Origin of the sequence: Mitsuaria sp. RG, from assembly GCF_028369275.1 — a bacterium.
GTDB classification, from domain to species: domain Bacteria; phylum Pseudomonadota; class Gammaproteobacteria; order Pseudomonadales; family Pseudomonadaceae; genus Aquipseudomonas; species Aquipseudomonas peradeniyensis.
In genome coordinates this window covers 1-57,242 of record NZ_JAQMYQ010000020.1, presented here as the reverse complement: position 1 = coordinate 57,242, position 57,242 = coordinate 1, and the positions used below count along the sequence as shown (strand labels likewise).

Below are 57,242 nucleotides of genomic sequence, written 5' to 3'. Positions count from 1 at the left end.
GGGCTGGCCGAGGCCGGGCTTGGCGAGCTGATCGAGGTACTGGTGCCTTGTCAGCACCGCTTGTTCGACCTTGGCGGGGAGCTGGCGATGCCCAGCTACCAGGCGTTGAACACTGCCGAGGTGGAGCGCCTGGAGGCGGCCATCGACCGCTGGAACGAAGAGTTGGGGCCGCTGAAGAACTTCATCCTGCCCGGGGGCTCGATGCTGGTGGCCCAGGCCCATGTCTGCCGCAGCGCGGCGCGGGCGGCGGAACGGCGTTGCCAGCAGCTGAATGCGCTGGAGCCGCTGGAGGGGGTGGGGCTGGCCTATATCAACCGGGTGTCGGACCTGCTGTTCGTCGCGGCCCGGATCATTGGGCGGCGCCAGGGAGTGAATGAAGTGCTGTGGCAAGCGGCCGAGAAGCCCGCCTGAACGCATCGCGGGGCAAGCCCGCTCCCACGCCAGATTGTGGACTGGCGTGGGAGCGGGCTTGCCCCGCGATGGCCTGATGTATCAGATCTCAGGCCAGAACGCCCGGATCCCGGCCACACCCTGCGCCCCAACCTCCCAGGCCTGCTCCCGCTCACCCGGCCCGACCCCGCCCAGCAGAAACACCGGATGGCTGATTCCGCCGATCAACCGCTGCGCCTCGTCCCACCCCAGCGGCACCGCCTCCGGGTGAGTCTGGGTCGCCTGCACCGGCGACAAGGTGACGAAATCCACCCCCATCTGCTCGGCCAACGCCAGTTCCTCGGCACTGTGGCAGGACGCCGCCAGCCAACGCTCCTTCGGGAATGGCCGCCCCTTGGCGGCATACTTGCGCAACTGCGCGGCGGTCAGGTGCCAGCCCGCCGACGGGAAGTCGCCCAGCCATTCCAGTGGCCCCTTGAGCATCAACTGGGCTTTGCCCGCACACAGGCCGACCGCATCCACCGCGACGTCGCGGTACTTGGGGTCGTACATGTCCGGCGCACGCAGCTGGATCAGCTTGATGCCGCTGGCCACGGCCTTCTGGATACCCTTGAGCAGCTCAGGCACCTCCAAACCGTCCGGGGTGATCAGGTACTGGTCGGGCAAGCGCGCCGCAGCGACGATCGGCTTGTTGGCCTCGGGGAACTCATACTGGCCAAGGTCACGCGGCGCCACCCAGGCCAGGGGCTGCCCCTCGGCGCCATGGGGTTCGCCGGTAAAGACGTGCACTTCACGCACATCCAGCAGTACTTGCTTGTCCGGATAGTCGTGGCTGACCTTGATCAACGGCCGCGAAGTCGCGACCTCGATACCCAGTTCCTCACGCAACTCACGGGCCAGCGCCGCCTCGACGCCCTCACCCTCCTCCACCTTGCCGCCGGGGAACTCCCACAGGCCGCCCTGGTGCTGGGTATCGGCGCGGCGGGCAATCAGGATCCGCCCGTCGGCGCCACGAATGACCGCTGCGACTACATGAATCCGTTTCACCCTTCACGCTCCGCCAGGCCAGCTTGTTGCCAGGCCTGGAAGGCCGGCCATTGGTAGATGGTCTCGATGTAGGCAGCCGCTTCGGCCGGCACCGCAACACGGTAGGTACGCAGGCGTACGGCCACCGGCGCGAAGAAGGCGTCGGCCAGGGTCGGCCGGCCGAACAGGAACGGGCCGTTGCCCTTGGCGACCACGCGGCATTCGTTCCACAGGGCAACGATGCGGTCGATATCGACCTGCACGTCCAGCGGCACCTCATCCAGCGCCTGGGCACGAGACAGGTCGAACGGCATGGCGCCACGCAGGGCGAAGAAGCCGCTGTGCATCTGCGCGCAGGCCGAACGGGCCTGGGCACGGGCGGCGATGTCCTCGGGCCACAGGCGGGCCTCGGGGTGGCGTTCGTTGAGGTATTCGGCGATGGCCAGGGAGTCGGCGATCACGCCGTGCTCGCTCTGCAGCAGCGGCACCTTGGCGGTGGCCGAGAAGGCCAGCAGGCGCTGGCGGGTGTCAGGCTGGTTGAGCTTGACCAGGGTTTCTTCGTAGGGGACGCCGGCCAGCTCGAGGGCCAGGGCGCCGCGTAGCGACCAGGAGGAATACAGCTTGTCGCCGATGATCAGGTGATAGCTCATGATTGGGCTCCAGCGGAATCGGGATATTGGGGCTGCCTTGCAGCCCTTTCGCGGCACAAGGCCGCTCCTACAGGAGATCGCGTTCCCTTGTAGGAGCGGCCTTGTGCCGCGAAAGGGCCGCAAAGCGGCCCCTATGCATCAGGTCCGGTATTCGGCGTTGATCTTCACGTACTCGTGGGACAGGTCGGTGGTCCAGATGGTTTCGCTGCACTGGCCACGACCCAGCTCGATGCGGATGGTGATCTCCTCCTGGGCCATCACTGCCGAACCCTGCGCCTCGGTGTAGCTCGGGCTGCGACCGCCCTGGCTGGCGATGCACACGTTGTCGAGGTAGACGTCGATCAGGCTAACATCCAGCTCTGGCACACCGGCACGGCCAACCGCGGCGAGGATACGGCCCCAGTTGGGGTCGGAGGCGAACAGCGCGGTCTTGATCAGCGGCGAGTGGGCCACGGCGTAGCCGACGTCCAGGCACTCCTGGTGGTTGCCACCGCCGTTGACCTGCACGGTGACGAACTTGGTGGCGCCTTCGCCGTCACGGACGATGGCCTGGGCCACCTCCATGCACACCTCGAACACCGCTTTCTTCAGCGCTTCGAACAGTGCGCCGCTGGCCTCGGTCACTTCCGGCACATCGGCCTTGCCGGTGGCAATCAGCATGCAGCAGTCGTTGGTCGAGGTGTCGCCGTCGATGGTGATGCGGTTGAACGACTTGTTGGCGCCGTCGAGCATCAGGTCCTTGAGCACCGCCGGGGCGACCTTGGCGTCGGTGGCGATGTAGCCGAGCATGGTGGCCATGTTCGGGCGAATCATGCCCGCGCCCTTGCTGATGCCGGTGACGGTGATGGTCTTGCCGTCGTACTGGAACTGGCGGCTGGCGCCCTTGGGCAGGGTGTCGGTGGTCATGATGCCGGTGGCGGCTTCGGCCCAGTGGTTTTCCGACAGGTTGTCCAGGGCGGCCTGCAGCGCGCCTTCGATCTTCTCGACCGGCAGCGGCTCGCCGATCACGCCGGTGGAGAACGGCAACACGGACTCCGCCGGCACGCCGGCAAGCTCCGCCAGCTTGGCGCAGGTGCGCTCGGCGGCGGCCAGACCCGGCGCGCCGGTCCCGGCGTTGGCGTTGCCGGTGTTGGTCAGCAGATAACGCACGGTGCCCTGCACACGCTGCTTGGAGAGGATCACCGGGGCCGCGCAAAAGGCGTTGAGGGTGAACACGCCGGCGACGCTGGAGCCTTCGGCGCAGCGCATCACCACCACATCCTTGCGCCCTGGGCGCTTGATGCCCGCCGAGGCGATACCGAGTTCGAAACCGGGAACCGGGTGCAGGGTGGGCAGGGGACCAAGACCAACAGCCATTAGAGCGCTCCTAGAAAATTGTGGGGAATTAGGGGGCGCTTTGCGCCCCTTTCGCGGCACAAGGCCGCTCCTACAGGGGTGTTGCGATTCCTGTAGGAGCGGCCTTGTGCCGCGAAGGGCTGCAAGGCAGCCCCGGGATCTCAAGCCAGTGGCGAATTCAGATCATTCAATCTGACCATGGCAATGCTTGAATTTCTTGCCCGAACCACACCAGCACGGCTCGTTGCGGCCCAGCTTCATGTCGTTGCGAACCGGTGCAGAGGCCACCGCGACTTCAGCGCCTTCCTCAGCCAGCTGCTCACCTTCCAGGCCCGGCGCGGCGGCATGCTGGAACTGCATGCGGCTGGCCAGTTCCTCGGCCTCGCGGCGCAGGCGCGCCTCTTCCTCGGCCGGGTCTTCGCGGCGTACCTGGACGTGCGACAGCACGCGGATGGTGTCGCGCTTGATCGACTCCAGCAGTTCCTGGAACAGGGTGAACGACTCGCGCTTGTACTCCTGCTTCGGGTTCTTCTGCGCATAGCCACGCAGGTGGATACCGTGGCGCAGGTGGTCCATGGTCGACAGGTGGTCTTTCCACAGGTCGTCCAGCACGCGCAGCAGGATCTGCTTCTCGAAGGTGCGCAGGGCGTCGATGCCGGCCTGGTCTTCCTTCTCGTTGTAGGCGTCGGTGATTTCCTTGATCAGCCGCTCGCGCAGGGTCTCCTCGTAGAGGTGATCGTCCTCGTCGAGCCACTGCTGGATCGGCAGCTTGATGGCGAAATCGCTAGCCAGCGAAGCTTCCAGGCCGGCCACGTCCCACTGCTCGGGCAGCGATTGCGGCGGGATGTGCTGGCTGATGGTGGCGTCGAGCACTTCCTGGCGGAACTCGGCGATGGTGTCGCCGATGTTCTCGGCGGCCAGCAGGCTGTTGCGCATGTGGTAGATCACCTTGCGCTGCTCGTTGGCCACGTCATCGTATTCGAGCAGTTGCTTGCGGATGTCGAAGTTGCGGCCTTCGACCTTGCGCTGCGCCTTCTCGATGGCGTTGGTCACCATGCGGTGCTCGATGGCCTCGCCGGACTGCATCCCCAGGGCCTTCATGAAGTTCTTCACCCGGTCGGAGGCGAAGATGCGCATCAGGCTGTCTTCCAGCGACAGGTAGAAGCGGCTGGAACCGGCATCGCCCTGACGGCCGGCACGGCCACGCAGCTGGTTGTCGATGCGGCGCGACTCGTGGCGCTCGGAGGCGATCACGTGCAGGCCACCGGCTTCCAGCACCTGCTGGTGACGCTTCTGCCAGTCGGCCTTGATCTGGGCGATCTGCTCGGTGGTCGGGTTGTCCAGGGCGGCCACTTCGGCCTCCCAGTTGCCGCCCAGCAGGATGTCGGTACCACGACCGGCCATGTTGGTGGCGATGGTCAGCGCGCCCGGAGCACCGGCTTGCGCGATGATCTCGGCTTCTTTCTCGTGGTACTTGGCGTTCAGGACCTTGTGGTCGATACCTTCCTTCTTGAGCAGGTTGGACATGTGCTCGGAGGTTTCGATGGTCGCGGTACCGACCAGGACCGGACGGCCATGGGCCATGCTTTCCTTGATGTCGGCGATGATCGCGGCGTACTTCTCGTCGGCGGTCAGGTACACCAGGTCGTTGAAGTCCTTGCGGGCCAACGGCTTGTTCGGTGGGATGACCATCACGTTGAGGTTGTAGATCTGGGCGAACTCGAACGCCTCGGTGTCGGCGGTACCGGTCATGCCGGACAGCTTGCTGTAGAGACGGAAGTAGTTCTGGAAGGTGGTCGAGGCCAGGGTCTGGCTCTCGGCCTGGATGTTCAGGTTTTCCTTGGCCTCGATGGCCTGGTGCAGGCCTTCGGACAGGCGGCGGCCCGGCATGGTACGGCCGGTGTGCTCGTCGATCAGGAGGATCTGGCCTTCCTGGACGATGTACTCGACGTTGCGGTGGAACAGCTTGTGCGCGCGCAGGCCGGCGTAGACGTGGGTCAGCAGGCTCAGGTTGTGCGCCGAATACAGGCTCTCGCCCTCGGCCAGCAGGCCGGACTGGGTCAGCATGTCCTCGATGAACTGGTGGCCGGCCTCGTTCAGTTCGACCTGGCGGCTCTTCTCGTCGATGCTGTAGTGGCCCTCTTGGGTCACCTGGCCTTCGACTTCCTCGATGTGCTGGGTCAGACGCGGGATCAGGCGGTTGATCTCGATGTACAGCTTGGAGCTGTCCTCGGCCTGGCCGGAGATGATCAGCGGGGTGCGCGCCTCGTCGATGAGGATCGAGTCGACTTCGTCGATCACGGCGAAGTTCAGCTCACGCTGGAACTTCTCGTCCTGACTGAACGCCATGTTGTCGCGCAGGTAGTCGAAACCGAATTCGTTGTTGGTGCCGTAGGTGATGTCGGCGGCATAGGCGGCACGCTTTTCTTCCGGCGGCTGGAAGGCCGAGACGATGCCGACGTTGAGGCCGAGGAACTCGTACAGCGGACGCATCCAGTTGGCGTCGCGGCGGGCCAGGTAGTCGTTGACGGTGACCACGTGCACGCCCTTGCCGGACAGCGCGTTGAGGTACACGGCCAGGGTACCGACCAAGGTCTTGCCTTCACCGGTACGCATTTCTGCGATCATGCCTTCGTGCAAGGTCATGCCGCCGATCAGCTGGACATCGAAGTGACGCATGCCCATCACGCGCTTGCCGGCCTCGCGGGCCACGGCGAAGGCTTCGGGCAGCAGCTGGTCGAGAGTCTCGCCTTTGGCCAGACGCTCCTTGAACTCTGCGGTCTTGCCCCGCAGCTGCTCGTCGGAGAGGGCCACCATCTTCTCTTCGAAGGCATTGACGGTGCTCACCGTCTTGAGCATGCGTTTGATTTCACGCTCGTTCTTGCTTCCAAAAAGTTTTTTTAACAAAGGCGCAAACATATCGGCAGGATCTTCCACACGTAGGGATGGAGGGCGGCCCCGTGAGTCGCCCGTGCAGCCCTGAGGCCGCATGCGAACGAGCATTCTACCCGGAAACGATGGTGAGGAAAGTGGTGGATTTCCACGATGCTGGCACAGCGCTTTTAGGGGGCCTGACTAACATAGGGGCTTTTTGCGCAAGTTCAAGGTGCGCGAAGATGAAACGTATCGCGAATGACTTGCATCAAGATCCGACGACCGCTCGCGGGGCAAGCCCGCTCCCACGCCCCGCCACACGCTGGCGTGGGAGCGGGCTTGCCCCGCGATGAATGCCCAACTGGTAGACTGTCGATCCTGTAACCCTCTGCAGACCTCCATGGCCTACAAACCCACCCCTGCCCGCCCCCCCGCCGACCTGTTGCGCAAGGCACGGCCACTGCGCCTGCTGCTCAACCAGGCCGAACGCCTCGAGCACCTGCAGCGCCTGCTGGAAAGCCAGCTGCAACCGGCCGCCCGCGAGCACTGCCACGTGGCCTCCTGGAAGGAAGGGACATTATTGCTGGTGGTAACCGACGGCCATTGGGCCACCCGTCTGCGCTACCAGCAGAAGCGCCTGCAACGCCAGCTGCAAGCCATGGAGGCGTTCGCCAACCTGAGCCGCATCCAGTTCAAGGTGCAACCACCGCTGGTAGCAGCAAAACACGAAGGTCACGGGCCTGAACTGTCGGAATCTGCCGCAGACAGCATCCTAGGTTCGGCCGAGGGCATCAGCGACCCGAAGCTGCGCGCAGCGCTGGAGCGCCTGGCGGCGCATGCGCAGAGCAAAGCCTGATACACGACCACGTGGGAGCGGCGATGCGGCGACCCGACTTGCCCCGCGATAGCGTGCGCGGGCCTATCGCGGGTCAAGCCCGCTCCCACGCTCCACCTTCTGGCTGCACTCCATAAAAAAGGCCACCCGAAGGTGGCCTTAATCACTAGAGAGAGTGTTCGAACTTACACGGCCGCAACAGGGCGCATGTACGAGATCGGTGCCGTGCTGGCATCTTCGAAGGTGACCACTTCCCAAGCGTCCGTTTCAGCGATCAGCTTGCGCAGCAGCTGGTTGTTCAGCGCGTGTCCGGACTTGTAGCCCTTGAACTCGCCGATCAGGCTGTTGCCCAGCAGATATAGGTCGCCGATGGCGTCGAGGATCTTGTGCTTGACGAATTCGTCATCGGAACGAAGGCCGTCTTCGTTAAGCACGCCGGTCTCGTCGACCACGATGGCGTTCTCCACGCTGCCGCCCAACGCAAGGTTGTGCTTGCGCAGGTACTCGATGTCACGCATGAAGCCGAACGTGCGGGCACGGCTGACTTCCTTGACGAACGAGGTGCTAGAGAAATCTACGACCGCGCTCTGGGTCTGGCCCTTGAGGACCGGGTGATCGAAGTCGATCTCGAAGCTCACCTTGAACCCGTCGAAAGGCAGGAAAGTGGCGCGCTTGTCGCCCTCTTCCACCGTCACTTCGCGCAGGATGCGGATGAACTTCTTGGCTGCGTCCTGTTCTTCCAGGCCGGCCGATTGGATCAGGAATACGAAGGGTCCGGCGCTGCCATCCATGATCGGCACTTCCGAGGCGGAGAGCTCGACGTAGGCGTTATCGATGCCCAGGCCCGCCATGGCGGAGAGCAGGTGCTCGACCGTATCGACTTTGACGTCACCGTTGACCAATGTCGTGGACATGGTGGTCTCACCGACGTTGGCCGCGCGCGCCGGGATTTCGACCACAGGGTCGAGGTCGGCGCGACGGAAGACGATGCCGGTGTCGACAGGCGCAGGCTTGAGGGTCAGGTAGACCTTCTCCCCGGAGTGCAGGCCGACACCTGTGGCACGGATGGTATTCTTCAGGGTGCGTTGTCTAATCATGGCATTGGCCGCTTCAGCGCAAATTGCGAACAGGTATCAACAAAGGCTGGGGATGATAACAGACCCGGCCTTTGCTGAACACCAATCACCCTAATACCCCTGATAAATTCCATTAATCGGCCTGACGACGCAGGAACGCCGGGATATCCAGGTAGTCCAGATCATCCTGAGGGTTGAGTTTAGCTGCCGCCGCGGCACCCGCGTGGGCCTGGTTGCGCATCACGGTCGGACGCTCCAGGTCACGGTAGTTGACCGCCGACTGCTCCTGGCGAACCGGGGCCGGGTTGGAGGACTCATACACCTGCTGGGCAGTCTGCAGGGTGTTGTCGACCACCTTGACCGGTTTCTCGATACGCGCGCCCAGGCCAGTGGCCACCACGGTCACGTGCAGCTCGTCGCGCATGTCCGGGTCGATCACGGTGCCGACCTTGACCATCGCGTGGTCGGAGGCGAAGGCCTCGATGATGCTACCCACGTCGGAGTACTCGCCCAGCGACAGGTCGGGACCTGCGGTGATGTTCACCAGGATGCCGCGGGCGCCCTGCAGGTTGACGTCCTCGAGCAGCGGGTTGCGGATCGCCGCTTCGGTGGCTTCGCGAGCACGGTTCGGGCCGCTGGCGCAACCGGTACCCATCATCGCCATGCCCATCTCGCCCATCACGGTGCGCACGTCGGCAAAGTCGACGTTGATCATGCCCGGACGCTTGATGATGTCGGAGATACCGCGAACGGCACCGGCCAGCACGTCGTCGGCCTTGGCGAAGGCGGACAGCAGGCTTGCATCCTTGCCAAGGATGGTCAGCAGCTTCTCGTTGGGGATGGTGATCAGCGAGTCGACGCTTTCAGCCAGCATGCGGATGCCTTCGTCGGCGATCTGCATGCGCTTGCGGCCCTCGAACGGGAACGGACGGGTCACCACCGCAACGGTGAGGATGCCCATTTCCTTGGCCACTTCGGCGATGATCGGCGCCGCACCGGTACCGGTACCGCCGCCCATGCCGGTGGTGATGAACACCATGTTGGTGCCCTGCAGCACCTCGGCGATGCGCTCACGGTCTTCCAGAGCGGCCTGACGGCCGACTTCCGGATTGGCACCGGCACCCAGGCCCTTGGTCACACCCGTGCCCAGTTGCAGGATGGTGCGTGCGCCGATGTTTTTCAGCGCCTGAGCATCGGTGTTGGCGCAGATGAATTCCACGCCTTCGATGCTGCTCTTGACCATGTGGTTGACGGCGTTGCCGCCGCCACCGCCAACGCCGATCACCTTGATGACCGGACTTTGCGGGACGTTGTCTACGAGCTCGAACATTTTCCCTCTCCTTACAGTTCTCTAGTTGTCGCGCCTACCACTACTGCTTTGAAACTTAGAAGTTGCTCTGGACCCAACGCTTGAGTCGTTCAAGCACAGGGCCCTTCGGTTCATCGCCATAGCTGTTGTTGCTGCTGTTGCTGTTGCTGATACCGGTCAGGGACGGGTCCTCGGACTGCTTCTGCAGGCCGTAGGTGAGCAGGCCCACACCGGTGGAATAGATCGGGTTGCGCACCACGTCGCTCAGGCCCCGAACGCTGTGCGGCACGCCCAGGCGTACTGGCATGTGGAAGATCTCCTCGGCCAGTTCCACGGCGCCTTCCATCTTCGCGGTGCCGCCGGTGAGGACGATGCCGGCCGGCACCAGGTCCTCGAAGCCGCTGCGACGCAGTTCGGCCTGGATCAGGGTGAACAGCTCGTCGTAACGCGGCTCCACCACTTCGGCCAGGGCCTGGCGCGACAACTCGCGCGGCGGGCGGTCGCCGACGCTCGGCACCTTGATGGTCTCGCCGGCACCGGCCAGCTTGGCCAGGGCGCAGGCGTAGCGGATCTTGATTTCCTCGGCGTACTGCGTGGGGGTGCGCAGGGCCATGGCGATATCGTTGGTGACCTGATCGCCGGCGATCGGGATCACCGCGGTGTGACGGATCGCGCCTTCGGTGAAGATGGCGATGTCGGTGGTGCCGCCGCCGATGTCCACCAGGCACACGCCCAGCTCTTTCTCGTCGTCGGTCAGCACCGAGTAGGCCGAGGCCAGCTGCTCGAGGATGATGTCGTCGATTTCCAGGCCGCAGCGGCGCACGCACTTCTCGATGTTCTGCGCCGCGTTGACCGCGCAGGTGACCACGTGGACCTTGGCTTCCAGGCGCACGCCCGACATACCCAGGGGCTCGCGCACGCCTTCCTGGTTGTCGATCACGTAGTCCTGCGGCAGGGTGTGCAGCACCCGCTGGTCGGCCGGAATGGCCACGGCCTGGGCGGCATCGAGCACGCGCTCGAGGTCGGCGGTGCTGACTTCGCGGTCGCGGATGGCGACGATGCCGTGGGAGTTCAGGCTCCGGATGTGGTTGCCGGCCACGCCGACGAACGCCGAGTGGATGCGGCAGCCGGCCATCAGCTGGGCCTCTTCGACGGCGCGCTGGATCGACTGCACGGTCGATTCGATGTTCACCACCACGCCCTTCTTCAGGCCGCGGGACGGATGGGTGCCGATCCCGACGATCTCCAGGGTGCCGTCCTCGCCGACCTCACCCACCAGCGCCACCACCTTGGAGGTGCCGATGTCCAGCCCGACGATCATTTTGCCGCTATGCGCGTTTGCCATGGTCCTGCCTCTCTCTAATTCTTCGCAACGGCGGGTTGGGCCGTCGTCGGTGCATTCGGTTCCCGCCAACCAACGGCAAGTCCGTTGGAATAACGCAGATCGATGCGGGCGATATTGGTGATCTGGTCTTTAAGCGATTTGTCGTAAATGGCAATGAAACGGCGCATCTTCTCCACCAGATGGTCGCGCCCCAGCAGCAGCTCGACGCCCGCCCCGGCGCTGCCCGCACCGGTGGTCAGGAACCAGCTGCCTCGCTCGCGCAGCTCCAGGCGAGCGATGGAAAAGCCCATGGGGCGCAGCATCTGGCTCAATACCTGATACTGCTGCATGACTTGTTGCTGAGCGCGCTGCGGCCCGAACAGCTGCGGCAGGTGCTCGTAGTTGGCCAGCTCGCGCGGGGTGAAGGCCTGGCCCTGGTTGTTGAGCAAGGCCTCGTCGCCCCAGCGCGCCACCGGCAACTGTTCTTCCAGGCGGATCACCACCTCGTCCGGCCACACCCGGCGCACTTCGGCGTGGGCGATCCAGGGCATCTGCTCCAGCTCCACGCGCATCGCCGCCAGGTCGACGGTGAAGAAGCTCGCCGCCACGTACGGCGCGATCCGCTGCTGCACCGACTGCTGGCTGATGTAGCTGAGGTCGCCCTGCACGTCGATCTTGGTGATCGGCCGGTCGGCGTAGGGCATCAGGCGGACGGCGCCCTCGTAGGCGCCAAAGCCCGCAGCCACCAGCAGCACCGGCCACAGCAGGCGCTTGAGGCCACCGAAGCTTGGCCGAGGCAGGCGCGCCGATACGGGCTCGTCGGCCACCAGTCGGCTGGCGCCACGCGGCACCGGCTTGCTGCGGCCGGTAACGGGTGGTTGCTGACGTATCATCGCGCCTTGCATGGCTGGTTAACCTCGCTTCGCTACGCTGTCGGCCAGGATCGCCAGCACCAGTTGCTGGAAGTCCAGGCCGGCGGCGCGGGCCGCCATGGGCACCAGGCTATGGTCGGTCATGCCCGGTGCGGTGTTGACCTCGAGCAGCCAGAACCGGCCCTGCTCGTCCTGCATCACGTCCAGCCGGCCCCAACCCTCGATGCCAACGGCATCGCAGGCGCGCGCGGTCAGGTCGATCAGTTCCTGTTCCTTGACGCTGTCCAGGCCGCACGGGATGCGGTACTGGGTGTCATTGGCGATGTACTTGGCGTCGTAGTCGTAGAACACGTGCGGGGTGCCCAGCGCGATCGGCGGCAGCACCTGGCCACGCAATACGGCGACGGTGAACTCCGGGCCGTGGATCCATTGCTCGACCAGTACCTGCGAATCGTATTTGGCGGCGTCTTTCCAGGCGGCGACCAGTTCCTGCTCGCTGTTCACCTTGGCCATGCCGATGCTCGAACCTTCATGGGCAGGTTTGACGATCAACGGGAAGCCCAGTTCCGCACTGGCGGCAACACAATCCTGCTCGCTGCCCAGCACCGCGTGACGCGGGGTCGGGATGCCCAGGCTCTGCCACACCTGCTTGGTGCGCAGCTTGTCCATGGCCAGCGCCGAGGCGAGGATGCCGCTGCCGGTGTAAGGGATGCCCAGGCATTCGAGCAGGCCCTGCATGCTGCCGTCCTCACCGCCACGGCCGTGGAGGATGATGAAGGCGCGGTCGATCTTCTCGTTCTGCAAGCGATCCAGCAGGTCGTCACCGACGTCGATGGCGACCACGTCGACTCCGGCGCTGCTCAGCGCCTCGATCACGGCCCTGCCCGACTTGAGCGAGACCTCGCGCTCGGCGCTCTTGCCACCGTACAACACGGCGACGCGGCCGAAGGCCTTGACGTCGAGGGTGGAATGCAGCGTGTCGTAGGCGCTGGTCATTTCGACTTCTCCTGCTTGGCGCCGGCGAACAGCGGGCTTTTCATCAGTTGCGGGGCCAGGCCGCCGACATCACCGGCACCCTGGCAGATCAGGATGTCGCCGGCGCGCAGCAGCGGCTTGACCAGCGGCGCGAGCTCGGCGCCGCGCTCGATGTAGATCGGGTCGAGCTTGCCGCGCTGGCGGATGCTGTGGCACAGCTGGCGGCTGTCGGCACCGGGGATCGGCTCTTCGCCGGCCGGGTAGACCTCCATCAGCAGCAGCACGTTGGCATCGCCCAGCACCTGCACGAAATCGTCGTACAGGTCGCGGGTGCGGCTGTAGCGGTGCGGCTGGTAGACGATCACCAGGCGACGGCTCGGCCAGCCGCCACGCACGGCCTTGATCACCGCGGCGACTTCGGTCGGGTGGTGGCCGTAGTCGTCGACCAGCATCACGCTGCCGCCGTCGACCGGCAACTCGCCGTACACCTGGAAGCGTCGACCGACGCCCTGGAAGCCCGACAGGCCCTGGACGATGGCTTGGTCGCTGATGCCTTCGTCGGTGGCGATGGCGATGGTGGCCAGGGCGTTGAGCACGTTGTGGTTGCCCGGCATGTTCACCGACACTTCCAGCGGCTCGCAGTCACGGCGCAGCACGGTGAAGTGGGTCTGCATGCCTTGCTGGCGCACGTTGATGGCGCGGATATCGGCCTCTTCGCTGAAGCCGTAGGTGACGGTCGGACGCTTGACCTGCGGCAGGATCTCGCGCACCACCGGGTCGTCCAGGCACATCACCGCCAGCCCGTAGAACGGCAGGTTGTGCAGGAACTCGACGAAGGTCTTCTTCAGCTTGTTGAAGTCGCCCTCGTAGGTGGCCATGTGGTCGGCGTCGATGTTGGTGACCACGGCGACCATCGGCTGCAGGTGCAGGAAGCTGGCGTCGCTCTCGTCGGCCTCGGCAATCAGGTAGCGGCTGGTGCCCAGCTGCGCGTTGGTGCCGGCCGCGGTCAGGCGACCGCCGATGACGAAGGTCGGGTCCAGGCCACCGGCGGCGAACACCGAGGCCAGCAGGCTGGTGGTGGTGGTCTTGCCGTGGGTGCCGGCAACGGCAACGCCGTGACGGTAGCGCATCAGCTCGGCGAGCATCTCGGCGCGTGGCACCACGGGAATGCGGCGTTCCAGGGCGGTGGCGACTTCCGGGTTGGCCGGGTTGATCGCGCTCGACACCACCAGCACATCGGCGTTGGCGGCGTTCTCGGCGCGGTGGCCGACGAAGATCTGCGCGCCGAACGACTGCAGGCGCTCGGTCACCGGCGACTCTTTCAGGTCGGAACCGGACACTTCATAGCCCAGGTTCAGCAGCACTTCGGCAATGCCGCACATGCCCACGCCGCCGATACCGACGAAGTGGATGCGACGGATACGGCCCATTTTCGGGTGGGGCATGGCTTTCTGGCTCTCAACCATGGGCCACCTCCAGGCAGATATCGACCACGGTGCTGGTTGCGCCAGGTTTGGCCAGGCGGCGGGCGGTGCCGGCCATGGCGTTGAGTTTCTCGGGTTGCATCAGCACCTCGTTCAGGCGTTCAGCGAGCTGCGCTGCGCCAGTAGTCGCTTGTGGCATCAGGAAGGCGGCGCCTTCGCGAGCCAGGTATTGGGCGTTGTGGGTCTGGTGGTCGTCGATGGCATGGGGCAAGGGCACCAGCATCGAGGGCAGGCCCGCCGCCGCGAGTTCGCTGACGGTCAGGGCGCCGGCCCGGCACACCACCATATCGGCCCAGCCATAGGCATGGGCCATGTCCTTGATGAACGGTTCGACCTGGGCCTCGACACCCGCCTCGTGATAACGCTCGGCGGTGACAGGGGCGTGATTTTTCCCGGCCTGGTGGAACACCTCGGGGCGCAGGTTCGCCGGCACTTCGGACAGGGCCTTAGGCAACAATTTGTTCAATGGTTCCGCACCCAGGCTGCCGCCCATGACCAGCAGGCGCGCACGGCGCTCGGCCAGGGGCGCGCGTGCCGCCTCCATGAACAGCTCAGCACGCACCGGATTGCCGGTGGTGCGCAGCTTGTCGCTGGCGGCGAAGGTGTCCGGGAAGGCTTCGCAGACACGTGCGGCCAACGGCAGCAGCAGGCGATTGGTGGTGCCGGCGCGGGCATTCTGCTCGTGGATCACCAGCGGCACCCCGCACAAGCGGGCGGCAACACCGCCGGGGCCGGTCACATAGCCACCGAAGCCGACCACGCAGACCGGCTTGAGCTCACGCACGATGCGCCGCGCCTGCAGCACGGCCTTGATCAAAGTGAACGGTGCCTTGAGCAGCGACAGCTTGCCCTTGCCACGCAGGCCGGTGACCTGGATCAGGTGCAGCGGCAGGCCGGCCTGGGGTACCAGTTCGTTCTCGATGCCACGCGGGGTGCCCAGCCAGTGCACGCTGTAGCCACGGGCCTGGAACTCGCGGGCGCAGGCCAGGGCCGGGAACACGTGGCCCCCGGTACCGCCGGCCATGATCAGGATGTTCTTGCCGTCAGCGGCCATGACTGGTCTCCTCGGCAAAATCGCTCTCCTTGAATTCGTGTTCCTCGCTGCCCAGATGCGTGCGACTCTCCCACTCGATGCGCAGCAATAGCCCGACGCAGGCGCAGCAGATCACCAGCGAGCTGCCGCCGTAGCTGAGGAACGGCAGGGTCAGGCCCTTGGTCGGCAGCAGGCCGACGTTCACGCCGATGTTGATCAGGAATTGGCCGATCCACAGGAACGACAGGCCAAAGGCCATGTAGGCGGCGAAGAACTGCTTGGCCTTCTCGGCCCACAGGCCGATGTACAGCGCACGCACGGTAATGAAGACGAACAGCGCGATGGTCAGCAGCGAGCCGATCACGCCCAGCTCTTCGGCCAGCACCGAGAACACGAAGTCGGTGTGCGCCTCGGGCAGGTAGAACTGCTTCTGCACACTGTTGCCCAGGCCCACACCCAGCCACTCGCCGCGGCCGAAGGCGATCAGCGCCTGGGTCAGCTGGTAGCCGGAGCCGAACTGGTCGGACCAGGGGTCGGTGAAGGTGATCAGGCGCGCCATGCGGTACGGCTGGGCCTGGACCAGCACCACCACCGAAATGACCGCCAGCACCACCATCAGCGAGAAGCGGAACAACCCTACCCCGCCAAGGAACAGCATGGCCGCCGCGGCGCCCATCATCACCACCGTGGCGCCGAAGTCCGGCTCCATCAGCAGCAGGCCGGCCATCGGCAGTAGCACGATGAACGGCTTGAAGAAGCCCATCCAGCTCTCGCGCACCTCGGTCTGCCGGCGCACCAGGTAGCCAGCGAGGTAGATGACCACGAAGACCTTGGCGATCTCCGACGGCTGCACGTTGAAGAAGCTGAAGCCGATCCAGCGCATCGAACCATTCACTTCACGGCCAATACCCGGTACCAGTACCAGCACCAGCAGGCCGAAGGCACCGATCAGCATGAGGAAGCCCATGCGCTGCCAGGTGGCGATCGGCACCAGCATGGTCATCAACCCGGCGCCCAGGCCGAGGGTGACGTACACCAGGTGGCGGAACATGTGGTACAGCGGGTTGCCCGACTGCACCGCGGCCACTTCCGAGGAGGCCGAAGTAATCATCACCAGGCCCAGGCCCAGCAGCGCCAGGCAACCGGCCAGCAGCGGGAAGTCGAGGTCGATGCCACGGCCGCTGATCAGCGGCGACGGGTACGGTTTGAGGATGCCGAAGATCATGCCAGCCCCTCCGCCGCCTGGGCGAACAGGCGCCCGCGTTCTTCGAAATTCTTGAACATGTCGAGGCTGGCGCAGGCAGGCGACAGCAGTACCGCGTCACCCGGCTGGGCCAGCTCGGCGCAACGCTGCACGGCTTCGTCGAGGCTCTTGACCCGGACTTGCGCCACGGCATCGCCCAAGGTTTCGGCCAGACGCTCGGCGTCACGGCCCAGCAGCACCACGGCACGGCAGTGTTGAGCCACCGGCTCGCGCAGGGCGGCGAAGTCGGCGCCCTTGCCGTCGCCACCGGCGATCAGTACCAGCTTGCCTTCGATATCGGCGCCCAGGCCTTCGATGGCGGCCAGGGCCGCACCGACGTTGGTGGCCTTGGAATCGTCGTACCAGTTCACTCCGTTGCGCTCACGTACCCACTGGCAGCGATGGGCCAGGCCCTTGAATTCACGCAGCGCCTCGAGCATCGGCTCGAATGGCAGGCCGGCGGCATGGCCGAGAGCCAGCGCGGCCAGGGCATTGCTCTGGTTGTGGGCGCCACGGATCTTCAGCTCACGCACCGGCATGAGGGCCTGGAATTCGAAGGCCAGGTACTTCTCGCCCTCGACCTCGCGCAGGCCAAAGGCCTTGAAGTCCGGCGCGTTGAGACCGAAGCTCCAGCTCGGCCGGCCTTCGACCGGCAATGGACGGCTCAGGGCATCCTGGCGGTTCACCACCACCTGGCGGGCGCCGCGGAAGATCCGGTGCTTGGCCAGGTGATAGGCCGGCAGGCCGCTGTAGCGGTCCATGTGGTCTTCGCTGATGTTCAGCACGGTGGCCACTTCGGCGTTGAGCTGGTCGGTGGTCTCCAGCTGGAAGCTCGACAGCTCCAGCACGTACAGCTCGACATCGTCGGCCAGCAGGTCGAGGGCCGGGGTGCCAAGGTTGCCGCCGACTGCCACACGTTTGCCTGCCTTGGCGACCATCTCGCCGACCAGGGTGGTCACGGTGCTCTTGGCGTTGGAGCCGCTGATGGCGATGATCGGCGCCTTGGCGTGGCGGGCGAACAGCTCGATGTCGCCGGACAGCTTCACGCCGCGCGCGGCAGCCTGCTGCAGGGCAGGCGTGGCCAGGGCCAGGCCGGGGCTCACGTACAGCTCGTTGGCCCGGCACAGGAAATCCACGTCCAGCTCGCCACAGCGCACTTCCACCTGCGGGTACTCACGGCGCAGGGTGTCCAGTTCCGGCGGTTGCTCGCGGGTGTCGGCGACCGCAAAGGCAATGCCCCGGTTCGCCAGGAAGCGAACCAGGGACATGCCGCTCTTGCCGAGGCCGACAACGATGCGGAATTGGTCGGAAGCGATCAGTGACACGCTCGGTTACCTCAGTTTCAGGGTGGCAAGGCCAATCAGCACCAGAATCACGGTGATGATCCAGAAGCGGACGATCACCCGTGGCTCGGGCCAACCCTTGAGTTCAAAGTGGTGATGGATCGGCGCCATGCGGAACACGCGCTTGCCGGTGAGCTTGAACGAAGCCACCTGGATGACCACCGACAGGGTTTCCATCACGAACACGCCGCCCATGATGAACAGGACGATCTCCTGGCGGACGATCACCGCGATGGTCCCCAGGGCCGCGCCCAGCGCCAGTGCGCCGACGTCGCCCATGAACACCTGGGCCGGGTAGGTGTTGAACCACAGGAAGCCCAGGCCGGCGCCGATCAGCGCGCCGCAGAACACGATCAGCTCGCCCGCGCCAGGCACGTACGGGATCAGCAGGTATTCGGCGAACTTCACGTTGCCCGACAGGTAGCAGAAGATGCCCAGGGCACCGCCGACCATCACCGTCGGCATGATCGCCAGGCCATCGAGGCCGTCGGTCAGGTTGACCGCGTTGCTCGAGCCGACGATGACGAAATAGGTCAGCACGATGAACCCGGCGCCCAGCGGAATCGCCAGGTCCTTGAGCATCGGAATGATCAGCGTGGTCTCGACGCTGGTCGGCGCGGTCTTGTACAGGAAGATCGCCGCGGCCAGGCCGAACACCGACTGCCAGAAATATTTCCAGCGGCTTGGCAGGCCGCGGGAGTTCTTCTCGATCACCTTGCGGTAGTCATCGACCCAGCCGATGGCGCCGAACGCCAGGGTGACGATCAAGACAACCCATACGTAGCGATTGGTCAGGTCGGCCCACAGCAGGGTGCTGATGGCGATGGCGGACAGGATCAGCGCGCCGCCCATGGTCGGGGTGCCGGATTTGGACAGGTGCGATTGCGGGCCGTCGTTGCGCACGGCCTGACCGATCTGGCGGATCTGCAGGGTACGGATCATCCACGGGCCCAACCACAGGGCCAGTGACAACGCGGTCAGCACACCCAGGATCCCGCGCAGGGTCAGGTACTGGAAGACCGCGAAGCCCTTGTGGAACTGTTGCAGATACTCAGCCAACAGCAGCAGCATTAATGTTTCTCCCCGCTGGCACCACACAGTGCGGCCACGACGTTTTCCATCGCAGCGCTGCGCGAGCCCTTGATCAAGATAGTGGTGTCGCTGGCATTCTCGGTGCCAACGGCAGCGATAAGCTCAGCTTGAGTGGCGAAATGGCGGGCATTGGCGCCGAACGCCTTGACCGCATGAGCCATGTTGGCACCCACCGCGTACAGCGCGTCGACCTTGCCGCGTGCGTAGTCACCCACCTGGCGGTGACCTTCCTCGGCCCATTGCCCCAGTTCGCCGATATCCCCGAGCACCAGGACGGTGCGTCCGGAAAAGCCGGCGAGTATATCAATGGCGGCGCACATCGAGGTGGGATTTGCGTTGTAGCTGTCGTCGATGACCCGCACGCCGTTCGGCGCGATCTGCGCCACGGTGCGGCCCTTGACCGGTTGCACGGCGTTCAGACCGGCGGCGATGCCGCTCAGGCTCAGACCGACGGCATGGGCGGCGGCCGCAGCGGCCAGGGCGTTGCTGACGTTGTGGGTGCCGAGCAGGTTCAACTGCACCGGGACGCTGCCAGTCGGGCCGTGCAGGGTGAACGACGGGCAGCCACGAGCGTCGCGCCCGATATCACTGGCGTGGAAGTCCGCCTGCGGATTGTCCAGGGCGAAACTGAAGATGCGGTGAGCGCCTGCCCGCTTGCGCCAGATCTCGAACGCCTTGTCGGCCAGGTTGAGGATGGCCGTGCCGCCCTCGCCCAGGCCTTCGAGGATTTCGCCCTTGGCCTCGACGATCTTCTCCGGGCCACCGAACTCACCGACATGGGCGGTACCGGCGTTATTGATGATGACCACTTGCGGCTGGGTCAGGCCAACGGTGTAGCGAATCTCGCCAATGCGCGAGGCGCCCAGCTCGATCACCGCGGCGCTGTGCTCCGGAGCGATCTCCAGCAGGGTCAAAGGTGCGCCGAGGTCGTTGTTCAGGTTGCCACGGGTGGCATGCACCGGCCCGCGGGTGCGCAGGATCGCGGCGAGCATTTCCTTGACCGTGGTCTTGCCGCTGGAGCCGGTGATGGCCACCACCGGCTTGTCGAAGGCGGCACGGTTCAGGGCGCCGAGCTGGCCAAGGGCGATACGGCAATCGGCGACCAGCAGCTGTGGCAGGTCGACATCGCTGACTTCACGCTCGACCAGCGCGGCGACGGCGCCTTTGGCTTTCACGTCGGCCAGATAGTCGTGGCCATCGAAGCGCGGCCCGGTCAGGGCGACGAACAGCTGGCCGGCACCGACGGTGCGGCTGTCGATGCTCACTCCGCTGAAGCTGGCGTCGGCCCCTGCCAGGCGTGCACCCAGGGCACCGGTCAGCTGGCTGAGAATCATCGGCTTAAGCATGTGGCGCCTCCCAGGCTGCAAGTGCCTTGTCGGCTTCGACCAGGTCGGAGAAGTCATGGCGCTTGCCGTTGATCTCCTGGTAGTCCTCGTGACCCTTGCCTGCCAAGACGATCACGTCGTCGGCCCTGGCACTGGCGATCAGTTGGGCAATGGCCGTGCCACGGCCGGCGACGAACGCGACGGCCGCAGGCTTGGCGAAACCGGGGCGAATATCGGCAAAGATCCGCAGGGGGTCTTCGCTACGCGGGTTGTCGTCGGTGACCAGCACACGGTCGGCCAGGCGCTCGGCCACTTCGGCCATCAGCGGACGCTTGCCGGCGTCACGATCGCCACCACAGCCGAATAGGCACAGCAGCTTGCCGTGAGCGTGCGGACGCAAGGCTTCGAGTACTTTCTCCAGAGCATCCGGAGTGTGGGCGTAATCGACCACCACCAACGGCTTGTCACCGCCACCCAGGCGCTGCATGCGACCGACCGGCCCGTGCAGTTGCGGGGTGACCTTGAGAATTTCATCCAGCGGGTAATCCAGCGCCATCAGCGTGGCTACCGCCGCCAGCATGTTGCTCAGATTGAAACGCCCCAGCAGGCGGCTGCGCAGGACATGCTCGCCCTGTGGGGTGACGATCACGGCGCGCACGCCATCATCGTTGAAGGCAGACTCTTTGCAGAACAGCGTCGCCGCCGAATCCTGCAGGCTGTAGCTGATCAGGCGCGATGTGGCTGGAGCGTCTGCCAGGCGACGCCCAAAGTCATCGTCCAGGTTGACCACCCGGGCGCGCAGGCTTGGCCAGGCGAACAGCTTGGCCTTGGCGGCCTCGTAGGCCTCCATGCTGCCGTGGTAGTCCAGGTGGTCGCGGGACAGGTTGGTCATCACCGCGATATCGAAGTCCAGCGCGGCCACCCGACCCTGTTCGAGGGCATGGGAGGAAACCTCCATGGCCACGGCCTTGGCGCCGCCCTTTTTCAGGTCGTTCAAGGTCGATTGCACAGCAATCGGGTCCGGCGTGGTCAGGCGACCACTCTGCAGCTCGCCATAGAAGCCAGTGCCAAGCGTGCCGATCAGGCCACAACGCCGGCCAAGGGCATCAAGCGCCTGGCCCAGCAGCTGGGTCACGCTGGTCTTGCCGTTGGTACCGGTCACGCCGACCAGGTCGAGCTGACGGCTCGGTTCGCCATAGAAGCGCCCGGCGATCTGCGACAACTGGCCGATCAGGCCCTTGACCGGAATCAGCGGCGCATCGGTGAGCGGCAGCACGCTGGCACCCTGCTCTTCATAGGCCACCGCGGCGGCGCCACGGGCCAAGGCATCGGCGATATGCGCGCGACCATCGACCTTGGCCCCCGGCACGGCCAGGAACAGGTCGCCCGGACGCACGGCGCGGCTGTCCAGGGTCAGCTCGCGGATCAACGGATCGCGGCTGGCATGGGCAAACAGTTTGCTCAATGGCATCGTCATCAACCTCGCCCTCCCTTGGCGGGTACTGCGCTGGCTTGCTGCGTCGAGGGCGGCAGGTTGTCCGGCGGTACATTCATCAGGCGCAGGGTGCCCGACATCACTTTGCTGAATACGGGGGCCGAGACCAGGCCGCCGAAGTAGCCGCCCTTGCTCGGCTCGTCGATGACCACGACGATGGCGTAGCGCGGGTCGCTCATCGGGCCGAAGCCAGCGAACAGCGAGCGATAGGCGTTCTCGGTGTAGCCCTTGGAGCCGACGGTGGCCTTGCGCGCGGTACCCGACTTGCCCCCCACGTGGTAGAACGGCACCTGGGCGCGGAATACCCCGCGCGGCGCCTCGATCACCTGCTGCAGCATGGCCTGCACGGTTTCGGCGGTTTCCTTGGGGATCGCCTGCACGGCTTCCGGCGCCTTGTCGACCTTGAGGATCGACAGCGGCACCATCTTGCCGTCGTTGGCCAGCGCGGCGTAGGCATGCACCAGTTGCAGGGCGGTCACCGACACGCCGTAACCGTACGACAGGGTCGCGGTCTCGGCCTTGCGCCACTCGCGGTGGTTGGGCAGGTTGCCGACGCGCTCGCCCGGGAAACCGAGGCCGGTGTACTGGCCCAGACCGACCTGGGACATCACCCGGTAGATGGCCTCGCCACCGATATCGAAGGCGATCTTGCTCATGCCGACGTTGGACGAGTTGATCAGGATGCCGGTCAGGTCGAGGATCGGGCCCTCGCTCCTGGACACGTCCTTGATGGTGTAGCGACCAATTTGCAGGCTGCCCGGATACACCTCGACCTTGTCGGTGGGTTTCCAGCGGCCGCTCTGCAGCGCCGCGCTCATGGAGATCGGCTTGACCGTCGAGCCCGGCTCGAAGACGTCGATGATCGCCCGGTTGCGCATGGCCGCCGGGAACATGCTGCGGCGGTTGTTGGGGTTGTAGGTCGGCTGGTTGACCATGGCCAGGACCTCGCCGGTCTTGACGTCCATGATCACCAGGCTGCCGGCCTTGGCTTCCTGTTCGGCGATGGCGTTGCGCAGTTCGCGGGTGGCCAGGTATTGCAGGCGCAGGTCTATCGACAACGCCAAGGTCTTGCCGGCCTTGGCGTTCTTGGTTACCTGGATGTCCTTGATCAGCCGGCCGCGCCGGTCCTTGATCACCTGCCGCTTGCCGGGCACTCCGGCGAGCCATTCGTCATAGGCCAGCTCGACGCCTTCACGACCATGGTCGTCCAGGTCGGTGAAGCCGACCATGTGCGCGGTGACATCGCCGGCCGGATAGAAGCGGCGGAACTCTTCCAGGCCGTAGACGCCCGGCACCTTCAGGTCGAGCACGTGCTGGCCCTGCTCCGGGGTCAGGCCGCGGACCAGGTAGATGAATTCCTTGCTGGCCTGCTGGGTGAGGCGCTCGGTCAGCTGCTGCGGGTTCTGCCCGAGCGCGGCGGCCAGCTGCGGCCAGCGTTCCTTGGCTGCCTGCATCTCCTTGGGGTTAGCCCACAGGGTGGTGACCGGGGTACTGACGGCCAGCGGCTCGCCATTGCGATCGGTGATCAGGCCACGGTGCGCGGGAATGGGGATATGACGCAGGCTGCGGGCATCGCCCTGGCCCTTGAGGAAGTCACGGTCGACCACCTGCAGGTCGATGATGCGCCAGCAGATGGCACCGACCATCAGCGCCAGCAAGCCGATCACCACCCTGAACCGCCAGGGGTAGAGTGCGCCCTCGAGCTTCATCATGGCGCCACCATCCGCACTTCGTCAGCGGCGGGCACGCGCATCTTGAGCTGCTCGGAGGCCAGGCTCTCGATACGGCTGGACGCGGTCCAGGTGCTTTGCTCGAGGATCAGCCGACCCCACTCGGCCTGGGCCTTGTCGCGCTCGCTCAGCTCACCGTACAGGGTGTTGAGCAGCTGGCGGTTCCAGTGGGCGCTGTAGGAGACGGCAATGGCCGAAATCAGGACGGCGACGAACAGCAGAAGCATCAGGAAGCTTCCGCCTGGCAAAGGTTTGGCAAACAGCCGGCTCACCGCAACTTCTCCGCCACCCGCATCACGGCGCTGCGCGATCGCGGGTTGGCCTTGAGCTCGGCTTCGGAGGCGAACTGCGCCTTGCCGATGAGCTTGATCTTCGGCTCGAAGGTCTTGTGCTGTACCGGCAGGTTGCGCGGCAGGTTGTCCTGCTCGCCCTTGGCCAGCTTGCGCATGAACAGCTTGACGATGCGATCCTCGAGGGAATGGAAGCTGATCACCGCCAGGCGGCCACCGACCTCCAGCGCGTCGATCGCGGCTTCGAGGCCGGTCTCCAGGTCGCCCAGTTCGTTGTTGACGTGGATGCGCAGCCCCTGGAAGGCACGGGTGGCCGGGTTCTTGCCCTTCTCCCAGGCCGGGTTGGCGACCTTGAGCACCTCGGCCAGATCGCCGGTGCGGGTGAACGGCTGCTGCTCGCGGCGCAGCACCACGGCACGGGCCATGCGCTTGGCGAAGCGCTCCTCGCCGTATTCCTTGAACACGCGGGCGATTTCTTCCTCTGGCGCGGTGGCGATGAACTCGGCGGCGCTGACGCCCTGGTCCGGGTTCATGCGCATGTCCAGCGGGCCGTCGTTGAGGAAGCTGAAGCCGCGCTCGGGGTCATCGAGCTGCGGCGAAGACACGCCCAGGTCGAGCAGGATGCCGCCGACCTTGCCGTCCAGTCCGCGCTCGGCCACCTCGGCGCCCAGCTCGGCAAAGCTGCGCTGCACAATGACAAAGCGGCCGTCTTCGGCCGCCAGCGCTTGCCCGGTGGCAATCGCCTGTGGATCCTTGTCGAACCCCAGCAGCCGCCCTTGCGGCCCGAGCTTGCTGAGGATCAGGCGGCTGTGGCCGCCGCGCCCGAAGGTGCCGTCCAGATAGCAACCGTCGGCGCGCAGGGCCAAGGCCTCGACGGCTTCGTCGAGGAGGACGGTGATGTGGTTGAAGCCGCTATCTATGGTCACAGGATCAGGTCACGCAAATCATCGGGCATGGCGCCCGGTTGTTGAATAGCTGCAAGGTCGGCTGCCGAAACCGCGTTCCAGGCATCCTCATCCCACAGCTGGAATTTGTTCAGCTGCCCCACCAGCATCGCCTTCTTGTCCAGCTTGGCGTACTCACGCAGGCGCGGCGGCACCAGGAAACGCCCGCTGCCATCGAGCTCCAGGTCAACCGCGTTACCGATCAGCAAACGCTGCAGGCGACGGTTTTCCTCACGCAACGACGGCAAGGCGCGCAACTTGGCTTCTATCTGTTCCCACTCATCGAGGGGATAAACACACAAGCAGGGGTCAACGGCGTCGATGGTCACGATCAGTTGACCATTGCAACGCGAATCGAGCTCGTCACGGTACCGGCTCGGCATGGCGAGACGGCCCTTGGCATCGAGGCTGACGGCGTTGGCTCCGCGGAACACGGCTGCGATTCCCCACAATGTTAGCTTTTTTGTGTCAGAAAACCCACTTCATCCCACTTTCTGCCACTTGCGCACACTATAGGAATCCGCCCGCCACACCGTCAAGGCACGTTCATAAGGAAATCCCTTACAGGACGGCGATTTAGCTCAACAAAGGAAGGTGGAAGGATTGCCGGAGAAGAAAACTGACGGGAAAAATCAAACACACTCAAGCGGATAGAGTGCGAAGTTAAAGTGATTTATTAAGAGTAAGAATTTTTCGGTATTACCAGGACGCTTCTGCTATCGATTCAAGCAGGGAGGGAAGAGGTGGAGAGTCGATCTGTAAGCCGGGTTTTGTCGAGGACAGTCATTCCTCTACGACGGCCATCACTGGACGCCTCTAGCAACCTACCCGGTTCCGACGCGGGCCACGCCGTATGGAACCCTATTTGGTCTTGCTCCGAGTGGGGTTTACCTAGCCACGGACTGTTGCCAGCCGTGCGGTGCGCTCTTACCGCACCTTTTCACCCTTACCGGCACCGAAGTGCTTAGGCGGTTGTTTTCTGTGGCACTTTCCGTAGGCTCGCGCCTCCCAGGCGTTACCTGGCACTCTGCCCTATGGAGCCCGGACTTTCCTCCCCCGCCTCTTGCGGAACAAAAGACGGCAGCGACTGTCCGATCGACTCTCCGCCGCCAAGGTTACCGGTAGGCGCGCCCAAGAACAAGCGATGTGACAAATAATACCATTACGCCATTAATGGGATTTCTGTTTCTCCAGCGCCAACTGGTAGAGCAGGTTCTTGCGTACTCCGGTAATCTCGGCCGCCAATGCCGCGGCCTTCTTCAACGGCAGCTCGGCCAGCAGCAGGTCGAGCACGCGCTGGGCCTCGGCGCTGATCGCCTGCTCGCCCTCCGGCGCGCTCCAGCCAGCCACCAGTACCACGCACTCGCCACGCTGCTGGTTGCTGTCGTCCTGCACGAACGCGCGCAGCTCGGCCAGGGGCAGCCCCTTCAGGGTCTCGAAGGTCTTGGTGATCTCGCGGGCCAACAACGCCGGACGCTCGCCACCGAACACCGCCTCCATGTCTTGCAGGCATTCGAGGATGCGATGCGGCGCCTCATAGAAGATCAGCGTGCGCGGCTCTTCCCTGACCTGCTCCAGGCGCGCCTTGCGCCCGGCGGCCTTGGCCGGCAGGAACCCCTCGAAGATGAAGCGGTCCGACGGCAGCCCCGCCGCCGACAGCGCGGCGATCAGCGCGCAGGCGCCGGGCACCGGCACCACCTGCACCCCGGCGGCACGCGCCTGGCGCACCAGGTGATAGCCCGGGTCGGAAATCAGCGGGGTGCCGGCATCGGACACCAGCGCCACATCGTCGCCGGCCAGCAGGCGGGTGATGAAACGCCCGCCTTCGTCGCGTTCGTTGTGCTCATGACAGGCCGCCAGCGGCGTGTCGATGCCGAAGTGCTGCAGCAGGCGCACCGAGTGACGGGTGTCCTCGGCGGCGATCAGGCTCACGTCGGCCAGCACCTTCAGCGCCCGGGCGCTCATGTCGTCGAGGTTGCCGATGGGCGTGGCGACGACGTAAAGCTTGCCCAACGTGGATTTCGAAACCCCTGCAACATCAGTCACTGCGCACACCTGCTTTCCGGATCAAAGGTCGTCATTGTAGCCCGAGCGCCGGTAACAGGGCGCAAAGAACTTCACCCCCGGCACACCCCGCGGCCACCTATAGTGAAGGATCAGTGTCGACGAGATCGCGCCCCGCCCCCCGCTTGGGTACAATTGCCGGCCAACTTGATCGAGTAACAGGACCTTTACATGATCGCTTGTCTGCGGCTGCTCACAGCCCTCTGCCTCGCTGCCCTGCTGGCAGCCTGCGCCAGCTCGCCCTCATCCAGCCTGGGCGAACTGCCGCGCACCCCGGACGCCAGCATCGAGCAACTGCTCGAGAAGGCGGCCTCCAGCAAGTCCGCCGAGGACGCGGCCCTGCTGCGCCTGAGCGCCGCGGACCTGGCATACAAGCAGAAGGACTTCCCGCGCGCGGCCCGGATCCTCGAGCAGGTCCAGCTGGAACCGCTCAAGCCCGCCCAGCAGGTGTTCGCCTCGACCCTGGCCGCGGAACTGGCCATGAGCCGCAACCAGCCCAAGGCCGCCCTGACCGCCCTCGGCCACCCGAGCCTGCAGCGCGTCGGCGAACTGCCGGCCGAGCAGCAGGTTCGCACCTACAGCGTCCACGCCGCCGCCCTCGAAGCCGATGGCCAGGCCCTGGCCGCCGCCCAGCAGCGCGTGCTGCTGGCGCCGTTGCTCAGCGAGCAGGCCGCCGCCGCCAACAACAACGCGACCTGGGCCCTGGTCGCCTCGCTGCCCGCAGAGCAACTGCAGCAGCCCGCCGCCAACGAGACCCTGGCCGGCTGGACCAGCCTGGCCCTCGCCGTGAAGCGCGCCGGCACCCTGGAACAGCAACAGGCCGCCATCGACAGCTGGCGCCAGCAACACCCCGAGCACCCGGCGGCCAGGCAACTGCCGACCGCCCTGGTCAAGCTCAAGGAGCTGGCCAGCCAGCCGCTGACCAAGATCGCCCTGCTGCTGCCCCAGGAAGGCCCGCTGGCCGGCGTCGCCCGCGCCCTGCGCGACGGCTTCATGGCCGCCCACTTCCAGGCCCAGCAAGGTGGCCAGCCGGCCCCGGCGGTGCAGGTGTTCGACAGCTCGCGCATCACCTCGCTCGATGACTTCTACCGCCAGGCCCAGGCCGCCGGTGTGCAACTGGTGGTCGGCCCGCTGGAAAAACCGCTGGTCAAGAAGCTCGCCGCCTACCCGCAACTGCCCATCACCACCCTGGCCCTGAACTACGCTGACGCAGGCCAGAAAGCCCCGCCGCAACTGTTCCAGTTCGGTCTGGCCGCCGAGGACGAAGCCCGCGAAGTCGCCCGCCGCGCCCGCGCCGACGGCATGGTTCGCGCCGTGGCCCTGGTGCCGAGCGGTGAATGGGGCGACCGCGTGCTCGCCGCCTTCCGTCAGGACTGGGAAGGCAATGGCGGCACCCTGATCAGTGCCCAACGCATTGCCCAGCCAGTCGCCCTCGCCCAGCAGATCGCCGACCTGTTCCAGCTGCGCCAGAGCGAAGGCCGCGCCAAGAGCCTGCAGAGCACCGTCGGCGGTAACATCGCCGCCCAGCCTTCGCGCCGCCAGGACATCGATTTCATCTTCCTCGCCTCGACGCCGCAGCAGGCCCAGCAGATCAAGCCGACGCTGAACTTCCAGTACGCCGGCGACGTGCCGGTCTACGCCACCTCCAACCTGTACAGCGCCAGCGGCGACGTCAACCAGTACAACGACATGAACGGCATCCGCTTCTGCGAAACGCCGTGGCTGCTGGACACCAGCAACAGCCTGCGCCAGCAGGTCGTGCAGCAGTGGCCGCAGGCCGCCGGCAGCCTCGGCCGCCTGTACGCCATGGGCGTCGACGCCTACAGCCTGGCGCCGCGCCTGGGCCAGCTCAAGGCACTGCCGGACAACCGCGTCGAAGGCCTGTCGGGCAGCCTGAGCATGAATGCCAACCAGCGCGTCGAACGCCAGCTGCCGTGGGCCGAGTTCGCCGGCGGTCAGGTCAAGCGCCTGCCGGACACGCCGCGCTGATGCCTGGCGCATCGCCCAGCCATGCCGGCCAGGCCGCCGAGGACCATGCCCTTGACTACCTTCAAGGGCAAGGCCTGCGGCTGCTGGCGCGCAACTGGCGATGCAAGCGGGGCGAGCTCGATCTGGTCATGCTCGATGCCGATACAGTAGTATTCGTCGAAGTCCGCTACCGGTTGCATGCGGAGTTCGGCGGAGCGCTCGCCAGTATCGATGGGCGCAAGCAGCAGCGACTGGCGCTGGCCGCCAACCTCTTCCTGCAGCAAACGCCCCACTGGGCCACCCACCCCTGCCGTTTCGACGTAGTCGCCCTGCAGGGCCAGGGGCATGCGGGGCAACCGCTTCATTGGCTGAAAAACGCCTTCGAATGCTGAACCCAATTCGATTTTCTAGCTCTATGTTTCGCGGGCTGGTCACTGTTGCGCGTAGCAAAGGCCACCGCCCCTCTTAAGGTCACCCAGATGGACATGCAATCCCGAATCCGCCGACTGTTCCAGAACAGCATCGACACCAAGCAACAGGCAATGGACATCCTGGCACCCTACATCGAGCAGGCCAGCCTGGTCATGGTCAACACCCTGCTCAACGACGGCAAGATGCTCGCCTGCGGCAACGGCGGCTCGGCCGGTGATGCCCAGCATTTCTCTTCGGAGCTGCTCAACCGCTTCGAGCGCGAGCGCCCGAGCCTGCCGGCCATCGCCCTGACCACCGACAGCTCCACGCTCACCTCGATCGCCAACGACTACAGCTACAACGAAATCTTCTCCAAGCAGATCCGCGCCCTGGGCCAGCCCGGCGACGTTCTGCTGGCGATCTCCACCAGCGGCAACTCGGCCAACGTGATCCAGGCGATCCAGGCCGCCCATGACCGCGAAATGATCGTCGTTGCCCTGACCGGGCGCGACGGCGGCGGCATGGCCTCGCTGCTGCTGCCCGAGGACGTGGAAATCCGCGTACCCTCGACCGTGACCGCACGCATCCAGGAAGTCCACCTGCTGGCGATCCACTGTCTGTGCGACCTGATCGACAGCCAACTGTTCGGGAGTGAAGAATGATCTCCAAGCGTCTCGGCCTGATGGCCCTAACCCTGTGCCTGGGTGTCTCCGGCTGCAGTTCCGTGCTGACCTCGACCCGCAACTCGCCGATCGAGGACGACCGCGGCACCCGCACCATCGGCAGCAAGATCGACGATTCGCTGATCGAGACCAAGGTCTCGGTCAACATCGCCAAGGCCAACCCTGAGCTGGACAAGGGCTCGCACATCGTCGTCAGCAGCTACAACGGCGTGGTGCTGCTCGCCGGCCAGACCCCGCGCGCCGACCTCAAGTCCCTCGCCGAGCAGACCGCCGGCCAGGTGCAGCGGGTCAAGAAGGTGCATAACGAGCTGCAAGTGATTCAGCCCTCTTCGATCCTGGCGCGCAACAACGACGCCTGGCTGACCACCAAGATCAAGACCCAGATGCTGACCGACGAAAGCGTTCCCAGCTCGCGCATCAAGGTGATCACCGAGAACGGTATTGTCTACCTGCTCGGCCTGGTCCGGCAGCAGGAGGCCAACGCCGCCACCAACGTGGTGCAGGGCGTGTCGGGCGTGCAGAAGATCGTCAAGTTGTTCGAATACATCGACTGACAACCCTTCGGCGAGCGTCATGACGCTCGCCTTTTCCCTCTGATCCAGGAAGTACCCCATGAAAAAGCTGCTGCTGCCCGCCCTGCTGATCGGCGCCTTCGCCACCCTGGCCGGCTGCTCCACCCCGAGCGTGATCACCCTCAACGATGGTCGCGAACTGCAGACTACCGACACTCCGCACTTCGACCGCAACTCCGGCTTCTACGAGTTCAAGCAACTGGACGGCAAGCCGACCCGCATCAACAAGGACCAGGTGCAGAGCATCAAGGACCTGTAATTGCGAAATGGCGGTTCAGCCAGGCCAAGCAAAACGCCCGATGCACAGCATCGGGCGTTTTGTTTTTCAGGGCCTCAGAACGCCCAGTCCAGGGTCAGGCCGACCCCGTGGCTCTTGTCGCGGCTACCCAGCAGTCCGTTGTAATCGAGGTTGACCCGGGCCTGACGCCCCAGGCTGATCCCCGCCCGTGCGCCGACCACCGCCGCATCACGGTCCAGTGACAGCGCCTGGACCTTGTAGGTATCGCCCTGACCGGCAAAGGCCAGGTGCTGGTCGGCCCCGGTGGAGCTCAGGTTGTGCTGCCAGCCCAGGGTGGCGGAAAGCTCAACCGCTTGACCACTGTTCAATTGCAGTTGCTTGCCGGCGCGCATGCCCAGGGTCGAGAGCCAGGCATCGCGGTTATCCTGCCCACCCTTGAGCGCGGCAGCGCCACCATGCTCCTTGAAGCTGTCGCTGGCGATATGTACATAGGCCAGGTTGGCGAACGGCTCCAGGGCCATGCCCGGCACCGCGACCTTCCAGGCGGCCTCGCCGAACACCTGGGTGCTCTGCGCATCGCGCTTGCTCTTCTGGCGATCACTGACCTCGTTGTACTGCAGCTCGCGCTTGGTCTCGATGCGGTGCCAGCTGTGGCTGCCGCCCAGGCTCAGGCGCACCTGCTCCAGTTCCTTGCCGGCATAGGCACCCAGGTGGTAGCTGTCGACGCTGGCCGAGGAATGACGACCATCGCCCATGCTCAGCGAGCTGTCGCTGTAGCCGGTGAAGACGCCGACGCGGGTGTCCTCGCTCATCTGTCCATCAACCCCCAGCAGCATGCCGCCAATCGAACTGCTGTAGCGCGCATGCCCGGAATCACCGTCGGCCTTGCCCCAGGCTCCCAGGGCTTTGACCCACAGGCCGTTGCCCTGACCGTCCAAGGCCGGAGCGGCGGCGACACCCTGCTGGCGAGTACGCTCGCCCACGGCGTCGCGCAATTGGCGACTGTCGTTGAGCAGCAGGTTGCCCACCGCCGGGTGGATTTCACCGGACAGCTGATCGAACGCCTGCCGGGCGCTGCCGGCATCAGCCGACAACAGCAGGCTCTCATAGACCAGGTTGCCCGCGCCGAGCCGATCGGCGGCCGCGGCCACCGAACGCTGGTTGGCGGTCAAGCCGACACTGGCGAAGCTGGCGCTACGTTGCACCGCCAGCTGCACCCCGGTGCCGGTATAGGCCAAGCCACCACCGAGGAACAGCAGGTTGGACTGCACAGCGGCAAAACCGCCCTGCACGCCGCCTGCGGCCTGCAGGATGTCGAACTGACGCCCCACCAGGCTGGTTGCCTGCCGGGACTGCAGCGAAACCCCGGGGTTCTGCAGATCCAGGGCCAGGTTCGCACCGTTTACCGAAACCGTGCCATCGCTGACCAGGCGGTCGCTGCCAGTAGCATCAACCTCCACGGCATAGGTCGAGCCCGGCTGGAAGGTCACGTCGGAGCCCACGCGTAGGGTGCCGATGGAATTGCCTGGCGCCACCACGCCGCCACTGTTGACCACCAGCGCACCGATCCGGCCGTTGCCGCCCAGCACGCCGCCGTCATTGACCGTCACCGTCGATTGCAGCGAGCCATTGACCGCCAGCCGCCCCTGGTTTACCAGGGTTGGGCCGCCGTAGGTGTTGTTACCGCTGAGTACCAGGGTGCCGATGCCCTGCTTGGTCAGGCCGCCATGGCCAGCGATATCGTTACTCCAAAGGTCCCACCCGCAATCAGGGCTGTTACAGAGCCGCTTGGTCGGCCTGCCGTCATCCACCACAGCGCCGACACCCGGCAGATCGACCACGAACTGGCTCGGGCCGTAGCCGCCGGCGATACGGAACTCCTCGGGAATGTCCTGTTCGGTGACCAACATCCCCGGGCCACGGATACCCTTGTCCAGGTTGATCATGCCCCAACCGTACAAGGCATCGATGCCGGGCGCGCCCATGTCGGTGGCGGTGGTGCGCAGCACACTGGCGATCTGTGCGCCGCTCATGTAGGGGAAGCGCTCCATCAGCACCGCCGCCGCGCCAGCGGCATGGGGCGCGGCCATGGACGTGCCGTTCTTGTTGGCGTAGCCCTGGGTCAGGTCTGCCAGGCTGGTGCCGCCGATCACCGCGCTGTAGATCCGGGTACCGGGAGCCGATACGCAGAAGCTTGCGGTATAGCCGCAACGGGAAGAGAACGTACTGACCAGGTAGGGGTTGGCGCTACTGGTGTCTGGGTTCTGTTGCAACGCCGCCACGGTCAGCCAGTTGGGCGCGATCTCCGGGACGAAGTAGCCCAGCCCGGCAATCGCATCCGGGTTGTTCAGGTTGTAGTCGTTGCCGGCGGCGAAGATCGTCAGCACTCCGCTGCGGGCGGCGGCGATGGCCCCGTCGTAGGCGCCGCCGGGCAAGGTGCCCAGCAGCGGCTGGATCTGCGCGAACTGTGCCCGGGCATCGTCCACGGTGAAATGCGGGAAGTCCGGATTGCGCCCGCCCTTGGCGAAGCGATCGGTGATGCCGATGCCCCAGCTGTTGTTGATGATCCGCGCGCCGCTGGCCACCAGGCTGTCCCAACCGGCCTTGTATACCGCGCCATCGTTGCCCAGGACGATGCCGTCCTCGGGACCGGGGTCGCCGTTGTCCGCGCTGATGATCTGCGCATCATAGGCCACGCCGTGCATCGACTCGCCGTCACGGTTGCCGGCGGCGATCCCGCCGACGTGGGTGCCGTGGGAGCCGAGCTTGCCGTCCGAGCCCACCGACGGGCTGCCGTCATAGCGGAACGCATCGCCGGCCTTCACCGGAATATAGGGGTCGGTGTACTGGCGGATGCCGCTGGTGACCAGGGTCACGATCTTGTCCTTGCCGGCGAACTCGGGGTGCGGGGCGTATACCGGCTGGTCGAAGATCCCCAGTTTCACCCCCTTGCCGCTATAGCCGGCGGCATAGGCGCTGTCGGCGTGGATTGCCCCCAGCCCCCAATCGGCCTTGAACTCGCTGCTGCGCCAGCTGCTGGCGTCATCCAGCCGGCCACTCTCCACATAGGGCGCGGCCTGGGCCGTGCCCATCAACGCCACCCAACCCACCAATGCCCGCCCCAGTGGGGCCAGGGCCCAGCCCTGCGCGAGTGCGCTGTCATCCTTTCTGACTTGCTTCACTACAACCTTCCTTAGTTTTGTTTTGGTTTAGTACCGCGTTGGTCACACTCCGTGTTGCAACGCCTGGCCCAACTCGCGCCAGGGCGTTTCAGAACCGCCATTGCAGGTTGAGTCCCGCGCCATGCTGTTGTTCGCGACTGGCCAGGCGCCCCTGGTAGTCCAGGCTCAGGTCCAGGTCGCGGGTCAACCCCACCCGCGCCTGCAGCCCCACCAGCGCGGCATCGCGCAAGGCCGGCGCAGTCTCCACCCGGAACGGCAGGTCGCTGCTGGCGAAAGCCAGGTGTTCGCGATCCTGGGTGCCGCTCAGGCGATGCTGCCAGCCCAGGCTTGCCGCCAACTGCAGGTCTTGTTGCGGGCCCAGTTGCCATTGCTGGCGCCCACGCAGGCCCAAGGTGCTGAGCCAGGCATCGCGCTGCTCGTCACCGGCATGCAGCGCCGCGGCATCGCCTTTCTCGTGGAAGCCGTCGCGATCCAGATGCTGGTAGGTCAGGTTGGCGAAAGGTTCCAACTGCACCGCTGGCAACGCCAGGCGATAGGCCGCCTCGGCGAACACCTGCTGGCTGCGGGCATCGACCCGTGCGCGCTGACGACCGGACACCTCGCCATAGGCCAGGTCGCGCCGGACCTCGGCACGATGCCAGCTGTGGCTGGCGCCCAGGCTCAGGCGCAGCTGGTCCAGGTCGTGGCGGACATAGGCGCCCAGGTGATAGCTGTCGACCGTGGCCCGGGAATGGCTGCCGCCCATGCCCAGGGAGCTGTCGCTATAACCTGCGGCCAGGCCGGCCCGGGTCTGCTCGTCAAGGTCATGGTCCACGCCCAACAGCACGCCGCCCAGGGAACTGGTATAGGACTCGCTGCCCTGCACGCCCTCGATGCGCCCCCAACTGCCCAGGCCCTTGAGCCAGAGCTGGGTCGAGCCCGACTCGCTGGCACTCGCTCCAGACGCGCCAGCGCTCAAGGCTCGGTCTTGCACGCGCTCACCCAGGGCATCGCGCAAGACCGAGCCCTGGCTGAGCAGCATCGAGTCCAGCGCCGGGTAGATCTCCCCGGCCAGCTGGCGCAGGCCGTCCCGGGCCTGGTCCGCCGAGGTCGAAAGCAGCAGGCTTTCATACACGGGATTGCCTGGACCCAACCGTTCCACGGCGCCGCCGCTGGCGCGCTGGTTGGGCGTGGCGCCGACGCTGGCGAACGTCGTGGCGCTGCGCGTCACGTCCAGTTGCACGCCGTTGGCTGAATAATCGAGGAAGGTCCCCAGGAACAGGTAGTCGGGCTCGACCTGGGCAAAGCGCCCGTTGACGCCACCCGCCGCCTGCAGGATATCGAACTGGCGCCCCACCAGGCTGGATACCGGGCCGCCGGCCAACAGGTTCGCCCGCGCCTGGGGCTCCAGGCTGAGATTGGCGCCGCCGACACTGGCCTGGCCAGCAACGACGAGCCGGTCGCTGGCCGTGGGCGACAGTTCCACCCGGTAGGTCGAGCCCGGCTGCAAGTCCAGGTTGCCAGCGACATTCAAGGTGCCAATGGAGTTACCCGGGGCCACCACGCCCCCGGCGCTGGCGGTCAGGGCGCCGACCCGCCCATTGCCGCCCAGGGTACCGCCTGCGTTGACCGTCACCGCCGATTGCAGGCTGCCGTTGACCGCCAGCAGGCCGCCATCGACCCGGGTCGGGCCACGGTAGCTGCTGTCCCCCGTGAGTTCGAGCCAGCCAGCCCCGGACTTGACCAGGCTGCCCTGGTAGACACGCTGCGCGGCAGCCGCGTCGCGAGCCATGCCCAGGGCATAGTCGCTGCGATCCTGCTGGCTGGCGCCCGCTGCCAGGCCATGCTCCCAGCCGCGATCCTTGAGGGTCTGCTGCCAGGCCTGGCGCTCCGCGGCGTCCTCGGTTTGACGCTGCACCAAGGCCTGGTCAGAGATGCCGTTGCTCCAGGTATCGCCCTGCCCGCGCCCCAGGTTGACGTCGAATTCACCCAGCAACTGCCCGGGCCCGTGCAACGCCCGGCCCAGGTCCGGGACGCCCCAACCTACCCGGTCACTAGGTCCTTGGGTTGGCGAACCGTCGAGCTGGCGCGAGGTAGTCAGCAGTACTTGCAGGGCCTGCTGGTTGTTCAGGTAGGGATAGCGCTCCATGACCAGGGCCAAGGCCCCGGTGGCATGGGGCGCGGCCATCGAGGTGCCGTTGTAGGTGGCGTAGCCGCCACCGGGCACGGTACTGCTGATCGCCGCACCCGGGGTCGCCAGGCACCAGTACTTGGCGATACCGCACTGGTTGTATTTCTGCTGGTTGTTCTTGTCCAGACCCGACACCGCCAGCCAGTGACCTTCCAGCTCCGGCTGGAAGTACGGCAGCGCCGAGCGCACGCTGGCGTTGGCATAGCCGCTGTTGCCGGCGCTGAATACGTTGATCACGCCGCGGCGCGCCACGTCGCCGGCGGCGTCGAGCCAGGTGTCCTGCTGAAAATGCTGGGCGTAGGCCGCGCGCAAGCCGTCCAGGGTTTGGTAGCTGACATCCTTGGGCTGGCTGCCCCAGCTGTTGTTGATGGCCCGCACACCGGCGTCCACCTGGGCATCGTAGACCGCCTTGAAATACTTGGGGTCAGGGCCGGGACCGAACAAAAACTTGTCGTCGTGGTTGGTGTTGCCCACGTAGACCTGGGCATTGAAGGCCACGCCATGCATGCCAGCGCCATCACGGGCCGCACCCATGGTGCCGGTGACATGGGTGCCATGGCTGTCGTTGGCGCCATTGAGCACCCCGGACACGCTGAACGGAGTGCCGTCCAGATACTGGCCGGTGGCGGTAACCGAGTGAAAACGTCCGGGACTGGCTTCGGGATGGGCGGCATCGAACCCCGAGTCCAAGGCGCCGATGCTGACCCCGGCGCCGGTGATGCCGGCGGCATAGGCTTGGCTCGCCTGCATGCGCTCCAGGCCCCAGTCCTGCTGGTACTCGGCCGACCGCCAGCTGGCGGGGTCGCCCGGGCGACCGGTTTCCTGGTAGGCCGCCGCAGCAGACAGCGGCAGTCCGGTGGCGAACGCCAGGCACAGGGTGCCCGTCAGCGCCTTGAGCTGATCACATCTCACATCCATGTCGATGACTTCTCTTGTTTTTGTTGTCGGGTCGCCCGTCCTGGGTCGACCGGTGTGTCGCTGCATTACCTGGCCGCAAGGCCCCATCGAGCCAGAGGCGGTTTCCCGCCCCTGGCCAGGTTACTTCGGCCTCAGGCCTGGAGGCAGCCTTCGGCTGCAAGTCGTGAGCTTCTGAAATTGATTACGATATGTCAATCGGCGTTAATAAATAGCCAACAGCTGTCACAAAACACAGGCATGCGCTCCATGAGGCTCGCGCAGCGGCCGGGATCTTCTTGCTGCGTAGTTACTTGACCACCTTCAGGCTTGGACGGCCACTCGGGCGCGGCGGCTCGGGCGGACCTTGGTCATCCGGCTCCACGGCGTCGTCTTCAAGGTCATCCTCATCCTCGAGCGGTGGCTCCAGCTCGAAGACCATACCCTGACCGTTCTCCCGGGCGTAGATCCCGAGGATGGCGCCGACCGGCACAAAGAGCGAGTGCGCCACGCCGCCGAAGCGGCCTTCGAAGCTCACCGCCTCGTTGTCCATGTGCAGGCTGCGCACGGCACTGGGAGAAATGTTCAGGACGATCTGGCCATCGCTGGCAAAACCCTGGGGCACCTGGACCGCCGGATACTCGGCATTGACCAGCATATGCGGCGTGCAATCGTTGTCGACGATCCACTCGTACAGCGCACGAACCAGATAGGGGCGACTGGAGTTCATCAACGGTTCCTCTTAAACCTTGCGCATTTCACGTTCGGCAGCGGACAGGCTCGCCTGGAAAGGCTCGCGGGCGAACTGTCGCTCCATGTAATCCAGCAGCGGCTTGGCCTGCCGCGGCAATTCGATACCCATCACCTGCAAGCGCCAGAGTATGGGCAGTAGACAGCAATCGACCAGGCTTTGCTCCTCGCTCATGAAGCAGGCCATCTCGCCGAACAGCGGGGCCACGCCGGTCAGGCTCTCGCGCAGTTCCTTGCGCGCCTGGGTGCGTGCCGCCTCGCTGCTGCGCGCATCGAGCACGGTGTCGGCCAGGGCGCACCAGTCACGCTGGATGCGGTGCATCAGCAGGCGGCTGTTGCCCCGGGCCACCGGGTAGACCGGCATCAGCGGCGGGTGCGGGTAACGCTCCTCGAGGTACTCCATCACCACGGTCGACTCGTACAGCGCCAGGTCGCGATCGACCAGGGTCGGCAAGCTGCCGTAAGGGTTCACTTCAATCAGCTTGGGCGGCAGGCGATTGGCGTCGACATCGATGATCTGCACCGTGACGCCTTTCTCCGCGAGCACCAGGCGGACCCGATGAGAGTAATGATCAGCGGGGTCGGAATAGCAGGCTAACCTGTTGGTTGCGCCCATGTAGCGCCTCCTCGCACGGGATGCTTGTAAAACTTCAAATGAAAACGCGCCCGGGGCGCCCCAGCAATATCGCTGGAGCCCCCCGGGCGCGTTCAACTACCAGAAACTACTGCGTGATCAGTGCACGTCCTTCCAGTATTCGCGCTTGAGCAAGTAGGCGAACACGAAGAAGAAAGCCAGGTACAGCAACACGTAGGTACCGATGCGCTGGCTTTCCAGTTTGACCGGGTTGGCCGAATAGGCCAGGAAGGTCACCAGGTTCTTGACCTTCTCGTCGAACTGCTCGGCCGTCAGGGTACCGGATTTCTCCTCCACGGTCAGCTGGTCGCATGCTTCATGGGTCAGCGGACTGCCAGTCAGCGGGTCGAACTGCTTCTTGCCATCGACTTCGGTCTGCACCTGCTTGCAACCGATCACCTGGTTGCCCTGCAGGCCCACCAGCACGTTGGGCATGCCGACGTTGGGGAAGACCTTGTTGTTCACCCCGTATGGTCGCGACTTGTCCTCGTAGAAGCTGCGCAGGTAGGTGTACAGCCAGTCGTTGCCACGCACCCGGGCGACCAGGGTCAGGTCGGGCGGCGCGGCGCCGAACCAGGTCTTGGCATCGTTGGGCTGCATGCCGATCTTCATGTGGTCGCCGATCTTGGCGCCGGTGAACACCAGGTTCTCGAGCATCAGCTCATGGGGAATCCCCAGGTCGTCGGCCACGCGCTCATAGCGTTGGAACTTGGCGCTGTGGCAGCCCATGCAATAGTTGGCGAAGGTGCGCGCGCCATCCTGCATCGCGGCCTTGTCGGTCAGGTCGATATCGACCTTGTCCAGCTCCAGGCCATGTTCGGCGGCGAACGACAGGCTAGGCATCAGTGCCAGCAAGCATACTGCAATCAACTTTTTCATCAGCCAGTCACCCTTTCCGGAACCGGTTTGGTCTTCTCGAGCCTTGTGTAGAACGGCATCAGCAGGAAGTAGGCGAAGTACAGCACCGTGCACACCTGCGACAGCAAGGTACGTCCCGGGGTTGGCGCCAGTACGCCCAGCACGCCAAGGATGACGAAGGACACGCAGAACACCAGCAACCAGATCTTGCTCAGCCAGCCCTTGTAGCGCATGGAGCGCACGGGGCTGCGGTCCAGCCAGGGCAACACGAACAGCACGGCGATCGCCGCACCCATGGCGATGACCCCGAACAACTTGTCGGGCACCGCACGGAGGATCGCGTAGAACGGCGTGAAGTACCACACAGGCGCGATGTGCTCAGGGGTCTTGAAGGCGTTGGCCTGTTCGAAGTTCGGTTTTTCCAGGAAGTAGCCACCCATTTCCGGGAAGAAGAACACCACCGCGCAGAACACGAAGAGGAACACCACCACACCGGCGATATCCTTGACGGTGTAGTACGGGTGGAACGGGATGCCATCCAGCGGAATGCCGTTCTCGTCCTTGTTCTTCTTGATATCCACACCATCGGGGTTGTTCGAACCCACTTCGTGCAGTGCCAGGATGTGCAGCACCACCAGGCCGAGGATCACGATCGGCAGGGCCACCACATGCAGGGCGAAGAAGCGGTTCAAGGTGATGCCGGAGATCAGGTAGTCACCACGGATCCACTGGGTCAGGTCGTCACCGATGACCGGGATCGCGCCGAACAGCGAGATGATCACCTGGGCACCCCAGTAGGACATCTGGCCCCACGGCAGCAGGTAGCCCATGAAGGCCTCGGCCATCAGCGCCAGGTAGATCAGCATGCCGAACAGCCAGACCAGCTCGCGCGGCTTCTGGTAGGAGCCGTAGAGCAGCCCGCGGAACATGTGCAGGTAGACCACGATGAAGAACGCCGACGCACCGGTGGAGTGCAGGTAGCGCAGGATCCAGCCGTACTCGACGTCGCGCATGATGTACTCGACCGAGGCGAAGGCCTCTTCCGCCGAGGGGGTGAAACTCATGGTCAGCCACACGCCGGTGACGATCTGGTTGACCAGCACCAGCAGTGCCAGGGAGCCGAAGAAGTACAGGAAGTTGAAGTTCTTGGGCGCGTAATACTTGCTCAGGTGGTCTTCCCACATCTTCGTCGCGGGGAAGCGCGCATCGATCCACTCCATGAACTTGCTCATCATGCGTTCTCCTGATCGACGCCGATGACGATGATTTCGTCCGACTCGTACGAGTGCGGTGGCACTGGCAGGTTAAGAGGCGCCGGCTGGGACTTGTAGACGCGCCCGGCGAGGTCGTAGTGCGAGCCGTGGCACGGGCAGAAATAGCCACCGACCCATTTCGGGCCCAGGTCGGCGGGAGCGACTTCAGGACGGAACGTCGGCGAGCAGCCCAGGTGCGTGCACAGGCCGACCAGGATGAGGATCTCGGGCTTGATCGAGCGAACTTGCGGATCGACGTAGGTCGGCTGCACCGACGCCTTGGATTCGGGGTCGGACAGCTCGCCGGTGATCTTTTTCAGATTTCCGAGGATCTCTTCCGTTCGCCGCACGATGAATACAGGTTGACCGCGCCACTCGGCCACCATCTGCTGGCCGGGCTCGACCTTGGCGATATTGACCTTCACCGGTGCCCCTGCGGCTTTCGCCTTGGCACTGGGAAACCATGACCCCACGAACGGTACCGCTGCCCCCACTGCCCCCGCTGCCCCGACCACGGATGTCGCGGCTACGAGGAAGCGGCGCCGGCCTGCGTTGACGCCGTCATTGCTCATTCAGTCCTCTCCCATCAGCTTGCTTGGCCTGTTCTAACAGGCATCTACTTAGGTACGTCTGTGGCACTAAAAATTGGCCGCAATGGTAAGGAACAAATCCACACGCTGACAAGGTGATTACCCGCTGGTCGGGCCACTACCCTCGCTTTGCTTGATCTGCGTCTATGCGACAAACGGCCACGGACTAGCAAACAGGTTAGTTGAAGACATAAAAAAAGCCCGGTTCCAAAAAGGAACCGGGCTTTTTTCGACTGCCGAAGCGGTATTAACGCTTGGAGTACTGAGGACGCTTACGCGCTTTACGCAGACCCACTTTCTTACGCTCGACTTCACGAGCGTCGCGGGTGACGAAGCCAGCACGACGCAGGGCGCCACGCAGGGTTTCGTCGTATTCCATCAGGGCGCGGGTGATGCCGTGGCGGATTGCACCGGCTTGACCGCTGACACCACCACCGGAAACGGTGACGTAGATGTCGAACTTCTCAACGGTCTCGGTCAGTTCCAGCGGCTGGCGAACAACCATGCGAGCGGTTTCGCGGCCGAAGAACACGTCCAGAGAACGGTTGTTGATGGAAATGTTGCCAGTGCCCGGACGCAGGAATACACGTGCGGTTGCGGTCTTGCGACGGCCAGTGCCGTAGTTTTGAGTCGCCGACATAATGAACTATCCCGTTAGATCTTCAGTTCTTGAGGCTGCTGAGCAGTGTGTGGGTGAGCTGCACCCGCGTACACTTTCAGCTTGCGGTACATGTCGCGACCCAGCGGGTTCTTCGGCAGCATGCCTTTGACCGCGGTTTCGATAACACGCTCAGGGGCCTTGGCGATCAACTTCTCGAAGTTGATTTCCTTGATACCGCCCGGGAAGCCGGAGTGGGAGTAGTACATCTTGTCGGAAGACTTGGCACCAGTCACACGGATTTGCTCGGCGTTGATGACGACGATGTAGTCGCCGGTGTCAACGTGAGGGGTGTATTCTGGCTTGTGCTTGCCACGCAGGCGGCTAGCGATTTCGGTAGCCAGACGACCCAGGGTCTGACCAGCGGCGTCGACTACGAACCACTCGCGCTTTACTGTTTCCGGTTTAGCAGTAAAAGTTTTCATTCTCTAAAGCCTCAGAGGCCGCCCAGCGAAAAATAGACGGCGAATCTTACTGGATAGTGCACAGCTTGCCAAGGGCAAGCGCGCAGCCGAACGCTGACGCTTTTGGGGGCTCGGGTCGGGCACGCCAATGTTCGACAAGGGTTCCCTTTGTGGTGGTGCATCACTTCCGCCACACGGAGAGGGGCCGAATTATCCAGATTGCAGGAAAAATTTCAACCTGCTTTTATGGACCTCTTTGCCACGGAGCGCCTTCCCGATGGATTACCGCAAGCTCGCTCGTACCGACCTCAACGTCAGCGCCCTGTGCCTGGGCACCATGACCTGGGGCGAGCAGAACACCCAGGATGACGCCTTCGCCCAGATCAAGCTGGCCAAGGCCCACGGCATCAACTTCATCGACACCGCCGAGATGTACCCGGTGCCGCCGCGCCCGGAAACCTATGCCGCCACCGAACGCATCATCGGCAACTGGTTCGCCGCCAACGGCGACCGCGACGACTGGATCCTCGCCAGCAAGGTCGCCGGCCCCGGCAACGGCATCAGCCATATCCGCGACGGCCAGCTCAAGCACAACCGCCAGCACATCGTCGCCGCCCTGGACGAGAGCCTGAAGCGCCTGCAGACCGACCGCATCGACCTGTACCAGTTGCACTGGCCCGAGCGCAGCACCAACTTCTTCGGCAAGCTCGGCTACCAGCACCTGCCCCAGGACATCTTCACTCCGCTGGAGGAAACCCTGGAGGTGCTCGACGACCAGGTGCGCGCCGGCAAGATCCGTCATATCGGCCTGTCCAACGAAACCCCATGGGGCACCCTGAAGTTCCTGCACCTGGCCGAGACCCGCGGCTGGCCGCGGGCGGTGTCGATCCAGAACCCCTACAACCTGCTCAACCGCAGCTTCGAGGTGGGCCTGGCGGAGGTGGCGATCCGCGAGCAGTGCGGTCTGCTGGCCTATTCGCCGCTGGCCTTCGGCATGCTCTCGGGCAAGTACCAGGACGGCGCCCGCCCGGCAAACGCCCGCCTGACCCTGTACAGCCGCTTCGCCCGCTACTCCAACCCGCAGACCGTGGCCGCCTGCGACCGCTACGTGCAGCTGGCTCGCGAGCATGGGCTGGACCCGGCGCAGATGGCGCTGGCGTTCGTGACGCGCCAGCCGTTCGTAACCAGCAACATCATCGGCGCCACCAGCATCGAACAGTTGCAGAGCAATATCGACAGCCAGGCGCTGAACCTGGGCGATGAGCTGCTGGCGGCGATCGAGGCGGTGCATCAGGAGCAGCCGAACCCGGCGCCTTGAGCGTAGCCCCCCATCGCGAGGCAGGCGTGGGAGCGGGCTTGCCCCGCGAGGGAGATCGTACTTTGGCGGGGTAGACACAATCGCCAAAAAATAAGACGATCCAGCCGGTGATTGACCACTCTACCCTATAAGAACAATGACAATGATGTTTACCCAACCCTCCGCGTCCTTGCGGCGCGTCAGCATCCTGGCCGTGGATAAAGTGTTCGCTTCGACACTGATGCAGGCCAAGGATTTCTTCCACCTGGCCAGCCTGCGCTACAGCAAGCAGCTGGGCCTGGGCCTGCAGCCGATGTTCGAGATCGGCCTGGTGAGCCCGGACGGCTTGCCCGTGGACAGCTTCAGCAACGTGCAGCTGCCGGTCGACAGCGGCCTGAACGACGCCGACGTGATCATCCTGCCGGCGTTCTGGGACGACTTCGACAACCTGCTGCAACGCTATCCCCAGGTCCTGCCCTGGTTGCGCGAGCAGCATGCCCGTGGCGCGGTGCTGTGCGCCGAGGCCAGCGGCGTGTTCTGGCTGGCCGAATCCGGGCTGCTCGATGGCAAGGAGGCGACCACCTACTGGCGCTTCTTCGCCAACTTCGCCGAGCGCTTCCCGAAGATCCGCCTGAACCAGGACAAGCACCTGACCGACGCCGACAACCTGTACTGCGCCGGCGGCACCACCTCAGCCTGCGACCTGTACATCTACCTGATCGAGCGTTTCTGCGGCGCCAACGTGGCCCGCGCCGTGGCCCGCGACATCCTCTACGAGGTGCAGCGCAGCTACACCCCGGGGCGCATGGGCTTCGGCGGCCAGAAGCTGCACCAGGACCTGATCATCCTGCAGATCCAGCACTGGCTCGAGGAACACTTCGCCGACAAGTTCCGCTTCGAGGACGTGGCCCGCAACCACGGCATGAGCATCCGCAACTTCATGCGCCGCTTCCAGAGCGCCACCGGCGACAAGCCCCTGCACTACCTTCAGCGGCTACGGATCGAGACGGCCAAGGGCCTGCTGTCGAGCACGCGCAAGAGCATCAAGACCATCAGCTACGAGGTGGGGTACGACGACGCGAGCTTCTTCGCCCGGTTGTTCCGCCAGCACACGGAGCTGTCGCCGAACCAGTATCGGCAGCAGTTCATGCAGGAGGCCTGAGCCTTCTATCGTGGGACTGCATCTCCAGCAACCGGCTCAGGGTCCGCTGGAACTCGAAGCTCAGGCGCCCGCCGGTGTACAGGTCCTTGAGCTCCACCTCGGCCGAGATGATCAGCTTCACGTTACGGTCGTAGAACTCGTCGACCATGTTGATGAAGCGCCGGGCGATGTCGTCGGTGGTCACGCCCATCTGCTCGACGTTGCTCAGCAGCACGGCGTGGAAGATCTTGCCCAGCTCGATGTAGTCGTTCTGGCTGCGCGGCCCATCGCACAGGGCACGGAAGTCGAACCAGGCGACGTCGTCGCAGGTGCGCAGGGCATGAATCTCGCGGTTCTCGATCATCAGCACGTCGTTCTCGACGGCCTGGGTGCACTCTGGGGTCAACGCTTTGAAGCTGGCGCGCAGGCTTTCATGCGCCGCGTCGTCGAGCGGGAAGTGGAACAGCTCGGCCTGTTCCAGGTGGCGCAACCGGTAGTCCACCCCGCTGTCGACGTTCACCACATCGGTGTACTGCTTGATCATGGCGATGGCCGGCAGGAAGCGCGCGCGCTGCAGGCCGTCCTTGTACAGGCCGTCCGGCACGATGTTGGAGGTGGCCACCAGCGACACGCCGTTCTTGAACAGCTCTTCCATCAGGGTGCCGAGGATCATCGCATCGGTGATGTCGGAGACGAAGAACTCGTCGAAGCAGATCACCTTGGCCTCTTCGCTGAAGCGCTTGGCGATGATGGTCAACGGGTTCTTCTCGCCCTTGAGGGTCTTCATTTCCTCATGGACGCGCTTCATGAAACGGTGGAAGTGCGTGCGCATCTTCTGCTTGAAGGGCAGCGCTTCATAGAAGGTGTCGACCAGGTAGGTCTTGCCTCGCCCTACCCCACCCCAGAAGTACAGGCCCTTGACCGGCGTCTGCTCCTTCTTGCCGAACAGCTTGCCGAACATGCCCGGCTTGTTGTTCTGCGCGCGCACCAGGTCATCGTACAGGCGCTGCAGGTGACGCACCGCAGTTTCCTGCGCCGCGTCATGGAAGAAGTCGGGACGTTTCAGATCTGCTTGATATCGTTCTAGGGGCGTCATGATTTCGTTAGCGAGGCAACAAAAAACGGGCCGTCACTGTAGCGACCGGCCCGCCTGATGGCAATGATACATGCGACCACTTGCCTCATTACCTGCACCTGTAGGAGCGGCCTTGCGCCGCGAAAGGGCTGCGCAGCGGCCCCGGGATCTCCGTTTCATGCAGAACTGCCGGGGCCGCTTCGCGCCCCTTTCGCGGCACAAGGCCGCTCCTACAGGGGAAGCGCTCAGTCCTGCTGTGGCGCCAGGGCCTCGCGCAGGCTTGCGATGGCTGCATCACGGGCCTCAGCGGCCTCGAACTGCGGCCCGTCGGCAACCTGCTCACCTTCCAGCCACAGGCTGAAGCTCAGGCCCTCGACCCGTACATCGGCCTCGCCACCTTGCTGCAGTTGCTTGCTCACCGCCCCTGCGCTCTTGCCATCGGCGAAGCTGCGCGACAGCAGCAGTTGCTCGCCATCGGCGGCCAGCAGGCGGAAACGGAAGCTGCCGTCTTCATCGCGGAAGCTGACAAAGCGGGCGGCCTTGGCGGCCTTCTTCTTCACTTCGGTGCTGGCCTGGACCGCCGTGCGGAACGAACGCAGGCCAACCGCCTCGCGCAGCTGCTCGAGGAACGGCGTGGCGATCTTGCGGGCCTTGGCGGCACCGGTAAGGAGAATGTCCTCCAGATCCGACGGGCGCGAGATCAGCTGGTGATAGTGCTCGCGCTTTTCCGCCAGCTGGCCGTCGAGCAGCTGGAACAGACGCTGCTTGGCCTCGCCCCAGCCCAGGCCCTGTACCAGCTCTTCGCGGAACTCGGCGCACTGCGCTGGCGTGGAGAAGGCCTGGAACAGGGTGAACAGGTGCGAATTGTCCGGGTCCTTGGCCTCGCCCGGCGCCTTGGAGTCGGTGACGATGCGCGAGATGGCGTCCTTCATGTCCTTGGCGCTGGTGAACAGCGGGATGGTGTTGTCGTAGCTCTTGGACATCTTGCGACCGTCCAGGCCCGGCAGGGTGGCGACGCTCTCCTCGATCACCGCCTCCGGCAGGGCGAAGAAGTCCTTGCCCTGGCCGAACAGGTGGTTGAAGCGCTGGCCGATGTCGCGGGCCATTTCCACGTGCTGGATCTGGTCGCGGCCGACCGGTACCTTGTTGGCGTTGAACATCAGGATGTCGGCGGCCATCAGCACCGGGTAGCTGAACAGGCCCATGGTCACGCCGGCATCCGGGTCTTCGCCGGCCTCGACGTTCTTGTCCACCGAGGCCTTGTAGGCGTGGGCGCGGTTGAGCAGACCCTTGGCGGCGACGCAGGTCAGCAGCCAGGTCAGCTCGGGGATCTCGGGGATGTCCGACTGACGGTAGAAGGTCACCTTGTCCGGATCCAGGCCACCGGCCAGCCAGGTGGCGGCGATTTCCAGGCGCGAGCGCTGGATGCGCTGCGGGTCGTCGCACTTGATCAGGGCGTGGTAGTCGGCCAGGAAGTAGAACGAGTCGACGCCGGGCTGCTGGCTGGCGAGGATGGCCGGACGGATGGCGCCGGCGTAGTTGCCCAGGTGCGGGGTGCCGGTGGTGGTGATACCGGTGAGGATGCGCGTGGTCATGGGTGTTCGCTTATTCAGGCTTGGCTCAGTTCGAAAGGCGCGGCAGCAGCAGATCCTTCAGATCGGTCAGCTTGCCATGGAAGAAGTGTCCGCATTCTGCCACTTTCAGCAGCTCATGGGGACGCGACAGGTCATTCGACCAGTCGTAGACCAGCTGCGGATCGACCACTTCGTCGGTGTCCGGCTGCACCACCGTGAGGGTGACACGCTCAGGCAACGGGAACTGTTCGCTCAGGCGCATCACCGCCGGGGCGATCATGAACAGCTGCTGCAGGGCCGCGCCCCCGGCTTCCAGGCGCCCGGCCAGGCTGGCGGCGACGAAACCACCGAAGGAGAAGCCCATCAGCACCAGCGGCAGTTCGGGATGCTGCGCGCGCAGCCAGGCCGCGGCAGCCTCGGCATCGGCCACTTCACCGGCGCCCATGTCGTGGCTGCCGGCGCTCTGGCCAACGCCACGGTAGTTGAAGCGCAGGGTGACGTAACCGGCGTCGCGGGCGGTGCGTTGCAGGGTCGAGACCACCTTGTTGAGCATGGTGCCGCCCTGGACCGGGTTGGGGTGGCAGATCAGCACCGCGCCGCGGGCGTCGGCCACGTCCAGGTACAAGGCTTCCAGCTGGCCACACGGGCCATCGATGAACAAGGGTGTTTCGCGGATAAGCAAGGCACTACTCCGTGACCTCGAGGAGGGTCGACTCGTCTAGCTGAGGAATTCTGTTCTGATTTGCGATCGCTCGCGGTATACAGCGCAGGTCTGAGCCGTTAACGTAAAGCAAAGCCGTTTATAGAGGAAGGACTCGTGGAACACTCGCTCCTTGTTTGGTTGCTGCCGACCCTGGCCCTGGTTGTCGGCGTCGGCGTCGGTTTCGCGCTGGCCCGCCTGCTGCCCAACGCGGCACCGAGCAACACCCAACGCCAGCTGGATGACATCCAGCAGCGCTTCGACAATTACCAGAATGAAGTGGTGACCCACTTCAACAGCACCGCTTCGCTGGTCAAGAAGCTGACCCAGAGCTACCAGGACGTCCAGGATCACCTGGCCGACGGCGCCAACCGCCTGGCCCTGGATGAACTGACCCGCCAGCGCCTGCTGGCCGCGCTGCACTCGGAAGCCGCGCAAGGCCCGCGTGATCGCCTGACGCCGCCGAAGGACACCGCCGAGGTGCCGCGCGACTACGCACCGAAGACCCCGAACTCGCCGGGCATGCTCGACGAGAGCTACGGGCTCAAGCGTTGAGTCGATGACAAGCAGAAGGCCTCGAAAGAGGCCTTTTTTGTGGGCAGGATCTACCCGCCATATCACTCACTCAATACCTGTAGAAGATCTCCCAAATGCGCCTGCGTGCAGGGAAACGTCGCAAATTGCACCAGCGGGGGGAGCGGGCTTGCTGTGGTGTATGGCACCGGCTTCGCCGGTGATCGCGGGGCAAGCCCGCTCCCACGCAGTTCCATTTAACTCACAGCGTAATGTTTTCCGTGGGAGCGGGCTTGACCCGCGATAGGGCTGGCACAGGCTACCTCACCGATACCAGGCCGCCCCCTCCTCGCCAATCCCATACCGCGCCCTCGCCTCCCCCAGCACATCCGCCGGCAATACGCCCTGGCACACCAGCCCGTACAACGCCGCCAAGACCACGGCATGCCGGTCCACCTCAAAGAACCGCCGCAGTTGCTGACGCGTATCACTGCGCCCGAATCCATCGGTGCCCAGGGTGATGTAGGGCGCCTGCACATACTCGGCAATCAGCTGCGGCCAGGCACGCACATAGTCGCTAGCCGCAATCACCGGGGCATCACCGGGCAGGCTTTGACGCACATGGCAATCTCCCTGATCCCCGGCCATCGCCAGGCGTTGCGCATCCCTGGCCCCACGCGCCAGCTCGCTGAAGCTGGTGACGCTGAACACCTCGCTGTCGACCTGCCAGTCGCTGGCCAACAACTCGCCGGCGGCGATCACCTCGCGCAGGATGGTGCCCGAACCCAACAGCCGTACCTGGCCACGGGGCGCTGCCGACGCATGCCGGGCAAACCGGTACATGCCTCGCAACACATCCTCGTGCACGTCCTCGGGCAATGACGGCTGCGGGTAGTTTTCATTCATCACCGCCACGTAGTGGAACTCGTCTTGTTGCTCTACCAGCATGCGCCGTGCGGCATGATCAAGGATCACCGCCAGCTCGCCGGCAAAGCACGGGTCCCAGGCCCGGCAGTTGGGCACCATGGAAGCCATGACCAGGCTCGAGCCGTCCTGGTGCTGCAGCCCCTCGCCACCCAGCGTGGTGCGCCCCGCGGTGGCACCGAGCAACAGACCGCGGGCGCGCTGGTCGGCGGCGGCCCAGATCAGGTCGCCGACCCGCTGGAAGCCGAACATCGAGTAATAGATGTACACCGGCAGCATCGCCTCGCCATGCACCGCGTAAGCAGTCGCCGCCGCGATCCACGAGGAGATCGCCCCGGCCTCGGTGATGCCCTCCTCCAGCAACTGGCCGTCGCGCGCTTCCTTGTAGACCAGCAGTGAGCCGGCGTCCTCCGGCTCGTAGCGTTGCCCCTGGGGCGAGTAGATGCCGATCTGGCGGAACAGGCTGGCCATGCCGAAGGTCCGCGCCTCATCGGCGACAATCGGCACTACCCTAGGCCCCAGCCCCGGCACCTTGAGCCAGTTGCCGAGCAGGCGCACGGCGGCCATGGTGGTGGACATCTCCTTGCCCTCGGCGCGCAGGGCAAAGCCGGCGAAGCTGTCCAGGTCCGGCACGGGCAGGCCGGCGCAGTCGCTGCGCCGCACCGGCAGCGGCCCGCCCAGGGCCTCGCGGCGCTGGCGCAGGTAGATCATCTCCGGGCTGTCGGCGGCCGGACGATAGAACCGCAGCTGCTCCACTGCCTCATCCGACAGCGGCAGGTGGAAACGGTCGCGGAAGGCCAGCAGTGCCTGCACATCGAGCTTCTTGGCCTGGTGCGCGGTCATCCGCGACTCGCCGGCGCTGCTCATGCCGTAGCCTTTCTTGGTCTTGGCCAGGATCACCGTCGGCCGGCCCTTGCAGGCCTTGGCCGCGGCATAGGCGGCATGCAGCTTGCGAAAATCGTGGCCACCGCGCTTGAGGGCGTTGATCTCGTCGGCGCTCATATGCGCCACCAGGCGCTGCAGCGCCGGGTTCTGCTTGAAGAAGTGCTCGAGGTTGTAGCTGCCGTCCTTGGCGCCGAGGGTCTGGAACTGCCCGTCGGGTGTCGCTGCCAGCTGGCGCAGCAGCGCATGCTCATGATCCCGGGCGAACAGCGCGTCCCACTCCGAGCCCCACAGCACCTTGATCACGTTCCAGCCGGCGCCGCTGAACAGCGCTTCGAGTTCCTGGATGATCTGGCCGTTGCCGCGCACCGGGCCGTCCAGGCGCTGCAGGTTGCAGTTGACGATGAAGGTCAGGTTGTCCAGGCCTTCGCGGGCCGCCAGGGTCAGGCCGGCGATCGATTCCGGCTCGTCCATCTCGCCATCGCCGAACACGCCCCACACATGCCGCGCCGAGGTGTCGAGCAGGCCGCGGTGCTGCAGGTAGCGCATGAACCGCGCCTGGTAGATGGCATTGAGTGGGCCGATGCCCATGGAGCCGGTGGGGAACTGCCAGAAGTCAGGCATCAGCCAGGGATGCGGATAGGAGCACAGGCCATTGCCCGCGACTTCCTGCCGGTAGTTGGCCAGTTGCGCCTCGCTCAGACGCCCTTCAAGGAAGGCGCGGGCATAGATGCCCGGCGCCGAGTGCGGCTGGAAAAACACCAGGTCGCCACTGCGCTGCGCGCCGCCGCCCTCGCCACGGAAGAAATGCTGGAAACCGACCTCGAAGATTTCCGCCGCCGAGGCATAGCTGGCGATATGCCCGCCAAGCTCGCCGTAGGCATGGTTGGCCCGCACCACCATGGCCAGGGCGTTCCAGCGCAGGATGCCGGTGATTCGCTCGTCCAGCTCCAGATCGCCCGGATAGTTGCCCTGCTGCTCCACCGGCAAGGTGTTGCGATAGGCCGAGAAGGCCTGGGCCTCACGTTCAAGGCCCAGTTCCAGGGCATGGGCCTGCAGGCGCTGCAGCAGATAGCGCGCCCGTGCCGGGCCACAGTGTGCCAGGGTCGAGGACAGGGCCTCGCACCACTCGGCGGTTTCCCCGGGGTCACTGTCCAGGGCGGCTTCGAGGGCCGTCAACGGCTCGTTCGGGTTCATCATCGCTACCATCGCGCAGGCCTCGTCCGTGGCGGTTCAGGCGCAGGCCTTCAGGGCCTGGGCAATGTCGGCGAGCAGGTCGTCGATGTCTTCCAGCCCCACCGACAGACGCACCAGGCCTTCCGAGATGCCGTGCTCGGCACGCTCCTGCTGGGTATAGCTCGAATGGGTCATGCTCGCCGGGTGCTGGGCCAGCGACTCGGCATCGCCCAGGCTGACCGCGCGGCTGAACAGCTGCAGGGCGTTCATGAAACGACGACCGGCCTCGATCCCGCCCTTGAGTTCGAAGGCGATCATGCCGCCCGGCAGGCGCATCTGCCGCTGGGCCAGCGCGTACTGCGGGAAGGACGGCAGGCCCGGGTAATGCAGCAGCTCGACCTGTGATTGTTCGGCGAGGAACTCGGCCACCTGCTGGGCATTGGCGCAGTGGCGGTCCATGCGCAGGGCCAGGGTCTTGATGCCGCGCATCAGCAGCGCCGCGTCATGGGGCGACAGCACCGCGCCGGTCATGTCCTTGAGCCCTTCCAGGCGGATGCGATCGACCAGCGCCTTGCGCCCGACCACCAGCCCGGCGGTGATGTCGCCATGCCCGGACAGGTACTTGGTGGCCGAATGCACCACCAGGTCCACGCCCAGTTCCAGCGGGCGCTGCAGGTAGGGCGTGCAGTAGGTGTTGTCGACCACGATGCTCAGGTCGTGGCCACGGGCGGCATCGACCACCGCGGCGATATCCACCAGTTGCATGTTGGGGTTGGCCGGGGTTTCGAAATAGATCATCCGCGTCTTCGGAGTGATCGCGGCCTGCAGTGCCGGGATGTCGTTGAGGTCGACATGGCGGATCTTCACGCCGAACTCGCCGATGCCGTGGTGCAGGTAGGCGAAGGTGCAGCCGTACAGGGTGCTGCCGACGATCAGCTCGTCACCCGGGCGTAGCAGGGTCCATAGCGTGGCGGTGATGGCGCCCATGCCGGAGGCCAGCGCCAGCCCGGCCTCGCCTACTTCCAGGGACGCCATGCGCTGCTCGAGCAGGGCCAGGGTCGGATTGGAAATACGGCTATAGAAATGCCCCGGTTCCTCACCCGCGAAGCAGGCGGCGCCGTACTCGACGGTGGGGAAGGCATAGGTGGCGGTCTGGTACACCGGCGGCACCAGGGCGCCGCCGTGGGACAGCGGGTCGTAGCCATGGTGGATGGCCCGCGTGGAGAATCCGGTGTTCTTGTTGGAGTCGCGCATGGCAACAGCCTCTTGTGGTTTGTTATAAGCTTATGCCACCAAGCTGCCGCGCTTTTTCCAAATTTGCCCACGCAATCGGGCATGTTTTGAAAGAAAAACAACAAAAACAGAACCAGGAGGGCAAGATATGCCTTCAGCTCTCGACCGTACCGACCGCGCCCTGCTCGCCGCCCTGCAGGACAACGCCCGCCTGACCGTTTCCGAACTCGCCGACCAGGTCGCCCTGACCACCTCGCCCTGCTGGCGGCGGGTCAAGTTGCTGGAGGACAACGGCTACATCACCGGCTACCAGGCCATTCTTTCGCCCAAGTCACTGGGCTTCGGAGTGACCGCGTTCGTCAGCATCATGATGGACTCCCACACCAAGGAGATGGCTCTGGCGTTCGAGCAAAGGCTGATGGAGATTCCCGAGATCGTCGCCTGCCACAACATCTCCGGGCGCTATGACTTTTTGCTGGAGATCCTCGCCCGGGACCTGGAGTCGTTTGGCGAGTTCACCCGGGAGGTGCTGCAACGCTTGCCGGGGGTGAAGGAGATCTATTCGAGTTTTTCGTACAAGGCGGTGAAGGAGCGACGGGTGATCCCGGTTTCCGAGAAACACATTTAGAGAGTCGGGGGCGCGCTGCGCCCCGTTCGCGGCACAAGGCCGCTCCTACAGGGTTGTGCGGTCCCCTGTAGGAGCGGCCTTGTGCCGCGAAAGGGCTGCACAGCAGCCCCGGCTCTCCCGAACCAAACAAAAAACCCCGCCGAAGCGGGGTTTCTCAGATCACGCGGTTACTCAGATCGCGCCACGCAGACGCAGCACATCCAGCACCAGCTTCACACCTTCATCGACACTGACCGACTGGGTGTCGATCACCAGGTCCGCATCCAGCGGCACATCGAACGGGAAACTCTCGCCCGGAATGTTGTCGCCACCGGCCGCGTACAGCCCCTGTGGATCACGCTCACGGCACACCAGCGGCGACGCCTGGACGTAGACGGTGACCAGGCGCTCCTTGCCGATCAGCGCCTTGGCCTGCTCGCGGCCTTCGGCATCCGGGGCAACGAACGCAGCCAGGGTCAGCAGGCCGGCTTCGTTGAACTGGCGCGCCACATGGGCGGCGCGGCGCCAGTTCTCGGTGCGCCCGGCGCGATCCTGCGGCAGGCCCTTGTTCAGGTCGTGGCGCAGGTTCTGGCCATCGAGCACATAGACCGCACGGCCCATGTCGAACAGCTTGCGCTCCACCGCGTAGGCCAGGGTGCTCTTGCCGGCGCCGGACAGGCCGCTGAACAGCACGGTGGCCGGCTGCTGGCCGAAGCGCAGGGCGCGCTCTTCGGTCGACACATGGGCCAGCTTGCCGTGCTGACCGGTGCTGCCGTGCGGCAGTACCGGCGGGGCGATGATCATGCCGGCGCCGACGGTGCCGTTGGTCAGGCGGTCGATGACGATGAACGCGCCGGTGGTGCGGTTGCTCTCGTAGCCGTCCAGGGCAATGGCGCTGTCCAGCGCGACCTTGACCCGGCCGATCTCGTTGAGATGCAGCGCGCTGGCGGGGCCCTGCTCCAAGGTGTTCACATCGACCTTGTGGGTGATGCTCGCAATCGAGCCCGGCACGTAGCTGGTGGCGCGCTTGATGTCGTACTTCTTGCCCGGGAGCATTGGCTCCTCGGCCATCCACACCAGCATGGCATCGAACTGGTCGGTGACCGACGGTACGTTGTCGGCATGTACCAGCAGGTCGCCACGGGAGATGTCGATCTCGTCTTCCATCGTCAGGGTCACGGCCTGGCCGGGGCCGGCGTTCTCCAGTTCACCTTCGTAGGTGACGATGGACTTGACCCGGCTGCTCTTGCCCGACGGCAGCACGACGATCTCGTCGCCCTTGTGCACCACGCCACCGGCGATGGTGCCGGCGAAGCCACGGAAGTTCAGGTTCGGACGGTTGACGTACTGCACCGGGAAACGCAGGTCGGTGACGTTGCGGTCGGCGGCGATCTCGACGGTCTCGAGGATCTCCATCAGCGCCGGGCCCGTGTACCACGGCGAACGCTCGCTGCGGTTGACCACGTTGTCGCCCTTGAGCGCCGACATCGGCACGAAGTGCAGGCTGCTCGGCTTGAGGTTGATGCCCTCGGCGAACTTCAGGTAGTCGGCCTTGATCGACTCGAAGACCTGCTCGTCGAAGCCCTTGAGGTCCATCTTGTTGACCGCGACGACGATGTGCTTGATGCCCAGCAACGAGGCGATATAGCTGTGCCGGCGGGTCTGGGTCTGTACGCCGTAGCGGGCATCGACCAGGATGATCGCCAGATCGCACGTGGACGCGCCGGTGGCCATGTTGCGGGTGTACTGCTCGTGGCCCGGGGTGTCGGCGATGATGAACTTGCGCTTGGCGGTGGAGAAGTAGCGGTAGGCGACATCGATGGTGATGCCCTGCTCGCGCTCGGCCTGCAGGCCGTCCACCAGCAGCGCCAGGTCGACTTCCTCGCCAGTGGTGCCGGATTTTTTCGAGTCGCGGGTGATGGCCTCGAGGTGGTCCTCGTAGATCATCTTCGAGTCGTGCAGCAGGCGCCCGATCAGGGTGCTCTTGCCGTCGTCCACGTTGCCACAGGTCAGGAAGCGCAGCAGCTCTTTACGCTCGTGCTGGGCCAGGTAGGCGAGGATGTCCTCGCTGATCAAATCGGATTGGTGCGACATGAGGAAACCCTGAAATTAGAAGTAGCCTTGGCGTTTTTTGTCTTCCATGGAACCGGCGCCATCGTGGTCGATGACGCGGCCCTGGCGCTCGGACGTTCGGGTCAGGAGCATTTCCTGGATGATGTCCGTCAGGGTCTCGGCTTCAGACTCGACCGCGCCCGTCAGCGGGTAGCAGCCCAGGGTACGGAAACGCACTTTCTTCTTGACGATGCGCGCCTTCTCCTCGTCGCTCAGGTGCTCGAGGATGCGCTCGTCGTCGATCATGATCAGGGTGCCGTTCTTCTCGATCACTTCGCGCTCGGCGGCGAAGTACAGCGGCACGATCGGGATGCCTTCGAGGTAGATGTACTGCCAGATGTCCAGCTCGGTCCAGTTCGACAGCGGGAACACGCGGATCGACTCGCCCTTGTTGACCTTGCCGTTGTAGATGTTCCACAGCTCCGGGCGCTGGTTCTTCGGGTCCCAGCGGTGCTTGCTGTCACGGAACGAGTAGACGCGCTCCTTGGCCCGCGACTTCTCTTCGTCACGGCGCGCACCGCCGAAGGCGGCGTCGAAGCCATGCTTGTCCAGCGCCTGCTTCAGGCCCTGGGTCTTCATGATGTCGGTGTGCTTGGAGCTGCCATGGGTGAACGGGTTGATGCCCTGCGCCACACCCTCGGGGTTGACGTGGGTGATCAGCTCCAGGCCCATCTCTTCGACCATCTTGTCGCGGAAGCGGTACATCTCCTGGAACTTCCACTGGGTGTCGACGTGCATCACCGGGAACGGCAGCTTGCCCGGGAAGAACGCCTTGCGCGCCAGGTGCAGCATGACCGCGGAATCCTTGCCGATCGAGTACAGCATCACCGGGTTGTCGAACTCGGCGGCCACCTCGCGGATGATGTGGATGCTCTCCGCCTCCAGCTGTTTCAAGTGCGTCAGATTGTCGACCATGGCTACTCACGAAAAACGATCTTATGGACGGCCTGCGGGCCGTGTTCGAGCGAGCCACTTTATCACAGCACCTGATTCTATTTAGGAGGCTGCCTAGATCGAAACAATCTAACGATATGACTGGGGGTTTGGGCCCTGTAGGAGCGGCCTTGTGCCGCGAAAGGGCTGCAATGCAGCCCCGGCGATTTATGCATCAACGCTGAAATCCTGGGGCTGCTGCGCAGCCCTTTCGCGGCACAAGGCCGCTCCTACAGGAACGACATCTGCATCATCAGATCGGATTCGGGCAATCGATGAACAGGTGCTCGACCGCGAACCGCCGCGCCAGGTAATCGCCCAGCGCCTGCACGCCATAGCGCTCGGTGGCGTGGTGCCCGGCGGCGATGAAGCTCACGCCGTTCTCGCGGGCACTGTGGAAGGTCTGCTCCGACGCCTCGCCACTGATGAACAGGTCGACCCCGGCGGCGATGGCGGTGTCGATGTAGCCCTGCCCACCGCCGGTGCACCAGCCGACCCGGCGGATCATCTGCTCACCCTCGACGACCAGCGGCTCACGCCCCAGCGCCTCGCGCACCCGGCGGGCAAAGTCCCGCGCCGACACCGGTTCCGCCAGCGAACCGACCAGGCCGACCACCTTGGGGTTGTTCGGGTCCAGCGGGCCCTCCACCGTGATATCCAGCTGGCGCGCCAGCTGCACGTTGTTGCCCACTTCCGGGTGTACGTCCAGCGGCAGGTGGAAGGCCAACAGGCTGATGTCGTGCTTGAGCAGGGTCTTCAGGCGCCGCTGCTTGATCCCGGTGATGCACGGGTTCTCGCCCTTCCAGAAGTAGCCATGGTGCACCAGCACCAGGTCGGCTTCGGCCTCGACCGCCGCGTCCAGCAGCGCCTGGCTGGCGGTCACGCCGCTGACGATACGGCTGACCTGGGGGCGGCCTTCGACCTGCAGGCCGTTGGGGCAGTAGTCCTGGATCTTCGCGCTGCCCAGGTAGCGCTCGGCTTCCTCGACCAGGGTATTGAGGGCGACGGCCATGAAAAATCTCCTCGAATTCGGCGTTGCACCAGGGCGCAAGGCCCTATAATGGCCGCCATTATGGGCCGTCGCCGGTTTCGGGGGAACCG

The 57,242-nt window shown here is 64.9% G+C and carries 49 protein-coding genes and 1 other RNA gene (1 of these 50 running past the window's edge); 11 read left to right on the top strand and 39 right to left on the bottom strand.

Annotation, left to right across the window (positions count from 1 at the left end; all coding sequences use genetic code 11):
• Positions 1–411, top strand: partial view of a cob(I)yrinic acid a,c-diamide adenosyltransferase gene (locus POF53_RS13305; protein ID WP_254464491.1) — the 3' portion only. It extends 153 nt beyond the left edge of the window; only the last 411 of its 564 coding nucleotides appear in the window; the start codon falls outside the window, past its left edge; it ends in the stop codon at positions 409–411.
• A gap of 81 nt (positions 412–492) precedes the next feature.
• Here the strand turns inward: POF53_RS13305 and POF53_RS13300 are convergent, their stop codons facing one another.
• The 4 genes from POF53_RS13300 to secA all read right to left on the bottom strand — a co-directional run bounded on the left by POF53_RS13300 (position 493) and on the right by secA (position 6,320).
• Complete coding sequence (locus tag POF53_RS13300; protein WP_254464492.1) at positions 493–1,437, bottom strand: Nudix family hydrolase; 945 nt, start codon at positions 1,435–1,437, stop codon at positions 493–495.
• Positions 1,434–2,066 (bottom strand): glutathione S-transferase family protein, encoded by a 633-nt coding sequence (locus tag POF53_RS13295; protein WP_232854665.1) that lies wholly within the window; start codon positions 2,064–2,066, stop codon positions 1,434–1,436. The genes POF53_RS13300 and POF53_RS13295 overlap by 4 nt, the downstream gene beginning before the upstream one ends.
• Positions 2,067–2,204: 138 nt before the next feature.
• Entirely contained in the window at positions 2,205–3,422 is a 1,218-nt protein-coding gene (argJ, locus tag POF53_RS13290) for a bifunctional glutamate N-acetyltransferase/amino-acid acetyltransferase ArgJ (protein ID WP_254464493.1), read from the bottom strand.
• Positions 3,423–3,584: 162 nt separating this feature from the next.
• Entirely contained in the window at positions 3,585–6,320 is a 2,736-nt protein-coding gene (gene secA, locus POF53_RS13285) for a preprotein translocase subunit SecA (RefSeq protein WP_203647903.1), read from the bottom strand.
• 355 nt (positions 6,321–6,675) lie between these two features.
• On the opposite strand from secA, the gene POF53_RS13280 reads away from it, so the two are divergent.
• Positions 6,676–7,131, top strand: a complete 456-nt coding sequence (locus tag POF53_RS13280; protein WP_232854667.1) for a DUF721 domain-containing protein — start codon at positions 6,676–6,678, stop codon at positions 7,129–7,131.
• Positions 7,132–7,295: 164 nt separating this feature from the next.
• On the opposite strand, the gene lpxC is transcribed toward POF53_RS13280, so the two are convergent.
• The 18 genes from lpxC to rsmI form a co-directional block, all read right to left on the bottom strand.
• Positions 7,296–8,207 (bottom strand): UDP-3-O-acyl-N-acetylglucosamine deacetylase, encoded by a 912-nt coding sequence (gene lpxC / locus POF53_RS13275; protein WP_028689733.1) that lies wholly within the window; start codon positions 8,205–8,207, stop codon positions 7,296–7,298.
• Between the two features lie 112 nt (positions 8,208–8,319).
• On the bottom strand, positions 8,320–9,516 hold the full coding sequence (ftsZ, locus tag POF53_RS13270) for a cell division protein FtsZ (RefSeq protein WP_054894013.1): 1,197 nt from the start codon (positions 9,514–9,516) through the stop codon (positions 8,320–8,322).
• Between the two features lie 55 nt (positions 9,517–9,571).
• Positions 9,572–10,840, bottom strand: coding sequence for a cell division protein FtsA (gene ftsA / locus POF53_RS13265; protein WP_028689735.1), 1,269 nt, complete (start codon positions 10,838–10,840; stop codon positions 9,572–9,574).
• 14 nt (positions 10,841–10,854) lie between these two features.
• Entirely contained in the window at positions 10,855–11,724 is an 870-nt protein-coding gene (locus tag POF53_RS13260) for a cell division protein FtsQ/DivIB (protein ID WP_498968045.1), read from the bottom strand.
• 6 nt (positions 11,725–11,730) lie between these two features.
• Entirely contained in the window at positions 11,731–12,687 is a 957-nt protein-coding gene (locus tag POF53_RS13255; RefSeq protein WP_203647905.1) for a D-alanine--D-alanine ligase, read from the bottom strand.
• Positions 12,684–14,132, bottom strand: a complete 1,449-nt coding sequence (gene murC / locus POF53_RS13250) for a UDP-N-acetylmuramate--L-alanine ligase (RefSeq protein WP_203647906.1) — start codon at positions 14,130–14,132, stop codon at positions 12,684–12,686. The genes POF53_RS13255 and murC overlap by 4 nt, the downstream gene beginning before the upstream one ends.
• Entirely contained in the window at positions 14,125–15,204 is a 1,080-nt protein-coding gene (gene murG, locus POF53_RS13245) for an undecaprenyldiphospho-muramoylpentapeptide beta-N-acetylglucosaminyltransferase (protein WP_203647907.1), read from the bottom strand. The genes murC and murG overlap by 8 nt, the downstream gene beginning before the upstream one ends.
• Complete coding sequence (ftsW, locus tag POF53_RS13240; RefSeq protein WP_189657241.1) at positions 15,194–16,408, bottom strand: putative lipid II flippase FtsW; 1,215 nt, start codon at positions 16,406–16,408, stop codon at positions 15,194–15,196. Before ftsW ends, murG begins: the two co-directional genes overlap by 11 nt.
• Positions 16,405–17,751, bottom strand: coding sequence for a UDP-N-acetylmuramoyl-L-alanine--D-glutamate ligase (murD, locus tag POF53_RS13235; RefSeq protein WP_498968041.1), 1,347 nt, complete (start codon positions 17,749–17,751; stop codon positions 16,405–16,407). Before murD ends, ftsW begins: the two co-directional genes overlap by 4 nt.
• A gap of 6 nt (positions 17,752–17,757) precedes the next feature.
• Positions 17,758–18,840 (bottom strand): phospho-N-acetylmuramoyl-pentapeptide-transferase, encoded by a 1,083-nt coding sequence (gene mraY / locus POF53_RS13230; RefSeq protein ID WP_028689742.1) that lies wholly within the window; start codon positions 18,838–18,840, stop codon positions 17,758–17,760.
• Positions 18,840–20,207 (bottom strand): UDP-N-acetylmuramoyl-tripeptide--D-alanyl-D-alanine ligase, encoded by a 1,368-nt coding sequence (locus POF53_RS13225; RefSeq protein WP_234562084.1) that lies wholly within the window; start codon positions 20,205–20,207, stop codon positions 18,840–18,842. Before POF53_RS13225 ends, mraY begins: the two co-directional genes overlap by 1 nt.
• Complete coding sequence (locus tag POF53_RS13220) at positions 20,200–21,657, bottom strand: UDP-N-acetylmuramoyl-L-alanyl-D-glutamate--2,6-diaminopimelate ligase (RefSeq protein ID WP_498968039.1); 1,458 nt, start codon at positions 21,655–21,657, stop codon at positions 20,200–20,202. Before POF53_RS13220 ends, POF53_RS13225 begins: the two co-directional genes overlap by 8 nt.
• Before the next feature lie 5 nt (positions 21,658–21,662).
• The gene (locus tag POF53_RS13215; protein ID WP_050703845.1) at positions 21,663–23,393 is read right to left on the bottom strand and encodes a peptidoglycan D,D-transpeptidase FtsI family protein; all 1,731 of its coding nucleotides are present in this window, start codon (positions 23,391–23,393) and stop codon (positions 21,663–21,665) included.
• Positions 23,390–23,683, bottom strand: a complete 294-nt coding sequence (gene ftsL / locus POF53_RS13210) for a cell division protein FtsL (protein ID WP_028689746.1) — start codon at positions 23,681–23,683, stop codon at positions 23,390–23,392. The genes POF53_RS13215 and ftsL overlap by 4 nt, the downstream gene beginning before the upstream one ends.
• Positions 23,680–24,621, bottom strand: a complete 942-nt coding sequence (gene rsmH / locus POF53_RS13205) for a 16S rRNA (cytosine(1402)-N(4))-methyltransferase RsmH (RefSeq protein ID WP_498968078.1) — start codon at positions 24,619–24,621, stop codon at positions 23,680–23,682. Before rsmH ends, ftsL begins: the two co-directional genes overlap by 4 nt.
• 2 nt (positions 24,622–24,623) lie before the next feature.
• Positions 24,624–25,079, bottom strand: coding sequence for a division/cell wall cluster transcriptional repressor MraZ (gene mraZ, locus POF53_RS13200; protein WP_011535546.1), 456 nt, complete (start codon positions 25,077–25,079; stop codon positions 24,624–24,626).
• A 309-nt stretch (positions 25,080–25,388) separates the two neighbouring features.
• Positions 25,389–25,748: RNase P RNA component class A (gene rnpB, locus POF53_RS13195), an RNA gene on the bottom strand.
• A 67-nt stretch (positions 25,749–25,815) separates the two neighbouring features.
• Complete coding sequence (gene rsmI / locus POF53_RS13190; protein ID WP_274235419.1) at positions 25,816–26,691, bottom strand: 16S rRNA (cytidine(1402)-2'-O)-methyltransferase; 876 nt, start codon at positions 26,689–26,691, stop codon at positions 25,816–25,818.
• A 189-nt stretch (positions 26,692–26,880) separates the two neighbouring features.
• Between rsmI and POF53_RS13185 the strand changes: the two genes are divergently transcribed.
• The 5 genes from POF53_RS13185 to POF53_RS13165 all read left to right on the top strand — a co-directional run bounded on the left by POF53_RS13185 (position 26,881) and on the right by POF53_RS13165 (position 30,602).
• A complete protein-coding gene (locus tag POF53_RS13185; protein ID WP_498968034.1) occupies positions 26,881–28,698 on the top strand; it encodes a penicillin-binding protein activator in 1,818 nt (605 codons plus the stop codon).
• Entirely contained in the window at positions 28,698–29,069 is a 372-nt protein-coding gene (locus tag POF53_RS13180; RefSeq protein WP_203647913.1) for a YraN family protein, read from the top strand. The genes POF53_RS13185 and POF53_RS13180 overlap by 1 nt, the downstream gene beginning before the upstream one ends.
• Before the next feature lie 87 nt (positions 29,070–29,156).
• Entirely contained in the window at positions 29,157–29,750 is a 594-nt protein-coding gene (locus POF53_RS13175) for a phosphoheptose isomerase (RefSeq protein WP_198744430.1), read from the top strand.
• Positions 29,747–30,325 carry a BON domain-containing protein gene (locus POF53_RS13170; protein ID WP_050703839.1) on the top strand — a complete coding sequence of 193 codons (579 nt, stop codon included), beginning with the start codon at positions 29,747–29,749 and terminating at the stop codon, positions 30,323–30,325. Before POF53_RS13175 ends, POF53_RS13170 begins: the two co-directional genes overlap by 4 nt.
• Positions 30,326–30,383: 58 nt before the next feature.
• A complete protein-coding gene (locus POF53_RS13165; RefSeq protein ID WP_028689754.1) occupies positions 30,384–30,602 on the top strand; it encodes a YgdI/YgdR family lipoprotein in 219 nt (72 codons plus the stop codon).
• Positions 30,603–30,676: 74 nt separating this feature from the next.
• Here POF53_RS13165 and POF53_RS13160 read toward each other — a convergent pair whose 3' ends face one another.
• From POF53_RS13160 to rplM, 9 genes are all read right to left on the bottom strand, one after another.
• On the bottom strand, positions 30,677–33,763 hold the full coding sequence (locus tag POF53_RS13160) for an autotransporter domain-containing protein (protein ID WP_498968031.1): 3,087 nt from the start codon (positions 33,761–33,763) through the stop codon (positions 30,677–30,679).
• Positions 33,764–33,851: 88 nt separating this feature from the next.
• On the bottom strand, positions 33,852–36,851 hold the full coding sequence (gene eprS / locus POF53_RS13155) for an autotransporter serine peptidase EprS (protein ID WP_254464498.1): 3,000 nt from the start codon (positions 36,849–36,851) through the stop codon (positions 33,852–33,854).
• 286 nt (positions 36,852–37,137) lie between these two features.
• Positions 37,138–37,557, bottom strand: coding sequence for a ClpXP protease specificity-enhancing factor (locus tag POF53_RS13150; protein ID WP_203647915.1), 420 nt, complete (start codon positions 37,555–37,557; stop codon positions 37,138–37,140).
• A 12-nt stretch (positions 37,558–37,569) separates the two neighbouring features.
• On the bottom strand, positions 37,570–38,193 hold the full coding sequence (locus POF53_RS13145; RefSeq protein WP_232854674.1) for a glutathione S-transferase N-terminal domain-containing protein: 624 nt from the start codon (positions 38,191–38,193) through the stop codon (positions 37,570–37,572).
• A 117-nt stretch (positions 38,194–38,310) separates the two neighbouring features.
• Positions 38,311–39,090 carry a cytochrome c1 gene (locus POF53_RS13140; protein WP_050703833.1) on the bottom strand — a complete coding sequence of 260 codons (780 nt, stop codon included), beginning with the start codon at positions 39,088–39,090 and terminating at the stop codon, positions 38,311–38,313.
• The gene (locus tag POF53_RS13135) at positions 39,090–40,304 is read right to left on the bottom strand and encodes a cytochrome b (protein ID WP_498968028.1); all 1,215 of its coding nucleotides are present in this window, start codon (positions 40,302–40,304) and stop codon (positions 39,090–39,092) included. Before POF53_RS13135 ends, POF53_RS13140 begins: the two co-directional genes overlap by 1 nt.
• Positions 40,301–40,894: a ubiquinol-cytochrome c reductase iron-sulfur subunit gene (gene petA / locus POF53_RS13130; protein ID WP_023628711.1), complete on the bottom strand. Its 594-nt coding sequence runs from the start codon at positions 40,892–40,894 to the stop codon at positions 40,301–40,303. Before petA ends, POF53_RS13135 begins: the two co-directional genes overlap by 4 nt.
• A gap of 265 nt (positions 40,895–41,159) precedes the next feature.
• Entirely contained in the window at positions 41,160–41,552 is a 393-nt protein-coding gene (gene rpsI, locus POF53_RS13125) for a 30S ribosomal protein S9 (protein WP_043198013.1), read from the bottom strand.
• A 14-nt stretch (positions 41,553–41,566) separates the two neighbouring features.
• On the bottom strand, positions 41,567–41,995 hold the full coding sequence (rplM, locus tag POF53_RS13120) for a 50S ribosomal protein L13 (protein WP_008097538.1): 429 nt from the start codon (positions 41,993–41,995) through the stop codon (positions 41,567–41,569).
• Positions 41,996–42,251: 256 nt separating this feature from the next.
• Between rplM and POF53_RS13115 the strand changes: the two genes are divergently transcribed.
• Complete coding sequence (locus POF53_RS13115; RefSeq protein WP_232854675.1) at positions 42,252–43,292, top strand: NADP(H)-dependent aldo-keto reductase; 1,041 nt, start codon at positions 42,252–42,254, stop codon at positions 43,290–43,292.
• 142 nt (positions 43,293–43,434) lie between these two features.
• Complete coding sequence (locus POF53_RS13110) at positions 43,435–44,433, top strand: GlxA family transcriptional regulator (RefSeq protein ID WP_498968024.1); 999 nt, start codon at positions 43,435–43,437, stop codon at positions 44,431–44,433.
• On the opposite strand, the gene zapE is transcribed toward POF53_RS13110, so the two are convergent.
• The 3 genes from zapE to POF53_RS13095 all read right to left on the bottom strand — a co-directional run bounded on the left by zapE (position 44,417) and on the right by POF53_RS13095 (position 47,743).
• Positions 44,417–45,508: a cell division protein ZapE gene (zapE, locus tag POF53_RS13105; protein ID WP_498968022.1), complete on the bottom strand. Its 1,092-nt coding sequence runs from the start codon at positions 45,506–45,508 to the stop codon at positions 44,417–44,419. The two genes, POF53_RS13110 and zapE, sit on opposite strands and share 17 nt — an antisense overlap.
• A gap of 224 nt (positions 45,509–45,732) precedes the next feature.
• Positions 45,733–47,082, bottom strand: coding sequence for a tryptophan--tRNA ligase (locus POF53_RS13100; protein ID WP_232854676.1), 1,350 nt, complete (start codon positions 47,080–47,082; stop codon positions 45,733–45,735).
• 25 nt (positions 47,083–47,107) lie between these two features.
• Complete coding sequence (locus POF53_RS13095; RefSeq protein WP_232854677.1) at positions 47,108–47,743, bottom strand: alpha/beta hydrolase; 636 nt, start codon at positions 47,741–47,743, stop codon at positions 47,108–47,110.
• Between the two features lie 135 nt (positions 47,744–47,878).
• On the opposite strand from POF53_RS13095, the gene POF53_RS13090 reads away from it, so the two are divergent.
• Positions 47,879–48,316 carry a Z-ring associated ZapG family protein gene (locus tag POF53_RS13090; RefSeq protein ID WP_203647922.1) on the top strand — a complete coding sequence of 146 codons (438 nt, stop codon included), beginning with the start codon at positions 47,879–47,881 and terminating at the stop codon, positions 48,314–48,316.
• Between the two features lie 282 nt (positions 48,317–48,598).
• On the opposite strand, the gene mdeB is transcribed toward POF53_RS13090, so the two are convergent.
• Together mdeB and POF53_RS13080 are read right to left on the bottom strand one after the other, a co-directional pair.
• Entirely contained in the window at positions 48,599–51,280 is a 2,682-nt protein-coding gene (mdeB, locus tag POF53_RS13085) for an alpha-ketoglutarate dehydrogenase (protein WP_254464501.1), read from the bottom strand.
• A gap of 33 nt (positions 51,281–51,313) precedes the next feature.
• Positions 51,314–52,510, bottom strand: coding sequence for a methionine gamma-lyase (locus POF53_RS13080; RefSeq protein WP_254464502.1), 1,197 nt, complete (start codon positions 52,508–52,510; stop codon positions 51,314–51,316).
• Between the two features lie 127 nt (positions 52,511–52,637).
• Here POF53_RS13080 and POF53_RS13075 point away from each other — a divergent pair, with 127 nt between their 5' ends.
• Positions 52,638–53,117, top strand: a complete 480-nt coding sequence (locus POF53_RS13075; protein ID WP_028689769.1) for an Lrp/AsnC family transcriptional regulator — start codon at positions 52,638–52,640, stop codon at positions 53,115–53,117.
• A 171-nt stretch (positions 53,118–53,288) separates the two neighbouring features.
• Here the strand turns inward: POF53_RS13075 and cysN are convergent, their stop codons facing one another.
• The 3 genes from cysN to POF53_RS13060 form a co-directional block, all read right to left on the bottom strand.
• Positions 53,289–55,190, bottom strand: coding sequence for a sulfate adenylyltransferase subunit CysN (cysN, locus tag POF53_RS13070; protein ID WP_498968018.1), 1,902 nt, complete (start codon positions 55,188–55,190; stop codon positions 53,289–53,291).
• 15 nt (positions 55,191–55,205) lie between these two features.
• Complete coding sequence (gene cysD / locus POF53_RS13065; protein ID WP_011535568.1) at positions 55,206–56,123, bottom strand: sulfate adenylyltransferase subunit CysD; 918 nt, start codon at positions 56,121–56,123, stop codon at positions 55,206–55,208.
• Between the two features lie 271 nt (positions 56,124–56,394).
• Entirely contained in the window at positions 56,395–57,153 is a 759-nt protein-coding gene (locus POF53_RS13060; RefSeq protein ID WP_028689771.1) for a Nif3-like dinuclear metal center hexameric protein, read from the bottom strand.
• Positions 57,154–57,242 lie beyond the last annotated feature (89 nt).

Bases quoted from the DNA above. Each gene is read 5' to 3' on its own strand.
- POF53_RS13080 (WP_254464502.1), bottom strand. From the start codon at position 52,510: ATGCGCGACTCCAACAAGAACACCGGATTCTCCACGCGGGCCATCCAC.
- POF53_RS13170 (WP_050703839.1), top strand. From the start codon at position 29,747: ATGATCTCCAAGCGTCTCGGCCTGATGGCCCTAACCCTGTGCCTGGGT.
- argJ (WP_254464493.1), bottom strand. From the start codon at position 3,422: ATGGCTGTTGGTCTTGGTCCCCTGCCCACCCTGCACCCGGTTCCCGGT.
- POF53_RS13165 (WP_028689754.1), top strand. From the start codon at position 30,384: ATGAAAAAGCTGCTGCTGCCCGCCCTGCTGATCGGCGCCTTCGCCACC.
- POF53_RS13135 (WP_498968028.1), bottom strand. From the start codon at position 40,304: ATGATGAGCAAGTTCATGGAGTGGATCGATGCGCGCTTCCCCGCGACG.
- ftsW (WP_189657241.1), bottom strand. From the start codon at position 16,408: ATGATCTTCGGCATCCTCAAACCGTACCCGTCGCCGCTGATCAGCGGC.
- POF53_RS13185 (WP_498968034.1), top strand. From the start codon at position 26,881: ATGATCGCTTGTCTGCGGCTGCTCACAGCCCTCTGCCTCGCTGCCCTG.
- POF53_RS13180 (WP_203647913.1), top strand. From the start codon at position 28,698: ATGCCTGGCGCATCGCCCAGCCATGCCGGCCAGGCCGCCGAGGACCAT.
- cysN (WP_498968018.1), bottom strand. From the start codon at position 55,190: ATGTCGCACCAATCCGATTTGATCAGCGAGGACATCCTCGCCTACCTG.
- mraY (WP_028689742.1), bottom strand. From the start codon at position 18,840: ATGCTGCTGCTGTTGGCTGAGTATCTGCAACAGTTCCACAAGGGCTTC.
- secA (WP_203647903.1), bottom strand. From the start codon at position 6,320: ATGTTTGCGCCTTTGTTAAAAAAACTTTTTGGAAGCAAGAACGAGCGT.
- cysD (WP_011535568.1), bottom strand. From the start codon at position 56,123: ATGGTCGACAATCTGACGCACTTGAAACAGCTGGAGGCGGAGAGCATC.
- ftsZ (WP_054894013.1), bottom strand. From the start codon at position 9,516: ATGTTCGAGCTCGTAGACAACGTCCCGCAAAGTCCGGTCATCAAGGTG.
- murC (WP_203647906.1), bottom strand. From the start codon at position 14,132: ATGGTTGAGAGCCAGAAAGCCATGCCCCACCCGAAAATGGGCCGTATC.
- POF53_RS13110 (WP_498968024.1), top strand. From the start codon at position 43,435: ATGATGTTTACCCAACCCTCCGCGTCCTTGCGGCGCGTCAGCATCCTG.
- ftsA (WP_028689735.1), bottom strand. From the start codon at position 10,840: ATGGCAAACGCGCATAGCGGCAAAATGATCGTCGGGCTGGACATCGGC.
- POF53_RS13075 (WP_028689769.1), top strand. From the start codon at position 52,638: ATGCCTTCAGCTCTCGACCGTACCGACCGCGCCCTGCTCGCCGCCCTG.
- POF53_RS13215 (WP_050703845.1), bottom strand. From the start codon at position 23,393: ATGATGAAGCTCGAGGGCGCACTCTACCCCTGGCGGTTCAGGGTGGTG.
- petA (WP_023628711.1), bottom strand. From the start codon at position 40,894: ATGAGCAATGACGGCGTCAACGCAGGCCGGCGCCGCTTCCTCGTAGCC.
- POF53_RS13100 (WP_232854676.1), bottom strand. From the start codon at position 47,082: ATGACCACGCGCATCCTCACCGGTATCACCACCACCGGCACCCCGCAC.
- zapE (WP_498968022.1), bottom strand. From the start codon at position 45,508: ATGACGCCCCTAGAACGATATCAAGCAGATCTGAAACGTCCCGACTTC.
- POF53_RS13145 (WP_232854674.1), bottom strand. From the start codon at position 38,193: ATGGGCGCAACCAACAGGTTAGCCTGCTATTCCGACCCCGCTGATCAT.
- murG (WP_203647907.1), bottom strand. From the start codon at position 15,204: ATGGCCGCTGACGGCAAGAACATCCTGATCATGGCCGGCGGTACCGGG.
- POF53_RS13255 (WP_203647905.1), bottom strand. From the start codon at position 12,687: ATGACCAGCGCCTACGACACGCTGCATTCCACCCTCGACGTCAAGGCC.
- POF53_RS13175 (WP_198744430.1), top strand. From the start codon at position 29,157: ATGGACATGCAATCCCGAATCCGCCGACTGTTCCAGAACAGCATCGAC.
- POF53_RS13060 (WP_028689771.1), bottom strand. From the start codon at position 57,153: ATGGCCGTCGCCCTCAATACCCTGGTCGAGGAAGCCGAGCGCTACCTG.
- POF53_RS13115 (WP_232854675.1), top strand. From the start codon at position 42,252: ATGGATTACCGCAAGCTCGCTCGTACCGACCTCAACGTCAGCGCCCTG.
- POF53_RS13225 (WP_234562084.1), bottom strand. From the start codon at position 20,207: ATGCTTAAGCCGATGATTCTCAGCCAGCTGACCGGTGCCCTGGGTGCA.
- POF53_RS13280 (WP_232854667.1), top strand. From the start codon at position 6,676: ATGGCCTACAAACCCACCCCTGCCCGCCCCCCCGCCGACCTGTTGCGC.
- POF53_RS13140 (WP_050703833.1), bottom strand. From the start codon at position 39,090: ATGAAAAAGTTGATTGCAGTATGCTTGCTGGCACTGATGCCTAGCCTG.
- lpxC (WP_028689733.1), bottom strand. From the start codon at position 8,207: ATGATTAGACAACGCACCCTGAAGAATACCATCCGTGCCACAGGTGTC.
- POF53_RS13150 (WP_203647915.1), bottom strand. From the start codon at position 37,557: ATGAACTCCAGTCGCCCCTATCTGGTTCGTGCGCTGTACGAGTGGATC.
- rpsI (WP_043198013.1), bottom strand. From the start codon at position 41,552: ATGTCGGCGACTCAAAACTACGGCACTGGCCGTCGCAAGACCGCAACC.
- eprS (WP_254464498.1), bottom strand. From the start codon at position 36,851: ATGGATGTGAGATGTGATCAGCTCAAGGCGCTGACGGGCACCCTGTGC.
- rplM (WP_008097538.1), bottom strand. From the start codon at position 41,995: ATGAAAACTTTTACTGCTAAACCGGAAACAGTAAAGCGCGAGTGGTTC.
- mdeB (WP_254464501.1), bottom strand. From the start codon at position 51,280: ATGATGAACCCGAACGAGCCGTTGACGGCCCTCGAAGCCGCCCTGGAC.
- POF53_RS13295 (WP_232854665.1), bottom strand. From the start codon at position 2,066: ATGAGCTATCACCTGATCATCGGCGACAAGCTGTATTCCTCCTGGTCG.
- POF53_RS13260 (WP_498968045.1), bottom strand. From the start codon at position 11,724: ATGCAAGGCGCGATGATACGTCAGCAACCACCCGTTACCGGCCGCAGC.
- POF53_RS13220 (WP_498968039.1), bottom strand. From the start codon at position 21,657: ATGCCATTGAGCAAACTGTTTGCCCATGCCAGCCGCGATCCGTTGATC.